Genomic DNA, 46,852 nt, shown 5'->3' on the forward strand with positions numbered 1-46,852 from the left:
TCTCCGCCCAGTCCTCCACGTTCAGCACCCTCCTACCTCAGAGGGGGTCAACTTTCGGAAGACTCCTGGGGGTCAGTTTTCACGAAGCGACGACAAGAAGAAGAGGGGCAGCGAAGACTGTCACCTGATGACCACCAGATGACCGATGTCGGCAGGGCCATTTGCCGAACCCCGGGAAATGATCGAGCACAAGAAACCAGCCGCCGACACCCCGCGCGAACACCCGAACCGCGCCGGAAGGACACGTCATGACCGCCTCCGCACCCACGGCCCCTACCGCACCAGGGGTGCGGTCCTGGTGGGGAATCCCGTACGCCACCGCCGAGCGATACCGCCGCCCCGTGGTCGCGGGCTTCGACCCGGACCGCCCCTACGACCGCAAGGGCGTTGCCCCCGTCCAGCCCGACAACGGCGACTGGCTCGAAGCGGACAGCGGGACCGGCGAGGACTGCCTGAACCTGAACGTGTGGGCCCCCGAGAAGCCGGCCGGCAAGGCACTGCCGGTGGCCGTGTACATCCATGGCGGCGGATTCGAGTACGGCGCGAACACACAGATCACCTCGAACGCCGCCGGACTCGCCACGACAGGGCGCGTGGTGGCGGTGTCGATCAACTACAGGCTCGGCGCGCTGGGTGCGCTCTCGCTCTCGCAGTATGGCGGCGCTCTGACGGAGGCCAGCAACCTCTTCCTCCAGGACGTCATCGCCGCGCTCACCTGGATCCAGCGGAACATCGCCCACTTCGGCGGCGATCCCGACAACGTCACCGTCTACGGCCACAGTGCCGGCGCCTATACCACCTTCGGGCTGCTCGGGGCCTCCTCCGCTGACGGCCTGTACCGGCGGCTGGCCGGGTTCTCCGGCGGGCCCGCCCGCAGCGTTCCGGCCTGGTGGGCCGAGGAGCTCGCGGGGCGGTTCGTCACCGAACTCGGCGTCGCGGGCAACCCGGAGAAACTGCTCGACCTCGACACGGCCTCCCTGAGGGATGCCTTGAGCAAGGTCGCCCCGACGGATCTCGGAGTCCGGGGCGGGGTGGACAACCAGGCCACCGGCGTCGTTCTGGACCTCGGGCAGCCCGGCGCGGTGGTGCACGCCCATCCCATGGACGTCCTGGCCTCGGGGGCGCACCGCGATGTCGACGTGCTGCTGAGCATGGCCAGCGACGACATGGGCTGGTGGGTGGCGAACGACTTCGACCGGTTCGACCCGGGCACCGTCGACCGCATCGTCGACGAAGTCGCGGGGTGGCGTATTTCCCGTTCCCGCGCGAAGAAGATCGTCGATGCCTACGACCAGGGCGGCCGCACCCCTGCCGAGGTCCGTGCCGCGGTCATGGCGGACTACCTCTTCGCGCTCCCGGCCGCCCGCGGCGCCCTGGCACATGCCGCCGCGGGCGGTAACGCCCATCTCCTCCTGATCGGGCCCGCCGAGGGCGCGCCCGCCGTGCACGGCACCGAGATGTACGCCCTGGTCGGCCAGGAACAGCCGGGCCGCAGCGCGGGTCAGGCCGAGCGCGACACGCGTATCCGCGACCTCGTGCTCGACTTCGCCACCGGCGAGCAGACCCGTCTGTGGCCCGCCGTCACGGACCGGCCCACCTCGGAAAGCGTCGGCCACCCGCCCTTCGAGGCCACCGCCCACTACCAGCAGTCCCTCGACCTGTGGGAGGGCATCGCCCGGCCCTGACGGCCGGCTGGGGATACCGAGCAGCGCGCCAAGGGGGACAAACAGAGGGAGGAACTCAAATGAGCCAATCGACAGCGGCCGGTGACTCCGTACCGGCGACGATGCGGGCCGTCGTCGTGACCAAGACCGGCGGCCTCGACGCACTGGAGATCAAGGATGTGCCGGTGCCGGTACGCAAGGCCGGCTGGGTGCGGATCAAGGTAAAAGCGTTCGGCGTCAACGAGTCCGAGGTCACCACCCGCAAGGGCGAGTCGAGCCCGGACGTCACCTACCCGCGCGTCCCCGGCATCGAGGGCGTCGGCGTGGTCGATGAGGCCGACGAGGCCAGCGGGCTGCGGCCGGGACAGCAGGTGGCCACGATGATGGGCGGCATGGGCCGCTCGTACGACGGCGCGTACGCCCGGTACGTGACCGTCCCCGCGGAGCAGGTCATCCCGTTCGAGACCGGCCTGCCGTGGGAGGTCGTCGGTGCGCTGCCGGAGATGTTCCAGACCGCGTACGGCTCCCTCGCCATCGGCCTCGGCCTGAAGGCGGGGCAGACGCTGCTGATCCGCGGCGGCACCTCCACGGTCGGGCTGAGCGCGGCCACGATCGCGAAGGACCTCGGAGCCACCGTGCTGTCCACCACCCGCAGCCCGGAGAGGGCCGGTGAACTGCGGGCCGCGGGCGTCGACCATCCCCTCATCGACAACGGCACTATCGCCGACCAGGCGCGCGAGCTGGTGCCGGACGGCGTCGACGCCGCGCTGGAACTGGTGGGCTGCTCGGTCCTCGCCGACACCCTCCGCACCGTCCGCCGGGACGGCACCGTCTGCTTCACCGGAGCCTTGGCGGGCCAGTGGACGATCCCCGATTTCTCCCCGTTCATGATCCCCTTCGGGGTGCGGCTGACGTCCTACGGCGGTCAGGCCGCCGACCTCCCGGCCGACGTCTTCGCCCACCAGCTCCAGGCCATCGCCGCAGGGCGCCTCAAAGTCCCGATCGCGAAGGTCTACCACGGCCTGGAACAGATCCGTGACGCCCAGGCCGACCTTGAGTCCGGCACCACGCCGGGCAAGCACGTCGTCGTCCTGGACGACTGAGACCTGGGCCACCGCGTGATGTTTGCCTGGCCAGCAGCGCTGGTTCGTCCGCAGGATGTACCCATTGGTGAGCGGCAAGGGCGGCCGGCGCCGTTCGAGGGATGTTCGGGCAGGGCTGCCGCAGGTCGGGACCTCAGCGCGCTCGAGGGAAAAGCCGCTCGACAGCGGTCACCACCGCGGCGCGGCGCGCGGCAGTGGTGGGATCCGCGGCGTGTGCGTCGGCGGCCTCGCTGAGTTCGGGTTGAGACGCCCAGGTCATGGCGATCTGATTCACCAGGGCGAGGACGTCGGCCGGGTCCCAGGCGGGGTCGAGCTGTCCAGTCTGCTGCGCCTGTCGAAGCTGGTCGATTTTGCGGGCGATCACTGCCTGGGCGGAATCGTCGGCAACGGCTGCGGCGCCCGGCAGTTCGAGGCGGCCCCAGGTGATCAGGCGGTGGTGGTCTGGACGGGCGACGAAGTAGTCGAACAGGCGGCCCGCGTAGCCAGGGAGGTCGGAGGGGACTATCTGGGTGGCCTCGGCGATGACGACGTACTCCCGTGCGGCGACGTCGGCATAGAGCGCGTCTTTGCTGCGGAAGTAGGCGTAGACGCGTTCTTTGCTGGTCTTGGCGAGTTTGGCGATGCGGTCCACACGGGCGCCGGCGATGCCGTGGCGGGCGAACTCCTCCATGGCAGCGGTAAGAATGCGCTCGCGCGTGGTGTCGCCGCCGGCGGCGGCGGGCGCTGCGGTCTCGCCGGAGTCGCGGGACTGGGACATGGTCCCAGAATAGAGCGCCAAACCGTTTGGTTTGGCATCCGGGTGATCGGCGCGTAGAGTCAAACCGAACAGTTCGGTTTGACCTCTGCGGGTGAAACCGGCGAAGTACTCAGGGAGTGAACTCATGCAGCACCGCAATCTGGGCTCTCAGGGTCTGCGCGTCTCGGCGCTCGGCCTGGGGACCATGGGCATGTCCATGGCCTACGGCGCCTCGAACGACGACGAGGGCATCGCGACCATCCGTCGCGCCCACGAACTCGGGATCGACTTCTTCGACACCGCCGAGCTGTACGGCGCCGGTACCGGCAGCAACGAGATGCTCCTGGGCAAGGCAGTCAAAGACTTCCGCGAGGAGGTGGTCCTTGCCACCAAGTTCGGCTTCGACATGACTGCACCGGCGACCAGCCCCGCCTTCGACAGCCGCCCGGAAAACATCCGCAAGGTCGCCGAAAACAGCCTGCGCTACCTGCAGAGCGACCACATCGACCTCTTCTACCAGCACATCTCGGACCCCGACATTCCGGTCGAGGAGGTCGCCGGCGTGGTCGGCGACCTGATCACCCAAGGCAAGGTGAAGTACTTCGGCTTGAGCAACGTCGGCCCCCAGTACATCCGCCGCGCCCACGCCGTCACCCCGGTCTCCGTGCTCCAGTACGAGTACTCGCTCTTCGAGCGGGAGGTCGAGGAGAAGATCCTTCCCGTCCTACGGGAACTCGGCATCGGCCTGGTGCCCTACTCCCCGCTCGGCCGCGGCTTCCTCACCGGCCAGGTCAAGCCCGCCAGCGAGTACGCCGCGGACGACATGCGCAGCTGGGACGAACGTTGGCAGGGCGAGAACTACACCTACAACCTGCACGCCACCGAACAGCTCAAGAATCTGGCCGACACCAAAGGCATCACCACCGCCCAACTCGCGCTGGCCTGGCTGCTCGCCCAGGGCGAGGACATCGCGCCCATTCCCGGCACCCGCAGCACCAAGCGCATCGAGGAGAACGCCGGCGCCGCCGACGTCCAGCTCTCCGCCGCCGATCTGGCCCGCATCACGGAGACCCTTCCCCGCGGCTCGGCAGGCAGCCGCCTCCCGGCTGCGGTCCTGTCCAGCTTCACCACAGACTGACCGTGCCGGCACCCGCGCGTTGCGAGGCGAGGCTGGGCCCGTCGGCCAAAGGCGGCACGTGGTGCTTCAGATGCAATTCGTCGCGTTCCTCGGCGCTCAGGGCGCCGGGCGCGTGGCCGCAGCGGCGGAACACGCGACAGATCATCAGGCGGTTTCCTGCTCGGGGTCGGCGGCGGGGTACCAGTAGGCGTCTTGAGGACGCGCGGCAGATGGACGTGAAGCTGCTCGACTTCGACCTCGCGGCCACGCTCCCGGAGTTCGCGGGCCAGGATTTCGGTGAGGCCGTATGCACGTGCCGACCTCCCGCACATCCGATTCCGATGCGGCGGGGCCGGCGGCAAGGTCGGCGAGGTTGGCGAGCAGTTCGCGGGCGCCGGGGGCGCCGGGGGCGATCTCCTGGACGCGGGGGTTGAAGCCGTCTGATCGAGGATGTCGCGGGCGGCGGCCGGGTCGCGGACATCCTCGATCCGGTTGGTTGCGGGCGGGACGGGGGGTGTGCGCGGTAGCCGAACGAGATCAGACGGAACACCCCAGAGGGCAGGACCCCTTTCCCGGTCTCTCGCCGCAGGAGGCGAGCCGCGGTCCAGTTACGAGATCTGCCACATCAGGTACTGGCCACCCGGTCCCGACATCGCCGTCTTCTATGACCACGACGGCCAGTCCATCCCCGACCCCGGCATCGTCATCCTCGGCGAAACCGACCCGGGGGCCGATGCCTTCAAGAAGTACGACGGCACCGCCGACGTCACCATCGAGGCCATCGGCTGAGACCGGCCGGAAACCACCGGGATCGTCAACCTGGGGGAGGAGGGACGGTCGGGGCCCCGTCGGCGGCGAAGGCGGCCGGGGTGAGACCGGTGCGGCCGCGGAAGAAGCGGCCGAAATTCGCGGGATCAGTGAAACCGAGATGAGCGGCCACGGCCCGGGCGTCCCACCGGGCACTTCCCAGCAAGCGTCGGGCTTCGAGCAGCCGCCGCTCGTTGATGAGCTCACGCACCCCGTTGCCGGTGGCGTCCTGAGCGGCGCGGCTGAGGGTACGGACCGAGCAGCCGAGCAGCCCGGCGTAGTCCCCAGCCCGATGCAGCTCGCGGAAATGCAGCTCCAGAGTGTTCACGAACCGTCCATAGAGGTCACCACGGCTCGTCCCGGCCATCGCGTCGGCTGGGGCGACCCCGGCGGCGTTGGTGAGGCGCAGCAGCAACGATTCGAGCAGACTGCGCCGCAGGGCGTGGTGCACATCGAGAGGGCGGCGCCCGAGCGCGCGGTGTTCATCCAAGAGCTGGAACGCCGTCTGCTGAAGCCAGGGGGCGTCATCGGGGTGCGGGCTCAACACGGCCGGGGCCGTGTGCGCGGTGAGTGGGGCCAGGAGACGCGCGAGGTCGGGCCGCAGCACCTCCGGCTCGAACAGGATGAACGGGCCGCGGGCGTCGCCGGGCGGGTGCCAGCACTGCGCGTGTCCGGGACGCACCCACAGCCACTGGCCGGGCGCGACGGTCCGCGTGACGTGGTCGACGTCGTGCCGCAACTCACCCTCGGTGACCAGGATCAGGTAGTGGAAGGTGGCGCGGCCCGGACGAGGCGGATCCCACGGCCAGGCGTCGTGCTGGGCGAAGAAGTCCTCGATGGTGATCACCTCGAGGCCGTACGGAGTACCGACCGGCGGCTGGAAACCGTACAACCGAACCGCCACCGGTTCGCTCGGCCTGGGGTGTCGCTTGTCGACCATCACGTGTCCGCAGCCTACAGCCCTCTTGGTCGACTTCGCGGGAAGGATGGGGACGTGCCGCCGCAGCCGCTGTCACAGTTCGTCACCACCAGAGGAGGCTCACCCATGAACGAATCGACCCTGCAGAAGACCGCCGTCGGCTGAGCGGAGGAACTGCCAGGAGCTCGGCTGGAGCACCCCTTCGGCCCCGACTGGGAGGTCTTCAAGGTCCGCGGCAAGGTGTTCATGCTCATGACCGAGGTTCCGGGGCGTCCCGTCGTGATCCTCAAAGCGGACCCCGGCGAGGCCCTCGCCCTGCGGGAGCACAACAGCCACATCACCCCCGGTTACCACATGAACAAGAAGCACTGGATCACCCTGGAGGCCGGGGAAGACGTCGACGAGAAGCTGGTCGAGGAACTCGTCACCGACTCCTACTTGCTCGTGATCTCGCACCTGTCCAAGGCCGAGCGGCCCGTCGACCCGCACACCTACGGCAGCGCCACGCGGGCGACTCGGTGAGCGCGGCCGGTGACCGGCTCCAAGACGCCGCGCGCGCCACGGCCCTCGCGCTGCCCGGGACGGACCACGGTTACCCGTTCACCGAGCACCTGGACGTGTACAAGGTGGCCGGCAAGGTGTTCCTGATCGTCACCGACGACCCGGACGACCAGATCATCACGGTCAAATGCGAACCCGAACATGCCCGCGCACAAGAACGCGGCTACGTCTCGATCACACCAGGCCGCTATCTCGACAAACGGCACTGGATCTCGCTGGGGCCGGGACCCGGCATCACCAAGCGACTGATCACCGACGCCGTCGCGAATTCCTACGAACTGGTCGTCGAGCGGCTGCCGCGACGCGACCGCCCCGGTGCTCGATGAGCGCCGCCAGCTACCCCGTCAGTGTCCCGTGCAACGCTCGATACGCCCGCACACGTCCCACCTCCGATCCGAGAGTCCGATGGAACCGATCGAACCGACCCTGCCGCTCTTCGACCAGGAGCCCGCCCGGCCACTCGCCGACCGCCTGCGCCCCACCCACCTGGACGAGGTCGTCGGGCAGGACCACCTCCTGGCCCCCGACGCCCCACTGGGCCGCATGGTCGCCCAGCAGCGCCTCGGCTCCGCCATCCTGTGGGGACCACCCGGCGTCGGGAAAACGACCATCGCCCGGCTCCTCGCCGACGGCAGCAACCTGACCTTCGAATCGGTGTCGGCCACCTTCTCCGGCGTCGCCGACCTGCGGAAAGTCTTCACCGCCGCACGAAACCGACGCAGTGTCGGACAGGGCACCCTGCTGTTCGTCGACGAGATCCACCGCTTCAACCGCGCCCAGCAGGACAGCTTCCTTCCCTACGTCGAGGACGGCACGATCACCTTGATCGGCGCCACCACGGAGAACCCGAGCTTCGAGCTCAACGGCGCACTCCTCTCCCGCACCCAGGTCCTCGTCCTCAAACGCCTCGACGAAGCCGCGCTGACCACGCTGCTCGACCGTGCCGAGCAGCTCACCGGCCACCGGCTGCCCGTGGACGACGACGCCCGCCGCGCCCTGATCGCCATGGCCGACGGCGACGGCCGCTACCTCCTCAACATGGCCGAACAGCTCCAGGCCCTCCCGGACACCGGGACGCCCCTGGACACCACCGCGCTCGCCCACCACATCCAGCAGCGCGCCCCGCTGTACGACAAGGCGCAGGAGAGCCACTACAACCTGATCTCCGCGTTGCACAAGTCGATGCGCGGCTCCGACCCGGACGCGGCGCTGTACTGGCTCGCCCGCATGCTCGACGGTGGCGAGGACCCGCTGTACGTGGCCCGCCGGCTGGTCCGTTTCGCAGGCGAGGACATCGGTATGGCCGACCCGCACGCGGTTCAGCAGACGCTCGCCGCCTGGGACGTGTACGAGCGGCTCGGCTCCCCCGAGGGCGAGTTGGCGATCGCCCAGGCCGTCGTCTACCTCGCCACCGCCCCGAAGTCCATCGCCGTCTACCGCGGCTTCAACGCGGCCAATCGCGCCGCCCGACGCACCGGCTCACTCACGCCCCCCGCCCACATCCTCAACGCCCCGACCCGGCTGATGAAGGACCTCGGCTACGGCAAGGACTACCAGTACGACCCCGACACCGCCGACGGCTTCTCCGGCGCCGACTACTTCCCCGCCGGCATGGACCGCGAGACCTACTACCGGCCCACTCAAAACGGCCACGAGGCCCAGATCACCGAACACCTGCGCCACTGGGCCGCTTTGCGTGCTCGGCGGCAGGACGGCTGACCGGACGATCACCACCAGCGCGACCGCCGAATTACCCGCCTCCGTCAGGCAGGTGGCCGACCTCAGTCAGTCCTCGCCGTCGCCTGAAGTCCGTGATCAGCTGCCAGCTCACCCGAGGATCGATCGACATCTGCTGCCGAGCCGACGCCAGCGAGACGACACTGCCATCACTCATGGCCAGACGGACTGTCTTGGGCGTCAGGCTGTTGGTGAAGAACTCGACGATGGTCGCGCTGAAATAGAGGTAGCTCGCGGCCTCCCAGTGCAGCCGGGACAGTGCCGTCGGGATGCCTGCGTCGTCGTCGGGAAGCAAGGCGACACACTGGCTGATCATCCATGGGGCTTCGCCGTGCACCGCGGAGGTCACTGTGACCAGGAACGAACTCGGATCAGCTTCGCCCTCCAACTGCACGGCAGCACTCGCAAACGCCTTCAGTTTGGCCGAGAGGTCCGTGGCGACCAAGGAAGGAACGATCGAGTCGAGGTCGCTCTCAAGCTCGGAGTCGGTATGCCGGTCGTACATCGCCACCGCTGTGCGTCGTAGCTCGCGGGGAAGCCCACCGGAGAAGCAGTAGCAAAGGTGGATGAAGGGTTCCGGGATGCCGATGGCGCGCTTCGCGAGCCACGCACGGGCGTCGTCGAGAGTGAAGGGCTCGATTCGGACAACGGTGGTAAAGGCACTGTCGAAGGCGTCGCGAACGGGAATGCCTCGACGGTGGAACGACGTCAGCGCATCCTCGGACACGGACACGAGGAATACGCATCCTTTCACTCCGAAGATGCCCTTGATCTCGTCGATGAACTCCCTGGCCTGCGCGGCGTCGGCGAACTTGTCGAGCTCGTCGATCCCGACGATGACCCCGCGGATGTCGTCCGGAGCGAGCACCGAGACGACGCGCTCGAGCAACCGGCGGTAGTCGTCAACGATCTCGGGGTGAGTCAGCGGGCGTTCAGCTCGGGCGATCGTCCGGGTCAAGCCCAGTTCGAATAGACCACCGCTGCTCAGCTTTCCCGACCACCCTTCGGTCCGGGTCTGCAGGAACCGCACCTGACGCAGATCACGCCAAGCCAGGGCGCACAAGGCCTTGTGCTCCAGGCTGTAGTACCGGCGCACCCGGCGCCGCCATTCTCCGAACAGCAGGGCCGCGAACCCTTCGATTAAGTACCGGGTGACCAGCCACGCAGGCTTGATCATTGCGTACGCGAGCATCATCATCGCTGAGATCTGCAAAAGGAGGTTCCAGTGCCAGGGGACGAGGTAGTTTGCGGGATCGGTGAGAAGGCCGTCGACCATCGCACTGACTCTCGCCGCGGTCACCTCCCGGCTCGCGGAGGCGAGGTCGAGGCCGATGATCAGGGGGACCGTTGAAGCGATTGCCCAGAGCGCGCTGGTCAAGATGACGCGGAACCCGTACCACGCTCGGCTGATGAAGACCGCCCGCCGCCGCAGCCTTCGCCAGACGAGCTCGTCTTCGCTTTCCGCGGGAACCTGCTCGTCAGGCCCCGCGGTGCGGAGAACCGCGCGGCAGGTGATGGCGTAGAGGTGCAACATGAATTCGCGGGCGTCGTACCTCACCGGTGCGCTCGCCGCGACGTTAAGGAACGGCGGCTGTCCAGCCCCTGTGAAGGCGTTGTCGAGAGCACTCTCCATCAGGGTCGACTTGCCGACGCCACGCGGTCCGGCGATCCCGATGGCGCCGGGATCGGGACGCGATAGCTCGCGCCGGAAGGCTTCGATCGATTGTGTCTGGACCAACGGGTCCTCCCCGCCCTGAGCCTGGAGACCCGACCCATCGCGCAATGTCAGAAGGGTGTCGAACGTCGGCTTTTTCGCGCCGTTAATCCACTCCCGGACATACGGAACGACCACGGCGTCGCGGACGGCCTGACGCCATTCGTGCTCATCACCGCGGTGGGCAGCCCGGGCGCGCAGCCGGCTGAGTTCCCACTTCAGCCGCTGCCAGACAGTTTCCGGAAGTCCCCTCCGGACGAGAAATCCCAGGGCCGCGAACATTGCTCCCAGCAGCACGAACGGCACCAACGCTGTGATGGTTCCGTTGAGAAAAGAGAACGTGCTCAGCAGCCACACCGCCACGGAAGGAATGGCCAGCCCTACGAAGATCGCGGCTAAATTGCGTCGGTCAGGACGCCAGTCCGGCGTCCAGAACCGAAGTTGCTCGTCGTGCAACGAAGACAGAGTCTGCTGCGCGTCCAGCACCGGCCCGTACTCCAGTACCAAATGATCCATCAGCCGCGGGTCAGTGGACACTTCGCGGACCAGCTTGCGCTGATCCAGCCGCTCTTCGGCGATCTCCGTGGCGAACTCGACTTGCTTGACCACCTTCAGCAGGATGACAACGAGCTCGCCGCGCAACTCCGACCGCAGGTCACTACTCCGGACGAACTCTTCGTCCACCGGATCACCCCCTGGATCGCTCTCCTGCCTGTTCGGCCACGCTGCCATATCTGGACCGAACCGAGCGTGCGCCGAACGGGCGATCCGGCTGAGGTCACGGGCCCCAATCGTGAATCACGACGTTCTCACGCGAGATACCTGCACCTTTCACCGGGCATAGCCGGATCCAGGTCAGCTGCACCGGCCGCGAAGAGGTCGGCTGTCCCACAAAGAGCACGAACTCTTCTTCGACCGGCTGCGCGCCGACGGCGTCTCGCCTCAGCACACGGCTAAGCTGACGGCCACGCACGACCGGCCGCGCCAGGTCGGAGGCCGGTGCAAGGTAACGCAGCGAGGTGAAGACAATTTCACAGTGACCGACTATCGACCACGACCCACCCTGTCGGACCTGACCAGCCGCGAGCTCGAGGTCATTGAGGCTGCCCGGTGCGGGACGATGCTGGTGTGTAGCGAGCTTCCAGTCGACCAGCTCGCCGCCGATGATGATCCAGCTCGTGAGGTCCAGGCGGAGCTCCTGCGGGAGCTGCTGCTCGGCTTGCATGGCCCGGTCGATCCCCGTGGCGTGCGGCTGATGGGGGCCCGAATCATCGGCATGCTGGATCTCGACACGATCTCTGCCGACACAGGACTCAGGCTGATCAACTGTGTCTTTCCTGAGTACATTGACACGACGAACTGCCACCTACCATGGCTCTGGCTGAACCGCAGTCACATCGAAGGCCTGCTCGCACGCCAACTGATTGTCGGCGGCGACGTACGTCTAGACAGTGTGCGAGTTGGCGGAGGCGGAAATGGCTCAATCAGCCTGCAGGGAGCTCGAATCGGCGGCGTGCTTGACCTCAACGACGTTCAAATCACTAATGACGGCGGGCCTACGCTACTCGCCGATGGTCTGAAGGTCGACGGGGACATTTACCTCCGGGGGGTGCGGATCGTCGGCTCCGGAGTCGGCAGTGAGGTTCGTCTGACCGGTGCTGAGGTCGGCGGTCAACTCGTACTCAGCGACTCGGACATCAGTAACGAAACTGGCTCAGCCTTGATCGCCGATCGGCTGAGCGTCAAGGGGGACCTGCTGCTGATGGCCACACGGGCGCGCGGGGCTGGCAGGTTCGGTGTGCTCTATCTGCACGGCGCCCGCATCGGCGGCATGCTCGACCTCGACGGAGCCGAGCTTGCTAACGACACCGGTCCAGCGCTGCGTGCTGATCGCTTGCAGGTCGACGGGAACCTCGATCTCAGAAACATCAAGGTCGGCGGCGCTGGCGAGTTGGGTACGGTTCGTCTCCTCGGCGCCCGGATTGGCGGCAGGCTCGATCTCGAAGGAGCTGAGATCAGCAACGCGTCCGGCACGTCCCTGCAGCTTCAGGAGGCTCACGCAGGAGAGGCGATTGATCTTCCCTTTACTGTCGTTTGCTCCGCACCGACGCCGGACTCCCCCTGCTCGGATGCAAAGGTTGTCGATGTCGACGGGCTCACGTTCAGTGCGCTCAGTCGCATGGGCTGGCAGCAGTGGCTGCACGTCATTCGGCTCCACACCAGAGAATATCGACCTAGTACTGCAACGGCAGTCAGGTGAGTGGATAGCCGCGGCGTTTGTAATGGCTGAGACGGGCTTGGTGTTGTCGTCGCCGGCGGAAACGTGACCAAGCCCAGACATGCTCGGCGGCGTCGGTGACACGCAAGACCAGTCTGATGAGCAGGCGCCGGATCTCCGGTAGCGTAAATCCGATCATGCCCGGCTCGCCGACACCGATTCCCCTTTTACGGCAACGGATCGGGACACGGCCAGCCAGGCGTGGGCGAGCATGGACAGGGTGATGTGGGCATACCACGCCCGCCAGGACCGGACCTGGTACTGGTCGAGCCCTGCTTCGTTCTTGGCCTGCTGGAAACATTCCTCGATCCGCCAGCGAGTCCCTGCGATCCAGGCCACATCCAGCAGGCTCGAGCGACGAGGGCCGTAGCAGACGTAGTAGGCGATCTCGGTCGGATCGCTGATCGAGCGCCGCGCGAGCAGCCAGTGCCCGCGACCGGCCCGCCAGCCGGTCCCGAGCGGGATCCGCGCCCAGTCGTACTCGCGTGGCCCGTGCGCGCCGGCCCCGACAGATAGCCGTCGCCACGACCGGGCGGGCAGGTCCGCGATCAGCTCATCCGCCCGGCGTTCAGCGCTATCGGTGGTGGTCAAGGTGTCGTTGACCTTGGTGGCCAGCACATACGCGGCATCGCGGTCCTCCAGCCACCCGCGCAGGTACTTGACCTGACCGTAAGCCTCATCGGCGGTGACCCACGCGAACGGGACCTTCGCGTCGAACGCCCGCGCCAGCATCGCCATGGCGTGGCGCGGTTTCGTCTCGAACTCGGTCCCGTCCGGAATCCCGGCCCGCCGGCACCGATCCGGGTCAGCGATCCACGGCTCGGGCAGATACAGCTCCCGATCGATCAGGGCATGCCCACCATCGGAGGCATACGCCAGAAACGTCCCGATCTGGCAGTTCTCGATCCGGCCCGCCGTTCCCGAGTACTGCCGCTGCACCCCAGCCGACCGGATGCCTTTCTTCAGAAACCCAGTGTCGTCCACGATCAGCACACCACCGGGCTCACCGAGGTGCTCGACGACATAGTCCCGCACGTCATCGCGGACACCGTCGATGTCCCAATCCGCCCACCGCAGCAACCGCTGCATCCCGTCCGGGGACACCTCGCCGGCCTGCTCGGCCAGCGTCCAGCCGTTCTTCCGCTCCAAACCCGCGACCAGCCCGGACATGTACTCCCGCGCCCGAGCCCGCGGCTCCGAGCGGGTAAACCGGCCCGCGATCCGCTCATGCACCCGATCCAGCTGATCCATCACCACATCGACCACCACCAGGATGATCTACCACACACCACCCGACTGCCGTTGCAGTACTAGCCCGTATCAGCAACTCGCTGCGGTCGAACGGACCGCTGGACACGATGGAAACGCTCGCCGAATCCTGATTGCTCAACAGCGCGATCTCTACGACCGGGCGCCAAACGCGATCGGAGGCTGGGGCGCCCGCCGGTTCCACTGGCTCTGGGGCAAGCTGGCCGGCTATGGGTACCGCGCCCGCCGTATGGCAGTCGCACTCCTGCTCACAGTTGCCGCCTGCGGTGGGCTCGGATTCTGGGCAGGGCAAATCACCGATCGCGACCACCACACCGCCGAACGCGTCACCACCTTCAGCGAACCCGCTGGAAAGAGCTGCACAACGGTCGAATTGATCGGCGTCGGGTTAGATCGTGGCCTGCCCTTCTCCCCGACAGGGGTGCGTGCACGATGCGACTTGAATCCCGACACCGTCTGGGGCGGAGTATTCACCATTGCGATCTGGGTTGCGCAGGCTGCGGTCTGGGGCCTGGCCACCTTAGCGCTCGCCGGCTACACCGCTCTCATCCGCAAAACCACCTAGCCGCTGAGCACGTCTGGTCGGTCGCTGATACGGCCCGGCTTCCAGGAGACGGCAAATAAGTTTCGCCGATCACGGCGACACCACGTTCTTCGACGCTGCCGGAACGCGTCATCAGTAAGCGTGCGAATACGCACCTGGGTAACAGCTGGCGCTACGCCGAGATACCGCGCTCTGCACGTACCAGCTTAACCAAGGCGCGAGACCGCTCAGCGCCTACTCCCAGCGCCTTCCGGAGACTCTCGGCGGAGACCGGACGCTGATACAGCTCGCGATGCCGCCGATCCTCATGTCGTGCCTGCTTCAGCAACTCTGCGTCGACGTTCACGCCTTCCGGCTGCTCCGCCAAGGTGCTGACCGAATCGGCAGTGTGGGCGACGACACCTGAACGCTCGATGGCTGGTACGGCGGCCAGCGCCTGCAGCAGAGTCGGTCCGACTTCCGACCAGCCGATCAGCAACAGCGGACCCACCGCATCGAACAACGCCTTCCCCACCTCGCCAACGATCAACGGCTCCGCGACGTTCAACGCCAACGTCACCACGCTCGACGCCAACAGCAGTCGCCGAGCCGGCCGAATCACCTCAGCAGGAGCGCCCCGCAACGACAGGGACCGAATGGCGACCAACAGCCCGATCACCGACAGATCGACCGCAGGCGCCACCAGCGGCGCCACCCAGACCGGCACTCCCAGCCGAAGTGCCAACGTGAGCACGTTCCCGAAACCGAACAAGAAGGTCAGAGCGACAATGATCCCTACGATCAGCGTGACGGCCGAGAGCACCGGATCGCGACTCTTCCCCGGCCTCAACACAGCGACCGACCTCCCCGGCAGCCGCCCCCCGAGTTCGAGCCTACGGCCATTGGCCTGCTCGGATACCTCGACAGAATCCGGCACGCGCGTGCCCGAGAAGTGCCCGAGAGGTCTCGTACACGTCGACAGAACGCGGTATAGTCCGATACAAGTGATGGCCGGTGACCAGCCGAAAAGGTCTTGTCCGACATCACTCGGCACCACCCGATACCCTAAAACGCGTGCTCTTAACCAGCGGGTTCGGGGTTCGAGTCCCTGATGGCGCACACCACTGAATCGAAGCCCACCTGCGGGCATCCTTGATCACGAGGATCTTGCAGGTGGGCTTTGATCATGGGTGGGACCGGCGTGGGGCCGAATGAGGCCGCGCTTGTCGGCCGTTGTTCTTGGCCTTCTTGTTCCCCCCGCCGCGTCCTTTGCCTCCCTTGCGCCGCTTCCTGCTCCCTCGGCTTCGCAATGAGGCCGCAGCATCGCGCGCCGCCGCCAGTACCAGCGCCGCCGTTGCCTCGGCGGCGCGATGAGCCAGGCACGGAAGCACGCTGGTGTAGGTGTCGGCGGTGAGCACGATGCTGGAATGCCCGAGCATCGCCTGCACCACCTTCAAGTCGTTCCCCGCCGCCAGGGACAGGCTCGCCGCGCCGTGCCGCAGGTCGTGCAACCGGATCGGCGGCAGCCCCGCTTGCGCCGCCAGCCGGGTGAAGGTGTGCGTCACATCCCCGGGCAACGGACCGCCATTCCGGTCGGTGAACAGGAACTCAACCGGCTCACCACCCTGCGCCCGCTGCTGGGATCGCAGTGCCCGCAGCGCCGCCACCAAGCCATGATCCAGCGCCAAGGTGCGGACGCTCGCCTCGGTCTTCGGCGGACACACCACCGTACGGCCACCACGGTCCTGAACCTGATGCGACACCTGCACCACCGCAGCGTCGAGATCCAGATCGCACCAGCGCAGCCCGCTCGCCTCGCCGCGCCGCAACCCGAGCAACGCAACCGCCAGATACAGCACGTACATCGATGACCACGCGCATGCTCCAGGAACTCGGCCGTCTGACGGGCCGTCCATACCGCCACCGGCGGACGCTCACCTGTCGCCTGCCAGTGCGCTACCCGAGCGTCGGTCCACACCACCGCGCGTGGCCGCCGCCCCGGCGGCAGCTCCACCAGGTGCGCGGGGTTCCGCTCGATCAAGCCAACCCGGATCGCGCCGTTCAGCGCCGCGTGCAGCGTCCCGCGGATCCGCACGAACGTAGCCGGCGACAGCGGCCGCTCCCGTGTGGCGTTCGCCCGGGCCAACGCGACGAACATCGCCAGTACTAGCGCCACCGACAACGACCGCACCGGGACGCTCCCCAGGTAGGGCTTCAGGTAGTCGTTCACGTGCTGGGTGTAGAGGCGGCGGGTGTTACTGAGAGTGATGCTCATGTCTGAGCCGATATCTCGTCCGAACGATTTCGATCTTGGCATCATCGCTGAGTTTCGACGCAGCAGCGGCCGAGTGGAGTCGCACGGATTCGCGAGCCGAGTCGTTCTGCTGCACCACATCGGCGCGAGGACCGGCCATACGCGAGTGACGCCGCTCGGAGCCATGCCATACGAGGACTCATGGATTGTTGTTGGGGTTCCGACTCCATCGGGAGGTCCGGCTTGGGCGATGAACCTGCGTGTTAACCCCGACATCTATCTCGAGGTCGGGATCGACCTCGTCGCCGTGAGGGCCCGCGCACTGGAAGGCGAGGAAAGGACCGAGTTCCTCGGCTAGTTTCGCGTGTTCATGAGCGGGCTCGGCAATCCCACCGAGGACGACATCCTCAACTTCGCGGTCTTCCGGCTTGAACGACGGAGCTGATTTCGGTGTCGGGACCGAGTCGAAAATGAACCGTCACTGGGGTCCAGCATGCCAGGGCTATTGCGTGGTGGGGTTTCAGGGGGCTTGAGCTGGGAGGTCGGGTCGGGCCTGTCGGTGTTGGGGTCCATGTAGGACGGGTGCGGCCCGTTGGTGATCATGGTCGACGCCGATGTCCTCTCCCGGGTACTGGCCCGGTGGCTGCCGGCCCGGGCAACACCGGTCACCGTGGTCGGGCGGCGGTGGCGGGTCGTGATCGCCGTCGATGGCAAGGTCGAGCGTGGCGCCCGGCTCGGCGACGGGCGGCAGGTCCATCTGCTCTCGGCGTACGACACCAGCACCGGGATCGTGCTCGCCCAGGTGCAGATCGCGGTGAAGTCCAACGAAATTGCGGCGTTCACACCGCTGATGCGCTTGGTCGCCGCCCAGTGGGGATCCTTGAAAGACGTCCTGGTCGTCGCGGACGCGTTACGCGCCCAGACCGGGCACGCCGAATTGCTCGCTGCCGACGGCGGGCATCTGATGGTCGCGGTCAAGGGTAACCAGCCCACCCTGCACGCTCAGCTAAAGCCCTGCCCTGGGCGCAGATCCCGATCGGCTGCCAGACCCGCGAGACCGGCCACGGCCACAAGGAAACCCGCACAGTCAAAGCCATCACCGTGGCCACTCGCGGCGGGATGGCGTTTTCCCACGCGCAGCAAGCCGTCCGGATCACCCGGACCCGCACGATCAAGGGCAAGACCAGCCGCGAACAGGCGTACCTGACCATGTCTTTACCCGCCGACCAGGCCCAACCCGCCGACCTCGGCACCTGGGCGCGGTCTGAATGGCGAAATCGAGAACCGTCTGCATTACGTCAGAGGTGTGACGCTACGTGAAGACGCGCACCAGGCCCCAACAGGCAACGGTCCCGCCGTCTTCGCCACGCTCCGTAATACATCAATCGGCTACCACCGGACGAACAGCGCCACCAACATCGCCGAAGTGACCCGACGTGCCAACCACCGCCCACACGACCTGATCGACGCCGTGACCTCGCTGAAGAAGGTCCTGATCACGGGAGCCGGAAATCGGCGAGGGTGGGTCCACCGTGGACATTCCTGCCTGGAACATCCGCCACCAGTTCGAGGTCAACGTCACCGGGCTGGACCGGGTGCAGCAACTCGACCTACGCTCCTCGGTACGACCAGGCGACGTCCCGAACGCAACAGCCCTCGCCAGTCGGCGTATCCGGGCCATAAGCGGTTCTCATCAATGACCAGTTGTTACAGGTCCGCGAACGACCCGCTCCGGGCCGAAGATCCCAGCCGCGATTCGCACAACGCCACGCAGAACTACCCCATCAGACCCATGACCGGACGTTGTCACCGGCGAGGTTTGTCCAGTTCCCCGACGAGGCGCCAGATGTTCGGTGCCCAGCCGGGATGACCGGTCTTGACGAACCTGACCCAGGCCTCATGAGTCTCGCCTGCCAGTGCGAAGTCCGGTTCTCCGGCGCCGAGCAGACTGCGCGGTCCACGCAGGGAACGCACATCGAGCCGGTCGAACACGAAGGGCAGCTCGATGCCGTGACACGCTCCCAGCCGGCCCTCATAGGCGCTGGAGGCCCACCGGAACTCGTAGGAGAACGTGTGGCCTTGTGAACGAGCGATATGTGCTGCGGCCAGCCGGCGGCTGCCGCCGGTGAACGCGTCGGTGATGACCCTGGACAGCAGCTGACCTGGCGACTTGTCCGGGAACAGCTCGCGGTAGCCGTCCAGGCGGGTTTCCGGGTCGGGAAAGCGGCGTCGCGCTGCGGCCAGCAGATCAGCTTCACTGGCGGTCTCGCTCAGGCCGTTCGGGACGGTGTAGAGGTTGGCCTCGTCGGCGGTACTGCCGATCAGCAGATCGGTGCCGAGCCCGGGGCGAAGGGTGTCGGCCGGTTGACCGGTCAGCAGCACGCCGTCGATCACCGGTTTGAACGGGCTGGCCCCCACCGCGGTGTCGAGGAAGCCGTGTGCGGCGTGGTCGAGGGGCGGTAGCGCGGTGGCCAGTTCGATGAGCTGGTCGTCGGTGAGGTCGCTCAAGGACGCCGCGGTGGCGTCCCGGCCCAGCAGCGACGAGATTCCTCGCGTGGCCACCGCCGCTTGGCCCCGCTCGAACGCGCAGTCCCCGCTGCCGCTTTGGCTGATCGCCCGCTGGAACAGCCCTTCGGCCTCGGGGCAAGCCAGAAGTGCGGCGACGATCATCGCGCCGGCGGACTGGCCCGCGACCGTCACGCGGGCCGCGTCACCGCCGAAGGATGCGATGTTCTCGGCCACCCAGCGCAGGCCGGCGAGCACATCGAGGAGCCCCCGGTTGGCGGGGGCGTCGGGGACGTCGAGCCAGCCGCTCACGCCGAGCCGGTAGTTCAGCGTGACCAGCACGACGCCGTCTCGGGTGAAGGACCTTCCGTCGTACACCTCGGCGGCCCCGGTCCCCGCGGTCAGGCCGCCGCCGTGGACGAACACCAGCACCGGCAGGCCACCGGCATGAGGATCGGGCGTGCTGACCGTCGCGGTGAGGTAGTCGTCGCCGGTGTGCCGGCCCGTGCCGAGGATCGGGGTGAGGTCCAGGGTGCCGAAGGACCGTCGCGGCGCGGGGGCGCTCGGCCCGGCAGCGGAGGCGTCACGAACCCGCGTCCAGGGCGCGGCGGCCGCGGGTGGCGCGAATCGCCGGGGGCCGGCGGGTGGTGCCGCGTAGGGAATCGAGTGGAAGACGACACCGGTCGGGGTGGCGGCTCCCCGCACCAGCCCGCCGGTGACTCGTGTGGTCAGGGAGATGCGCGTGGTCACAGAGCCTCCATGGTGGATCCGATGCGGGATGCCGCCGGCCGGGCGGGTGGGTTCCGCCCGGCCGGCGTGCGGGCGCGAGTCAGCTGACGTGGACCTGGCGCAGGGTGAAGCCGGTGTTGGGGTTGTGCTGGAGCAGGTCCGCGAGGCCGCCGATGACGGTGTAGGTGGAACCGTGCGGCCCGGCGGTGATGCCGCTGGTGATCGGGTCGGGCACGGTGTCGGTCACGGTGACCTTCGCGCTGCGCCAGGAGCTGTCGGGACGAACGCGTTGCACTATCGCCGGCTTCTGGGTGAGCAGGCCGCTGCTGACCGCGGCGATCGAGCCGTCCGGCAGGACCCGCAGGGACGCCGCGAGCGGGACCAGGCCGGTGTCGAGCTTGACGACGGAAGCCTGGCTGGGGTGGTGGATCGGCACCCGGACCAGGGTTCCGTCACCCTTGGCGACGATGAGCAGGTTCCCGGGCACCAGCGCGACGGAGCTGGCGGCGATGTCGGGCAGGACGCCCGGGACGCCGAGGCCGGGGGTGCCCGCCAGGAGCGGGCTGGTCAGCAGGACTGACGCCTGGCCGGTGCGGGAGACGCGGAACAGGGTGGGGCTCTGGGTGTCGACGACGTAGGCAGTGCCGTCGGCGTCGACCACCACGTCGGCCGCCAGGTGCGAGGTGCTCGTGGGGGCGACGGCGGCCAGGTCGGTGTACCACTGCCGCCGGCCGGTGCGCAGGTCGTAGCTGCCGACCCCGGCCACCTTCAGCGGTCCGGCCGCGTTGGTGGTGTCGGCGGTGCCGAGGTCGACGTTGGTGACCAGCACCCGGTTGCGCTCGCGGTCGATGCGGACGCCCTGGACGGACACCAGCGTCGGGTCGTTCACGAGGGTGCGCGCGGTTCCGTCACGGCCGACGACGGTGACCGTGCCCTTCTTGAGCGACCCCACCAGGAAACTGCCGGTGCAGGGGTCGTAGTCGGCGGAGTGCGGGAAGACCTCGGGCGCTTTGACGGCGATCGTCGCGAGCGGAGACCGCGTGGTCTGGTGGTTCCCGGTGAGCTGTTCGGCGGGCCCGGCGTAGGCAACGGATCCCAGCAGCAACGGGGTGGCGAGCACTGCGGCGGCGAAGACGCCCCTCATGCCGGAGAAACGCAGATTCATCGGTGACCCCTCACTCGGTACGAAGCTGTTGATGTCGTTACGGCCGCTGAATTCGCGCACCAGGATGCGTAGCGATTCCTGGGTTCGGGCCGGCGCGGATCGTGCGGCGCGCTGAGCCGATAGTGCGGCACCCGGCTGCGGATAGCCTGACCCTGGCGGGATCACCTTCGGCCCGGCCGGCTCTCCGGGCTGCCCTACACTCGCAGGGTCAGGCAGCCACCGCGGCGCCGATCCATACTCGACTCCATGACCGGCGAACCGGAGCTCGGACAGTTCTTTCCGCACCGGACTCCGCAACGCGGTTGACGTTCAGCCGGGAATCATTGCGCGCGTATGTTCGCGCGCCCGAAATCCGAAAGGGAAACCATGAACGGGAAACTGTCCGGTGCGGCCGCACTGGCCATCACAGCGGCTGCCACTTTCACGTCCGTTCCCGCCGAGGCGGCACCACACTCTCCGGCCCGTATCGAAGCTCATTTCGATTTCGCCTCGGGCCAGACTCCGGAGAACGCGGCCCTGGAACCCGACGGTGGCCTCGACGTGACGTTCTCGCTGTCCCGCCAGATCGCCCGGATCGGCACCGACGGCACGACCCGGATCCTGGCGACCATGCCGCAGCCCGCCGATGGTGGCGTCAACACCCCGGCCCTGCACTTCCCGGCCACCATGGGCATCGTCCGCGACACCGACGGAACCCTGTACTTCCTCTACGCCACCGGCTCCGCCGATCTGACGGGTGTGTGGCAGCTACGTCCGGGCGGAACCCCGGAGCGCATCGCCGCGCTGCCCGCGAACGGCCTGCCCAATGGGATGGCCCTGGACCAGGACCAGCACGTGCTCTACATCGCCGACGCCGTGCTCGGCACCGTCTGGACGGTGCCCACCGCCGGCGGGCCGGCGACCGCCTGGACGAGCGGGCCGGCACTCCGCTTTTCCGCCATTGCCGGCGCCAACGGTGTGAAGATCCACAACAACGCCCTCTGGGTCTCCAACAGCGACGCAGGCACTCTCGTGCGGATCCCGTTCGGGCCGGGTCACCGGGCGGGCCGGGCCGAGATCCGAGCCACCGGGCTGACCACGATCGACGACTTCGCGTTCACCGGCTCGGGTGACGAGATCCTGGCCGCGCTCAACCACCCCAACCAGATCGTCCGGATTCGCCGCGACGGCACGCACACCACCGTCCTCAGTGGCTCCGACGGCCTGCAGAACCCGACCGCGATCGAGGTGCGCCGCGGAAAGGTGTACGTCCTCGACGCGGCGTACGTCACCCAGACCGACCCCAACCTGCTGACCGCACCCTTGCGCGACTTGTGCTGATCGACAACCCGAAAATCCGTCCACAGTAAACACCGAAGGAGAAGAACATGTCCGCGCTCTACACCACCGAGGCGATCTCGACCGGCGACGGCCGCAACGGCGAGGTCCGCACCGCCGACGGCGTGCTCGACGAGGTGCTCGCGATCCCCAAGGAACTGGGCGGTCCCGGCGGCGACAGGACCAACCCCGAGCAGCTGTTCGCGGCCGGGTACGCCGCATGCTTCCACAATGGGCTGCAGGTGATCGCCCGCGAGAAGAAGGTCACCGTCGCCGAGTCGACCGTGACGTCCACGGTGAGCCTGCTGGCCCTGGACACCGGCGGCTTCACACTCGCGGTCGGGCTGGCGGTGCACCTGCCCGGGCTGGACCAGGCCACGGCCGACAAGCTCGTCGCGGCCACCCACCAGGTGTGCCCGTACTCCAACGCCACCCGAGGCAACATCGACGTGACCCTGACCGCGACGGTGTGAGCCCGAGCGCGGCCGGAACTTCACGAAGGGTAACCGCATGAATCAGACTTTGACGCTGGGATCTGTCGACGTGACCCGGGTCCTGGAGTACACCGGCGCGACCCGGCCGCCGGAGGCGATGTTCCCGGGACTCGACCGCGCCACCTGGCGAGCGCACGAGGACTGGCTGGCGCCGGCCTTCTGGAACCCGGCCACCGACCTGCTCCAGACCTGCGTGCAGACCTGGGTCTTACGCACCGCCGACGAGACGATCCTCATCGACACCGGCGTCGGCAACCACAAGCCGCGGCCGGGGACACCCGCGTTCGACCGGCTCGACACCGATTTCCTCACCCGGCTGCGGGCCGCCGGCACCGAACCGGAAGACGTGACCACCATCGTCCTCACGCACCTGCACGCCGATCACGTCGGCTGGAACACCCGCCTCGTCGGCGGCGACTGGGTGCCGACGTTCCCGAACGCCACCTACCTGCTGGCCCGGGCGGACTTCGAGTACTGGCACCCGGAAGGCGGTCACCGGCCGCGTCTCGCCGCGGCCAACGAGGGCGTCTTCGACGACAGCATCCGGCCGGTCGAGAGGGCCGGGCAGCTCCGGCTGTGGGAGGACGTGCTCGAACTGGGCCACGCGCTACGCCTCGATGCCGCGCCCGGCCACACCCCCGGCTCCGCGATCCTGTCCCTCACCTCCGGCCGGGACCACGCCCTGTTCGTCGGTGACCTGCTGCACAACCCGATTCAGATCGTGGCGCCGGACCTGAGCAGCTGCTTCTGCGAGGACCCCTCGGCCGCGAGCGCGACCCGGCGGCGCATCCTGTCCCGGGCAGCAGGGCAGCACGCGCTGGTGTTCCCCGCGCACCTGGGCGGCGGCCTCGCGGTGGAGGTCACCGAGGCCGGGCCGGGCTTCGCCGTGCGGCGCTGGGGCTTCGAGCAGTGACGGGCCGGATGGACCGAAGGCGGCTCGGCGACCGCGGCCTGCCCTACACCCGCAGGGGCAGGCAAACACCGCGGCACCGATCCATACTCGACTCCATGACCACCAAGTCGGAGCTCGGACGGTTCCTGCAGACACGCCGGGCGCAGCTGCAGCCCGCGGACGTCGGACTGCCGATGTACGACGAGCGGCGGCGGGTGCCGGGCCTGCGTCGCGACGAACTCGCCCAGCTGGCGGGAGTGAGCGAGTCGTACTACACCCGCCTCGAGCAGGGCCAGTCGCTCAACGCGTCACCCGAGGTTCTTGACGCGCTTGCCCGTGCGCTGCGGCTGGACGAAACCGAACGGCGCCACCTGCACGACCTCGCCGGCACCGCACGGCAGAGCGGCAAGGGCCGGACTCGCCGGCCGGCACCGGAACGGGTGAACGCGGCCACACGGCAACTACTCGACTCCCTCGGCGACACCCCGGCCGTCGTCCTCGGCCGCTACAGCGACGTGCTCGCCTGGAACCCCATCGGACACGCGATGTTCGCCGGCCACCTCGACCCGCGCAGTCCCGACCAGCCGGGGAGGCGCCCGAACACCGCGCGCATGGTGTTCCTCGACGCCCACGTCCGCGACCTCTACGACGACTGGCCGAAGAAAGCCCGCGACGTGGTCGGGAAGCTGCGCTTCGCCGTCGGCCAGTACCCGGACGACCCGGCACTGGCCGAGCTGATCGGCGAGCTGGTCATGCACAGCAAGGAGTTCACCACCCTGTGGTCAGAGCACCGCGTCCGGGACTGGGACATCGCGACGCACCGGATGCACCATCCCCTGGTCGGCCCGGTGGACGTTCTCCAGCAGGCGATGCCCCTCCCGGACGGACGCGGGCAGCGGATCGTCATCGTCACCACCGAACCGGACTCCGCCTCGCGCGCGGCGCTCACCCTCCTGGCCCAGCTCACCACCCCGGCAGCCGACGAGCGGGAATCGAACCATAAGCCGATCGCCGGTCAAAGCCCCAGGCGATAGTCGGGTCTGCCCAGGGTTTGGTTGACACCTTGTGTGTGAGGCTTCGGTCTCGAGGGCTTCTTTCAGGTGCGGGAAATCCTCGGCTTCGGCCAGGACTCCGCGCCGTCTGCTCGAGTGCAACAAGGCCTCGACCGGCAGGTGAGCGTGCTTCCCGAGGCCCCAGCCGGGCGGCGGGGCCGGTGGCTCCACCCATTCCCACTGGAACTCCTCGCCGGGCGGGTAGGCGATGATCGCGACATCCCGGCCCCCGGGTGACCTGGCAGGGCGCAGATCATGCGGCCACAGCGGGGATTCCTCGGGTCGGCGGCCTTCGCCAGCCTGGACGGTACCCGCGTCTTCAACTGCTCGCGATGGACCAGCGTCGCCGAACTCCACGCCGCCCGCGAGGACCCGGTGGGTAGGGAATACGCCGATCGCATGTTCGCGATCGCGACGCCGGACCCGACAGTGTGCGTCCTCCGGTCGGAGCATCAGCCGTCGTTCTGACCACCGGGCAGGGACTCAGCGAGAAGCCGCAGTCGCTCGCGGGTGCCGGTGCCGGGGATGGCGTGCAGGGTGATGAGCCGCTGGCGCGGCTGTGCGCCGATAGCGACGGCGCAGTCGAACTCCAGGCGGCCGACGTGGCCGTCCTGAACAATCCAGGGGTGACTTCGGGGCGCCTCGCTCGCGCGGAAGCACGCCGGGTCGGGGATCACGGGATCGGTGGGTCGGGCCGCCGGCTTTTTGCGACTTCGGCAAGGAAGTTCGCTGTCGGCCGCTAGGGAGTTGATCAGCGGCATCTCGCATGAACCGCGGCCCCCTGGGCACCATCCGGGGCTGGCTGATCGCCACCCAGGACGGCCTCGCCGACCTGGACGACGAGCTGGTGGCGTCGCTGGTGCAGGAAACCTCGTTCCTGGAACACCTCGTCGACGACCTGCGTGACCTGGCACTGGCCGATGCCGGCATGCTGCGCCTGGAACGGGTCGAGATCGACGCGACGGAACTGCTGCGGCACGTCGCGGCGGCCCACGGCTCCCGCGTCGACGTGCGGATTCGCGAAGGCATGCTGGTGGAAGCCGATCCGGTACGGCTTCGGCAGATCATCGGCAACCCAGAGACATCAGGACTCGTCTGAATGCTGTTTGTTGGATTTCTCTGCGCTGCATCGCTTGTCGCCGCCATCACCACCAGCAAGAGTGCGAGAAGCGCCGCATGCACACGCTGTGGACCCATGCGGTCATCCTTTCGCTCGATCAGCGCGAGGCCTTGATCGCCGCGACGTAGTCGTTGGACGGCTTGGTGAAGGACGAACCATGCCGACCACCGCGCACAGCGCGCTCAAGTATCCAAGAGTCGTGCTCGGGCCGAAATTGTTGCGGCCAGCCCGAACCTTGGCGGCGAAAAGAACGTACAGCAGCGACATGCTCACGGAGAACGCGAGCGCGCCGGCATCGGTTGCCGCGGTGACCTGGTCGATTTGCGTGTCGGTGAGGTCAGTGCCGGTGCTGACGACGACGTCGCTGGTGACGTCGCTGCGGTGGGGCCTGGTCCCGCCGCAGGTGGTCCCCTGGGCACCCGCGACCACGTTCAGCGCGGTCGCGTACGCCGGTCGACAGGTTGCTGCTGGGGCTGGTGGCGGTCGTGAGCATCGTCGTGATCAAGCGCCGCCAGCGAATCGGTGATCTGGCAGCGCGGACGCTGGTGGTCCGGGCCGGAATTGAAGCGTGCTGAACTCCTCTCCCGGTCACCCGCGGTGGATCGCTCCCCGGAACCGGATGACACCCGTCGTATGCTTGCCGGTCACGTCGCCTGCTGCCGCGGGCTCCAGCCAGCCACTCCCGTGGAACGTGCCGCTGAAGCCGGCGAACCGTCCCGTTCCCTCGACGATGGTGTAGTCCACGTCCAGGCCGGTCTTGTCACCGGCGTCGGTCGCGGGCCGCATGACGGCTCGGTCGCGGGTGAACAGCCGGGAACCGTCGTTGCCGAAGAAATGGTGGAACATGCTGTAGCTGAGACGTCCGTCGCCGAGTTCGGTGGGTTCACTCGTCGGTTCGCCGTATGCGGCACCTTCCAAGGTTCCGGTGACCGCTCCAATGCCGGCGGTATCCGACAGGGTGAAAAGGGTCGCCGAACCCCGCACGTCGATGCGGTCGGCAGCCGCGGGGCTGGCTCGTCGGCTCATGACTGTTCCTTCCGATTGCCCGGTGCACTTCCAGAAGTCACAGTCGTCCGGCCTGGACTGATTCGCAACGTGCTTTGCCAGAACCGCAATGACCGTGGCCTGGACGACGCGTTCGGTCTTCGGCCCGCCTGCTTGGCCTGCTGGAACACTTCTCGATCCGCCAGCGGGTGCCGGCGACCCAGGCCAGGTCCAGCGGCGTCGCCCGGCGGGGTCCGTAGCAAACGTAGTAGACGATCCCGGCCGGATCCGAGAGTGAGCGGCGGGCGAGCAGCCAGTGCCCGCGCCCAAGCTGCCAGCCGATCCGGATCGGCACCCGCGCCCAGTCATACTCGCGTCGCCCGTGCGCCCCGGCCCCGACCGACAACCGCCGCCACGACCGGGCGGGCAAGTCTGCGATCAGCTCGTCGGCGCGGGCTTCGCGACCGCCGGTGGTGGCCAGGGTGTCGTTGACTCTGGTGGCAGCACGTGCGCGACCTCGTGGGTTTTCAGCCACAGCCGCAGGTACTTGACCTGTACACAGGCCTCATCGGCGGTGACCCAGGCGAATGGCACACCTGCCTCGAAGGCCCGGGCCAGCATCGCCATGGCTTGGGGACCGCGTAGCAGGGGGCGGTGGACCGGAGAGTCCGCGCCGGTCCACCGGATCGGGACGCCGAGGGACGACGTGTGACTTCGTTGCAGGCGGTAGTCGATGTCGCTTTGCGCCACAGCATCCGTTGGTTCAGATCCGTCTGCCGCTCGACGCTGGCGCGCGTACGGCGCAAGCAGCCACGGCGCCAGACGAAGCGTCGTCGAAGTACGGGATCACGAACGCCACCACATCCGGCCGGTCGATGCGACGAGACATGAGATTCCTTGGAAGCATTTGCCCAGACCAGGCTCCCTTCCGTTACTGAGCGGACACGGATAGTCTACCGAGCGACCAGATCATCGACCTCATCAGCCGCGGTCCGGCCCACCGAAGTTCCCTTGGGTGCACTAGTACGCTCGGTGATAACCGATCGGAAGTAACGACACTTCGCCTACCCAACTCGCCTGGATGACCCTAGGTTGGTCCATCTGTCAACTTCTGCTGGACAGAATCCCCCTTCTCTGTGACGCATGATCGTCGTACACTCATCCCGTCAGCCGACAACGATCGACACCCTGTTGAGCGCATCGATGGTTCATCGCAGTCAGGAACAGGTTTATGGCGACCATAGCTGATCAAGGACCAGCCGCCTCCGAGCGCAGACTACCCGACGTTTTCGCTGTCCCAAAGATCATCGTTCCTACGCGTTTTCGCGCAATGGAGTGGGAGGCGTCCGATCGCTGCAACTTGGCGGGTTGCGAAAACGATCGACCTTCTCCGCGGGCCCTCGAAGCGATTCAGCGGCCGACCTCGCCGATGCTCACCGACCACTGGGACCCGCAGGACTCCGTCCTGCGCAGTACCCTTGGCCGACAACACGGTGTCCCCGCAGATCAGGTGTTCCTGACTTCCGGCGCAATGGGGGCGATCCGCTATTCCTTTGAAGTCTTCGGCAATCAGTCCGACCGCATCGGCTTGCTGTCTCCCGACTGGCCAGGTTTCCGGTTCTTCGCCGAAAGAAGTCGGCGGCAGGTCACCTGGCTGGAGCATCATGACTTTCCCTTCCACTTCACGATCGACGAGGTGGCAAAGTTCGTCAACGACAATGGTGTCGACTTCACGGTGGTATCCAACCCCAGTGCAGTAACAGGGAAACTGTGGAGTCGAGAAGACATCGATGCACTCCTTCAGGAGTGTCCGCGCACTATGTTCGTGATCGACGAAGCCGATGCCATCTACCCGACCCTGTCGGTGTCTTCGTTGGTCAACCATCACGACAACGTCTTGGTCTTGGGTAGTTTCTCGAAGTTCTACGGCCTCTCCGGGCTGCGAATCGGCTACTTGATCTGCCCCGCGCAATACTCCTGGGCCTTCGAAAACACCATTGACGTGATCGAGTTGACCAGCCTGGCCATCGTGGCGGCACGCGAAGCCCTCTGCGACACCGAGTACCAGCAGCAAACGCAACGTGAAGTCGCCGGAAACCTCGAACGGCTCACCACCGCAGCTGCAACCAGCAACTACCAGCTAGTGCCGGGAAGTCAGTGTTTCGCGGCATACCTGTACGGCGGTGAACACGTGCCGGATCCGCTCATCGTCCTAGCCGACAAAGGTATCGACCTGGTTCCGGCGAAGTGGTTCGGGCTCCCGCGAGGGGGCCGGCTCAACCTGCGCAACCCGGGTTCGATCGACCGGCTCATCTCAGCGCTCGATGTAGCGAGCTGATCCGGCCCATGGTAGAAGGGGATGCCGAGACGACGCCGTTCTGGCCTTTTTCCCGTCTCAACGCTCTCGAAGTCGCGCCTGCGTTGGCGCGAGCACCCGGCGGCGACCCGGTTCGCCCGGTTCGGCTAGCTTCGGGCGGTCACGCGTGGTTGGTCACCGGGCACGACGCCGCTCAGTTCGTTCTGACCGATCCTCAATTTCGTATGGGGGTTCCGGGGCTCGGGACAGACTTCGCCACCTCGGGTGACTTGGTGCACCGCTTTCTGGATCCACCCGACCACAACTTTCTTCGCAAGCTGGTGAGCGCTCGATTCAGCCGTCAGCGAGTGCTGGAGCTGGAGCCGAGGATGACCGAGATCGCCAGCTCTCTTCTCGACGTAATCGCCGAGGGTGGTCCACCGGCGGACCTGGTGGAACGGTTCGCGCTGCCATTCTCGATCGCCATCCTCGGCGAAGTGCTGGGCGTGCCGCCCACCCGCTTTCCGGAGTTGAAGGCGTGGTCCGACGCACTCATCTCCATTCCTTTCGCCGATACGGCAGAACGGACGTCGGGTTGGCGACGGCTGCGCCCCTGGCTGACCGAATTGATCGCGGAGAAGCGACGAACCGGCGGAGTTGATGTGCTCTCCAGCCTGATCAGGGCGCGTGATGAGCACTCAGAATCACTGACTGAAGAAGAACTGCTCGCGTTCGTCGCCATCCTGATCCCACCCGGATACCTGCTCACTTCGACAGTGATCAGCTGGGGCGTGATTCTGCTGGCCGGAGAGGAAGGGCTGGGCCATGCCGAGGTCACCCAGGGTATGGTGGAGGAGATACTGCGGTTCCAGCTGGCCGGTGGTGACGTCGCCCGCGTGGCGACCGAAGAGGTGGCGTTGTGCGGCACGCGCGTCCGAGCCGGCGACAAGGTCATCGTGGCGTTGAGCGCCGTGAACCGGGACAGTCGCCTCTTCACCGACCCGGCCTCCTTCAAAGTCGACCGCAAGCAGAACGCGCATCTGGCGTTCGGTCACGGCATTCACTATTGCCTCGGCGCAGGGCTCGCGCGCGTAGAACTACAAGTCGCTCTCGACATGCTCTTCAAAAGATTCCCCGGAATCCGGCTCGCCGAGCCAATCGAAGAGCTTACCTTCGAGCGTTCGGATCTGTTCGGCGACGAACTCGTTACGCGTCTGCCTGTCGTGTGGTGACGCATTCGTTCAGGGGGCCGGCGTTCCCTCCTTCTCCATAGTCGACCGCGATCCTCTCGATGCTGCGTAGCGGCGTGTTCTCCGACTCCCTGACCCTGCGCGTGGGGATGTCGTGCGGAGCGGGCGGGTGCTCAGTTCCGGGCCCGCGGCCATCACCTGTGTGAAGCCGGCGTCAGGGGTGGGGAATCAGCCGTTCATCGGACACCGTCTAACCGCGAGCGAGCAGGAAGGCCGCCAGCAACGTCCGCGGCTTGCGCCCACCGAGCACAGCCAGGCGGCCGTCCGCGCGGCAGACGGACAGCGGCCCCAGGATCCGGAATTCCATTTCCACCCTCCCGATCCCGATCTTCGTCACTGGTCATCCGCGTCGGCTTCGGCGAGCGAATGGGTGAGAACACGGACGTTCCCAGTTCTGACGCGGCGGCCGGTTTAACCGGAAGCCATCGCCGGCGTGCAGAATTTCGACGTGCTGCCGTTCTCCGCCTCGATGAACGGATACACGATCACCGGATCTTCTTCGCGAAGAAAGCTGTCGCCCGTTTGAGGATCTCCACACCTTCGGCCAGGCGGCGGTTCTCTCGCCTCAGCCTGGCCAGCTCGACCCACGCCCGGACGGCGGTCTCGGTCAGGTCGAAGTCCTTCGCGACCTGACCGACCGAACGCTCACCGCACTGGCACAACTCGACGATCTCGGCCTTGAACTCCCGCATGAACAAACGACGAGGTCGAGGCTTCTTCTTGCCCATGGTCTGCATGATGAGGAACATCTTCCAGAGGCTCACGCGCCCCTGATCTCAGATGTCCTTCAAAGCGGGTCACGCCCACTCGGCTCGGAGGGGACAACACGCCTCTCACGCGGGCGCGTGCCCGCACAAGGTGGCTTCCCGCCGCGTCTGACCGAACCGCTACGACGTGGAAGAAGAGCAGTCGGAGACTCTGGTGAAGGTTGCTTGCGAGCCCTGGCTCTGCCGAGCTATGCGCCGGTTGATTTCGCTGCATCCGCCGCCCGCGCCGCGCGAGTCGTGGCGTCCAGGCTAGTGAGCAGGGCCAGGCCCTCGTCAGTGCTGCTGGCGCGGTCCCATGTGTAGGCCACGAGCGAACATCGGGCGGGGCCGGGCAGTTGCATCGACTGATACGTTAAGTGTAGCTCTCCGACATTGGGATGGTCCAGAATTGTCTGGCCGATGGCCTTTTGCCGGATGCTGTGCCTAGCCCACCGGATGCGGAACTCCGCGCTACGCAACGACAATTCACCGACGAGGCGAGCCAGTACTCGGTCGCCCGGGTTCATGCCGGCTTCAAGTCGCAGCATCCCGATCGCGTCGTCAGCCAGTGCGGACCAGTTGCGATAGCGAGTGGGTGCCTCGGGCCGCAGGAAGAGTTCGCGCGCCGCGTTGCGCTCGGCGGGCACACGGGACTCTACATCGAAGACCGCTGCGAAGGTCGTAGTCCAGGCCAAGAATTCGGTCCGGGGGCCGAGGACGACGGCGGGCACGTCGGCCATGAGCTCCAGCAGCCGGGTGAGGTCGGCTGAGACGGATGATCGTGCTGTGTCGCGCACACGCGCCGCCGCGGGGCCGCCGGCGAGACGTATGAGATGGTCACGCTCGATAGCGTCGAGACGTAGAGCGCGCGCAAGGCCATCAAGCGCCGCCGGGGACAGGTTGACCCGGCGTCCCTGCTCCAGCTGTACGTAGTAGTCGACGCTGAGGTCGGCGAGCACGGCGAGCTCCTCTCTGCGAAGCCCGGGCACCCGGCGCTGACCACCGGCGACGATACCGACGTCCTCAGGTTGGGTGAGAGCGCGACGGGCCTTGAGGAACTCGCCGAGTGGTGACGTCGCCATCCCGCCATTGTGGCAAAAGGACCGGGCTGTGGGTGGTGCTGGCAGTACCACGGACGAGCAGCACCTTCCCCCGCTCCACGATCTGGGGTTTGTTCAAGGCGTCAGAAGATTCCGAGAGAGCGGAGGCGCGATGCGTGCAGCAGGAGTGTTCGAGTTCGGTGGGCCGGAGAAGGCTGTTGTCCACGAGGTCGACGATCCGGTTCCGGGGCCCGGCGAGGTCCGAGTCCGTGTCGCCGCCGCCGCCGTCAATCCTTTCGACGCCCACGTCCGCTCGGGAGCATACGTCGCACTCGGGGCTGCGCCCCAACTGGACGTCGTAGGGCTTGGCGCAGACGCGGCGGGGGTTGTCGACGCCGTCGGGCCTGGTACCCACCGCTTCCGGCTCGGGGACGAGGTTGTCGCACTGGAGCAGCGTATCGATGTGCGCACCGCCGCACAGGCCGAGCTGTTGGTGTTGCCGGAGTGGGCGATTGCCCCGAAGCCGTCTGGCTGGTCGATGGTCCAAGCGGCGACCCTGCCGCTGAATGCCACGACTGCCGACCAAGCCTTGGATGCCCTCGACTTGAGCTGGGGGGACAGGGTTCTGATTACCGGGGCAGCCGGCGCGGTGGGATCCTATGCTGTTCAGCTGGCGGCCTGGCGAGGTCTGCGCGTCGTCGCCCTGGCCTCCGCGCACGACGAAGCCTACCTGTCCGACATCGGCGCAGAGACGGTCCTTGCACGGTCGGACCGGCGCCTGACCGAGGTGGTTTTGGTTGAGGTGCCAGGTGGGGTTGACGGCGTGCTGGACGCCGCCAACGTTGGCCTGGATGCGATCGAGTCGGTACGCCATGGCGGGGCTTATGTCTCTTTGCTGGATTCTGCGCCCCGCCCGCGACGTGATGTTCGTGCGGTCAACCTGGCCTATCACACCGACGGAGCTCGGCTCGCTCGTCTGTCCGCCCTCGCTACAGCGGGAGCGCTGACCACACGCGTCGCCGAGGTGCTGCCCTTGTCGCAGGTGGAGCAGGCCCACCGCACCTTGGGTACGTCCGGCACAAGGGGCCGCACCGTGCTGGAGCCGTGAGCGCTGTCGCCGAACCTTTCGAAGACCGCACCGTCCTCGTCATGGCCGGCCGCCGTGGCATCCGAGAGTGCGTCAGCGGCGCGACACTCCACTTCATCGGCTTTGGTCTCGTCCGAGTCGAGGACGTGACTGCCAGGTCGGTCCGGGGTCTCTGGTTCGACCACTGATGCCGACGACCGCGCTTCGCCCGGGAAGTTCATCGCCAGTCAGGTGCAGACCACCGATCAATATCAACCTGAAGGAACACCCATGACCTACGCGATAGACCCAGAACTCGGCGCAGTCTTGGCCGGCCTCGCCGCCGGTGAAGGGCCCGTGATCGACGACTGGCGATCGTTGCGGGTCGCTGGTGAGGGCGGTCAAGGCTGGTACGGGCAGCAGGTGCCGGCGTGGCCTGCGGGTTACCCCACTGTGGAAGCCCAGACCTGGCAGGTCGGTGCAGACGAAGGTGCTGTTCTTCGGGCGCGGTGGGTTACTCGCAAGGGACACAGCCCAGGTTCAGCAGTCGTTTTCGCCCACGGAGGGGGCATGGTGCTGGGCACCATCGACCTGTGGGACCCCCTCGTGGCCGGCTACGTCGCCGCGACTGGTGTCCCGTTCCTTTCGGTGGGGTACCGCCTTGCCCCCGAGGTTGGTGGCCAGACGCCAGCGCGCGACATGTACGCTGCGTTGCGTTACCTCCACAGTCACGCCGGCGAATACGGCGTCGACCCCGACCGTATCGCCATTATGGGCGAGAGCTCCGGTGGCGGCCTCGCTGCTGCGGTCAGCCTCCTCGCCCGCGAAGATCGCCTACCCGTGGCGGCGCAGTTGCTGGTCAGTCCCATGCTCGATGACCGCACGACGACGGCTCCGAGCTGTATCGAACCGTTCCTCACCTGGACGTCGGCAACCAATCGCATCGGGTGGACCGCCTTGCTTGGCGAGCGCGTCGGCACCGAGGATGTCAGCGCCGTCGAGGCACCCGCCCGCGCGGGCGACCTACAGGGACTGCCACCGGCCTACGTCGAGGTGGGGGAGCTCGACCTCTTCCGTGACGAGACCGTGCGGTACGCCCTTCGACTGATGGAGCACCAGGTACCAGTCGAGTTGCATGTGCATACCGGCGTCAACCACGGTTTCGAGCGCGCCGTCCCGACTGCGCAAGTCGCGCAGCGTGTGTTCGCCGATCGCCACCGATACCTCAGCGGCCTCTGAACAGCACCGAAGCCGGTGACGAGCTGGGTGATGCGCCCGGGTCTGGTGCAGGTCTCGTTATCTGTCACCGAGCCCGGGCAGACTCGAAGGGTTGATCGTAGCGTGACGCTTGGTGGCCGGCTTGGCCACGAGCACGGCGGGGCACCAGAGTCGGTGGCGGCCACCAGCTGGTCGAGCCAGGCCAGTCCCTCATCAGCGCCCGAGCGCAGCCATCGATCTTGCCATCCAGCGCCGGGCTGTGGACTCAGCCATTCCAGGACGGCTCGTGCCCCATCATGTAGCGGTGCGCTTGCCGAGGCCAGGTCGGCAGCGTCGGCAGGAGATCCAGAACCACATCGACGGACCAGCCGTCGCGCTCACCGCCCGCGACCGCGGTATCGAGCAGGTCGTCGTACCGACGGTACTTGGCGGCTCCGTGCAAAGTCGATCGAACAGGCAGACGCTGGCCCGGTTCGGTGGTGGAGTTCGGCATCAGGCTTCTCCGAACAACACCGCGGCTCAGCGCAAGGGGGGTGCGTGGGAGCCTACCCAGCTCCACAGCGCCTCGAGCGGCTCGCCGGCACTTCGACCCAGCGCCGTCAGTGAGTACTCCACATGCAAAGGCACCACGGGGTAGACGGTGCGATCGACCAACCCATACCGTTCGAGCCGCCGCAACGTCTGCACGAGCACCTTGGGGCTGATGTTGGTGAGTCGGCTTCGCAGTTCTCCGAATCGTAAGGTTTCGTCCTCGAGCGTCGAGATGACGAGAGCCGTCCACTTGGTACCCAAGAGGTCGGACAGCACGCGGCACGGACAATCAGCAGCACACGCGCCCGAGCCGGGTCCATGCAAAAGGCTCCCGGCCGTCAAACGGCGCAAGCATGCTGCCACCTCAGCTCACCCAGGCTTTCACTTCGTGCGCGCTAACGGGGAAATCAGCGGACAGGAGGTCGTAACCGTCCTTGGTGACCACCACGTCGTCCTCGATGCGCACCCCCAGTCCACGGAGTTCGAGCGGCACCGTGAGATCGTCTCCGTGGAAGTAGAGGCCGGGCTCCTCCGTCAAGGCCATCCCCTCCGCCAGCGGGCCGTCCCGGTAGCTCCCGGGCCGCGCGGCGGCGCAGTCGTGCACGTCCAGGCCGAGGAAGCGGTCCATCCCGCAGACGATGAACCGGCAATGCTGCGCTTCGCCGGCCGACACCGCGATCCGCCGACTGGGCAATGCGGCCGACAGCCTGCCGCGATGCGCCGCGGCGGCCTCGGCGGTCCCCGGCGGAAGCTCGAAGACGTCCGCAGGGAATGCCCAGCCCTCATGGATCCACTCGCGCAAGCCCTCCGCGGCGAGCAGCGCGTCGACGCCGAGCCGGATACCCCTGGAGGTCATCACCCTTCCCGTCCTGTTGACGTCGTCACACTTTTTACTTTCACACTGCGGAACTGCCGGGCCAATACCCATCGACCAAAGACCGGAGCCATGGAGATAGCTGACGACCCTGGTCCAGCGGCTCGCACGGCAGATCGACGCGCCGCCGTTCGACCGCGCCCGTTCGGACGTGACCCTGACGTCGATTGGACCGTGCACCAAACCCGTGTGCTCTTGCTCGAGTTCGACAGGTTCGGGTCATCTGCGATCTCATTGCCACCTCGGTTCGCGACCAGCCGCATGAGCTTCTGGAACTCCCCCTGACTCTTTCCCGGTGAACGGTGGGTGCAATCCACTCCGGACGTGACACTGTGATCACCTGCACCGCACCACGATCGACCACGGCCGGTCCATTCCGACACCGGGTTACGAGGCTTCGGCCGGGGCCGGACCGTTTAGTTTTCCGATTGGATTTGGCCAGGAAGATGGATGAGGTCGGCGATTTCCTTCCGGGCGTCGTGCGTTTGGTAGGTCGTAGAGATGTTGGTGACGTTGACCGCGATCTGGGTGTCGGCAAGGACGCGCTCGACGGCTTCGCGGATCTGGGCAGGGCTGGGGTTGGCGGTGTCGAGATTGACACCGAGGTGGTGGAACGCGACTCGGGCAGCGGTCATTGGCTTGTCCTCGGTTGCGCCGGCGACGACGACCGGGACTCCGGCGGCCAGGGCTTGTTGGGTGGCACCGAATCCGCCGTTGGTGACCAGCAATGCGCACTTCGGCAGCAATTCGCTGAACGGCACGAAGGGGGTGACCCGGGCGTTGTCGGGCACGGTTGCCCCGATCGCGTCGTCCTCACGGCCGGTGGCGGCGACGACGAGGAGGTCGCTGTCAGCCAAGGCGTGCAGGGTCGGTTCGATCAGTTCGGTGAGGTCCCGGTTGGCGACGGTGCCTTGGGTGACAGCAACGACTGGGCGGTCGCCATCCAGGTCGGCCCACCACTCGGGTGGTGTCCATTGTGCGGACGGCGCAGGGGCGAGAATGCCGGCGTAGAGAATATTGGAGGGCAAGTCGCTGCGAGGGAAGTCGAAAGCCTGCACGCTGAGCGAGACGAAGATGTCCGGGACGGTGACAATGCCGTCGACGAAAGGTGGCACGGCCTGATCGGCTCCGAGGGAGCGGAGAATTTTCTCGATATGCAGACGAGTCGGTTCGGTCGCCGCGGCGAGACCGGCGTTAGCGGCGACATTGCCGGCGTGCGGGTCTTGTCCAGGCTTGGCAGGTACCGGTCCGAACGCGGTGGTGTCGATGCTGGAAGCCGACAGAGGATTGGCTCCCACGGCGATCCATCGCGCCGGGCGCCGGCCAGGGGCGCCCAGCGCGACCGGCCAGGCACCGAGGAACACCGAGTTGGTGATCAGCACACGGGTGGGATCTTCGTCGAGTAGGCGTTGCAGGGTGGCGTGCTGGTCGGCGATGGGGTCCGCGAACAGCCGGCTCCACTGGAAGTTGAGCAGTTCCGGCCCTGGCGGAAGTGCGGCACCCTCACTTAGCAGGGCGGACAGCCCGTGCTCGTCGAGATCGTGCGCGCCGCCGACGGCCACGAATCGAGCACCGGTCACTGTTACCGCCGGCTCGAACATGGTGTTCGTGACCACCACCACCTCGTGTCCGCGGGCGAGCAGATCGCGGGCAAGTTCCAGGATGGGATTGAGCTCTCCGGGAACACCCGGGGCGGCGAGGATGACTGAAGACATGGTGATCCATTTCGTGCTTGATGAGAGGCATCGGGCGGTTGCGCGAGGTCGCACCTCAGCGAGGCTTTAATTCACCGTAACACGGTCTGGTTAATACGGTACAGTCGGCCTGGTAGAACCAACGTCGATGCCGACGGAGCCACCCCAGGAGCCGTGATGCCCCGCAACTATGACTCTCCGATCCGCGACGCCCGGCGTGCCGAGACCCGCCAGCGGGTCGTGCAAGTCGCGGGGCTGCTGTTCGCCAACCTCGGGTACACCGCGACGACTCTGCGAATGGTGGCCCGCGATGCGCGCGTATCGCTGGAGCGGGTCACCGCGGTCGGCGGCAAACCGGCACTGCTGCTGGCCGCATTCGAAGACGCCATCAACGACGGCGAACCCCTCGGCCTGATCCAGCGCAGCGATATCGCACCGGCCTGGGCCGGCGACAGTCTCGGCGAAATCCTCGCCGCGCTGGTCACCTACGTCGCTTCGAGCAACGAACGGGTCAACGCACTTACCGCGGCTTGGAGCGAGGCCCGTCGGACCGACCCCGAGCTGGCCGCGGCTTACCACCGGCGGATGAACGACATGCGAACGGCCGGCCGTGAGTTCGTGACCGAACTGGTGGCCCGTGGCCTGGTCGACCCACATGTCGACCCGACCGCAATCGCCGACGAGTTCTGGGCCGCCACACACCCGACCCAGTACGACCTGCTCGTCAACCTCGCCGGCTGGTCGCCCGAACGATTCCGCACCTGGCTGCTCGAACGCACCATCCGGCTGATCCCACCACCAGAGACACCCGACGGCGCCACCGCAACCTGACGTCGGTGTACATCTCGGGGTTGCCGCCGCGGACGTCTGTGCACAGACACCCGAACCACGACCACGCCTACTCCGACGGTCATCCGCACTCGACCGGATCTGTTTCGCGGTGCCCGGCACCCGGCGCCGAGTTGTCGGTCAACGCTTCGGTGATCCGGTGTGCCAGATCCGTGACTGCGGCGTGCGCCGGGTGCACGGAGAATCGAAGGTCGACTCCGATGAACGGCAACGCCGGCAGTTCCGCGCCGGGATGGATGACGCAGAGATCCGCGGGCACACAGGATTCCAATGCGACGGTCACCGCCAGATCCATCCGCACGGTCGCGAGCACCGCATCGAACGTCCCGTTCTCGAACATCGTCCGCCACGGTGCCGCATGCGCGCGCAGGGCGTCCAAGACGAGCGGCCGGAAGGCACAGGTGTCCGAGACGAGCGAGACCGGCAGCGGGGTCGTCAGGTGCGCGACGCCGGCGAGGGCGCCGATCCACACCAGCCGCTCGATGCGGAGGTGCCGGGCCGGCGAGTCGACGGGGACCTCGACGACGGCGAGATCGACCGTCCCCTCCTTGATCGCGGTCAGCAGCTCGGTCGACGAGGCGCAGCTGAGCAACAACTCGACGTCGGAGTGATCGACGGCGAACGAGCTGATGGCCGGGGGCAGCAGTGTCCCGACGAGATCGAACGGAACGCCGAGCCGGACCCGGCCGGTCATTCTGCTGGTGGTCATCTCTGCCCGGATTTCGTCGTGCAAGCTCAGCAGCGACTGCGCTCGGCCGAGCAGGCGATCGCCGTCCTGCGTGAGCCGCAGACCGCGGCGGTCCCGGACGAACAGTGTGCAGCCCAATTTGGACTCCAGCCTGTTCATCTGCTGGCTGACCGCACCCTGCGTGATTTCCAGCACGTTGCCCGCCCAAGTCATGCTTCCTCGCTGGGCGACGAGGACGAAGGTTCGCAGCAAGGCGATGTCGAGATCGGCGGTCACGGTAACCCATCATAGTTGTTAATGCACTTCAGAAGAAACATTGGGATTGCTCCGAAAGTGCTCGCCGCTCAGGCTGGCGTCATGAAAGTGGAGGGAATTCTCGGTCTCATCGGGTTCGCCCTGGTTGCGTCGATCACACCCGGCGGGGCCACGGCCTTCGCAACGGCTTCGGGCGCGCACTTCGGACTTCGGCGATCGGTGCCGGTATTCGGCGGCATTGCCGCGGCTATGGCGGTGATGGCCGCCGCGTCCGCGGCCGGTCTCGGTGGTCTTTTGCGCGCGGTCCCGCTCCTCCAGTTGGCACTGAAGGTCCTGGGCACCGTCTACTTGCTTTGGCTGGCGGTTCGCACGGCCCGTAGTGGTTCGCCCCGCACATCGGAGCGCGGTGGACAGCCGATCGGCTTCTGGGGCGGTGTGGTGCTGCTGCTCTACAACCCGAAAGCCTGGGCCATGACGGCCGCGGCCGCAGCGTCGTTCGCGTCGCTCGTGGCCGGCCCGGGCTCCCTCGCGGCTTTGTTCGGGACAGTCTTCGCCATCGCCGCCTCGGTGTCGCTCTTGGTGTGGTGCCTGCTCGGCGTAGTGCTCGGTCGTCTGCTCACGACCCCTCTGCAGTGGCGGGTCCTCAATGTGATCCTGGCGCTGTTGCTGGTGGCATCCGTGGTGCCTATTTGGCTTGAAGGATGAGCGGGACGCCCCTGCCGGGCAGGCAGGGCGTCACGATGGCAGCGAGAATCGACGCGAAGGAAAGCAGCGAGCCGCGAAGAAGGTTTCACCGGAAGAAGTGGCCCGCACCCACGGCCTGGTCCTACACGGCTGGAAGTGGAAGCCGTCGTTCCACTGTGGAACGCGGGGTTCTCCTCCAGAGCGGCTAGTGTCGCCCGGTGCCGCACCACCGCCGATGTCCAGGCCACCGCCCGAAACGTGCTCGGGAGCATGGCGTCATCCTCGCGACCCCCAGCACCGCTCAGCGCGCTCGGTGCGGCTCCGACCGCGCCGAACACACTGGTGCTGAACATGGGAATTGCCGAACCGGACGGGATAGGGCAGTTCGGCGTACATCGCCAGTGATCGATGCGTTCCCACGCCGCGCCGGAATGACTTCCCACGCCGGCCTCCGGCCCGACCGCTGATGCGGGACAGTTCGTCGGACGGCGGCGCGGTTCGTCGATCTCGCTCGGCGAACCGCGCCCGTCCTGGCTCAGCGCACCGATCGAGCCGCGTCGACGATCACGTCCGTCACCGGACCCGGGTGGGATACCGGGACGGCGTGGGACGAACGAACGGAGGTGACCTTCGAGTGGGCACGATCGGCCATGTAACGTTCAAGCGCCGGCGGCAGGGACTGGTCCTGGTCGGCGACGATGGCCCAGGACGGGATCGTGTGCCACGCGGCGGCGCCCTGGAAGGATTCACTCAGCGCCGAAGCCTCGACCGGCCGCTCCGTCACCGCCATCTCGTTTGCGGTGCGGGAGTCGACGTCGCCCGCGTAGACGTCGCGGAAGTTTTCCGGCTTGAGGTAGACGTCGTTACCGCCCGGATACGGGAGTGCCACGGTGGTGGCGGGCCCCAGTTTGCTGCCGGGGAACTTCGCGTTGAGACCACCGGCCGTCTCCCCCGCGTCCGGCTGGAAGGCAGCGACGTAGACCAACGACCGGACGCTGGAGTTGTTACGTGCCGCGGAAGAGATCACCGCTCCCGCGTACGAGTGTCCGACCAGGACGATCGGCCCCTGAACGGTCTTCAGGAACGCGGCGAGGTAGGCCGAGTCGGAGGCGAGCCCCCGCAGCGGAATCGCCGGCGCGACCACCGGGTAACCGCTGCTTCGCAGTCGGTCGATGACACCTCTCCACACCGAGGCGTCGGTAAAGGCCCCGTGCACCAGCACGATCGTCGGCTTCGGTTCACGGTGGCCGGAATAGCCGCCGAACGCGGAAGCACTCGATTTCAGCTCGGCGTTGCCGGAGACCGGGTCCGCGGTGGCGCCGGGAGCCAGCCACCCCACCAGGCTCGCCAGCGCGATGGTCGCCACCGCGGGCGTCAACACCTTGCGAAGCCGTCGAGCAGGGCTTTTCGCAGTCATTCGAAATTCTCCTTCGGGCAGACGGAACGTTCGTTCCGATGTCAGTTAACAGCAGAACGTCGAATAGGTCAATTCACAGAAAATCGTCGCGAATGGTTACCCGAAGGAAAGTTGATACCCGTATCGACACCAGTAACTCAATTGCTACCAGTGCTCCATAGGAACCATTATGGGCACTGGGTTGTTTGCCGGATGATCGCCCGGCTCGCACGCAGAAATGTCCGTCGAACGGATTCCGGGTCGTCGAGCTGGGCGCCGGACAGGGCGCCATCGTGCAAAATGACCAGCGAACGACCGACGTGAGCCGGATCCGGGTGCCCCGCCCGGTCGGCGACCGCCGTGGCCGTCTCCTGGAACCACGCGCGGTGCTCGGCGATGGCTTTGCGCACTTCGTCGGATGCGTCGGGGTACTCCGCCGCGGCGTTGATGAAGTGGCAACCGCGGAAGCCGTCGGCGCAGATCGTCGAACCGATCAGTTCCAGCAGGTCGTCCAGGCCCTGCGCGGCATTGTCGCGCGAAGCCACGTCCGCGACGGAGGCGCGCAGAGTGGCGTCGATGGCCCGCAGGTAGGCGACCACCAAGTCCTCCTTGGCGGGGAAGTGCCGGTAGAACGTGGACCTGGTGACGCCGGCCTCGGTGACGAGCCGGTCCACGGGAACCGTGTGGATGCCCTCGCTGTAGAACAACCGGGCGGCCGTGTCCAGCAAGCGCTGACGGGGATCATCCTTGGCCTTGGGCATCGGCTCAGTATAGGGACGTAACGTTCTGTCGCGCCCGATCGTTGAAGTACCGCGCTTTTGCGTCTTCGCCGCGTGGGCTCAGCCGGCCGAACCGCTCCCCAGCCGAGCCGGCGCAGCGACGGCATGAGGTCGTGAGCCCGGTGGCCCGCAACCCGACAGATCGGGAACCAACCACCGTTGCGGGTAACCACCTCCGGCCCTCTACGATCCACTTCCCCCGACGATGGTGTTCCACACCCTGCCGACCGAGGAGATTGTCATGTTCCGCCATGCTGGAAAGGCGAACGCACTGCTGCTCGCTGCCGCATCGGTGACCGCAAGTGCTCTGGTGTTCACCGCTCGCGCAGACGCGAGCCCCGTGACCACCGCCGAAAGCTGCGGAGTCTTGTTCGACGACTTCCACTACGCCTCACCGACCGACTCCGCGTTCAGCGGGGCCGGCTGGACCACCCGCAACGACGTCGGCAGCCCTGGCGTGGCCGGCGCGCGCTGGCTCACCAGCAACGTCAGCTTCCCGACGGTCAACGGCGAACGCGTCGCCCAGCTCGCCGCGAGCACCGACGGCACCTCCGCCGGCACCACGCACTCCGAGATGTACCAAAACCAGCTGCGGTTCTTCGACGGCACGTACGCGAGCCGGGTCCGCTTCACCGACACGCCGGACAGCGGCACCGACGGCGACCACGTCAACGAAACGTACTTCACGATCTCGCCCCTGCGGTACGACCGCGACCCGCTCTACAGCGAGCTGGACTTCTCGGAGTACCTGCCCAACGGCGGCTGGGGCGGCTCCACAGCCGACTACCAGACCAGCTGGTACACCTACTGGAACAACCCGACCTGGGACGGGCTGCGCACGTCCACCGCGCAGAACCGCAGCTTCGCCGGCTGGCACGACATCGTCACGCAGGTGTCGGGCGGGCACGTGAAGTACTACCTCGACGGTGTGCTCACCGCGGACCACACGACCGACGCCCAGGGCAACCCGGTGTACCCGCGGACGCCGATGTCGATCAACTACAACATGTGGTTCATCGACACGGCCGGGCACACGAGCGGCAACAGCGTCTACACCGAACAGGTCGACTGGACGTACTACGCGGGCAACCAGGTGGTGTCGCCTTCGGACGCCGTCGCCCGCGCGGGTTCGTACCGGACGGGCGGGACGTCCCATGTGGACACCGTGACCGGGTGCGCCCCGTCGGAGTAGCTCGGTCACTGTCACGCACACCAGCGAGGGTTTGGGCGTCATCACGCGACGAGGCACCTTGAGCTCACGCCCCGCATCCTGCGCTGGAGCCCGCCGAACCGGAGGGGACCGTCCTCCAGCACCCCGATCGCCAGCGCCGACCACTTGTTCGTGAACAAGCTGGCCAGAGTGCGACGACGGGAACTCTCTTCCGCGCAGACGGCCTAGCAAGTACTGCTCATCGATTTTCCCGACCTCGTAGACAACGTTGACAGGTAACACGTCTGCGATGGCTGGCTACGTCCTGAAGTCCGACGCAGAGCAAGCACTCGTAGCCCGTGTCACCGACGTCCTCGTCGAGCACGAACTCCGACGGATCGTCGACCTGATCGACGATTCGCAGCACGTCCCCGGGATGACCGAACGCGCTCGCTCGCCAGCTTGGACCTTCCTTCATCGCACGGACACCTGGGTGGCCGGCATTCCCGCCGGCCCGGCAGCCCGTGGGCCGATCTACAAATCATGATCAGCATCCCGGAAGGGCAAATCGATGATTGCTTTGTTCCGGCCGTCAAATGCGAAATCCTTCTGACCGTTACCTCGGCAGAGAACGGGCAGTGGAAGCACGCCGAACTTCGACTATGGGTGTTCGTCGATGAGATCCGTAACGGACGCTGGGGTACAGGCGGTCACCCTGTCGAACTAGAGGAAATTGTCGACCTCGTTGCACCTGGGCACGGTAAACAGGCCGGTTAGCGGCGGTGAGCAGTTCGAGAGACAACCAACATCAAGGAAACGTCCGTGACATCACAGACTTCAGGACCGACGCAAGTCCCGTTTCAGTGAAGGAGACTGTCATCCATAAGCATCCTTTCCGTATCGCGATGGAGACTCAGGACAACGAGGTGCTTCCCGAGCTCCTCACGCCGGATGTCACGTTCCACTCCCCTGTGGTCTACAAACCATTTGCTGGCCGCAAGGTCGTGGCAACTCTCATCCCGCTCCTGCGCTCTTGCTTCCAAAATGTCAACTATTCGATCGAATTCGGGGATGCGGCCACGCGGACGTTGGTCGCCGAGGTCACCATCGGTGAACTTCAAGCGCAGAACCTTCAGCTTCTCCAGTTCGATGCAGATGGACTGATCGCTGACATCACCGTCTTCCTTCGTCCGCTGCGCGCCGGGCTCGCCCTTTCCAGATTGCTCGAACCGCACCTCAAGAAATCCAAAAACGGAAGTTGGAGCGTGAAGGCTCACCCAACGACCTGACAGACCTCGTTGGATTCAGGTGCTCGTCGCAAAGGACTGTTCCAAGATCGGTGTTTCCCGCCCGACACGCCGGGCCGAAGGGATGGGCACTGTGAGCGATGACATCGGACCTCGTGAATTTACGGAAGCGTGAGTCGAAACCGGCGCGGGAGCTGTCGCCGGAGCAGGCCGCCGCGGCGGCGATGGTGGCCGAGGCCAAGGCACGCGGGTTGGCGCTGAACGGACCGGGCAGCGGACCGACAAGTTTCGCGCCCGCGGATTAGAGACTGGCCGCGACACCGTGATTTGGTTCTGGCCCCTTTCCGTGATCGACCCCGCCTCGCGCTCGGCGTCGACTATGTGATCATCAGCGCCATGCGTTGATCATGAAGCGGTCGGTGTTCTGCTGTCTCATCCGGCCGGGGTGGTGATGAGATCGGGGTTGATGAAGAAGCCGGTGCCCTTGACCGTCGTCGACGAAATAGTCAGCGGCACTGCCGCCGCACGTACGGCAGCTGCGATTGCCTCGCGTTTTCCGGGCATACCGCCCATCGGTCCCTCATCGGGGCTAGAGCGTCTGCGCCGGGCTCATCCCGAGCGACGCCCTCGACATGGTCAGCGGTCAGAGTTTTCACCAGTATCGCTACGGAGCGTGTTACTTTCGTAACATGGGTGAGTCGTTTGCGGGTCGAGGTCAGGCGCGGTGGTTGGGGCCTCAAGCAGGGGAGACAGCCTCGGCAGTTCGCGCGATCAACGAGGTGGTTGCCTACTCCGAGCAGGCGTCGGTCAGCGTAATTGAGCTGCGCAAGTTCTCCGATGGCTGCATAGTCCAGGTGGAGGCGACTGCGACGAGTTCTGCGGGTCCGGCAGGTGAGGCGCTGCGGGCGGGCATGGCTACGTCGGGAGTTGTGGGGGATCCGCCGCCCGCTGTGCTTCGGTTTAGCGTCGAGCTTGACGGCGGTGCCACGGCGAGCACTCTGGACCACGTGATCGCACCGGCAGCAGAACCCGAGCCGCCGTACTTTTCTGCGCTGGGCGGCCCGGGTTTCGACATCGAGGGAAGTCGGTTGAGTACTCGGCAGGAGTTGTGGCTCTGGCCGGCCCACGATGAGTTCGGGCTGGTGGTGGAGTGGCCGCTCTTCGAGATTTCCTCGACGCGAATCTCACTGAGTTTCGATCAAGGTATTCGCTAGGTATTGATTTTTGTGGCGTCGGAACGGCTGGGGGCACGGGGGTCGCACCTCCGCCCCCCAGCCGTCTGACTAGCGGTCAGTGTTGGTTTCCCAGTAGTTCCAGTAGTCGACGTCATCTTCGACTGCGACGTTGCCGCCGTTCTCGATTGCCAGATGGCATCCGTCGGGTCCGCACCAGCCTGAGGTGTTGCTGGCCCACACGGCGTGGCCGTTGTTTTGGTAGACCACGAGATTGCCATCGTGCTGGAAGTCGACGTAGTCGCCGCCGGCGCTCTGCGACGCGGTCCACACGTGGTTTCCGTCCACCCAGACCTCGAGAAGCCCTCTGAGTAGCGTGAGTCTGGTTGTGCCATCAGGCGAGTAGACGGATCCGTTGTTGTACATCCGCCAGCCGCCACCGATGTTGTTGGACCCGAAGACGCTGTCCGGCGACTGCGCGATACCGGGTGTCGGAGCGACGGTCGTGCTGGCGAATGCCGCTGGTGCGGCAATTGTTGAACCGGTGACGGCCGCGACCAGCATTGCGAATGCCGCAATGCGGGTGCGCCACAAGTTTTTAGACATGCAGATACTCCCGTCAGTGGTACATTTATTGCACTCGACGACGCCGTTTGCGACTAGAGTGCATCAAACCCACAGGGAATAGCGGTACACCGAATTGTGCGCCGCGGACTGTTCCTCCCCGAAACTCCCCTCCCCAAGGGCTCGCCATTCGAAGGCGGACACCCAGACTTCACGATTGCCGGGCAGTTGGTCAATAGGCCACAAGGTGGACGCCAAGGTGGCTTTCAACTGACGCCTCAAGTCACGTGTTCGAACATGTGTTCTAGCTGCTCAGTTGGTAACTGTTCAGGCCATTTCCGGGACTTGAGCGTGACTGTGGGATGATCTTGTTGTGGGAGAAGGTGTCCGTCCTTCGTATGATGAGCTGGCCG

The 46,852-nt window shown here is 66.6% G+C and carries 48 protein-coding genes and 2 pseudogenes; 27 read left to right on the plus strand and 23 right to left on the minus strand.

Annotation, left to right across the window (positions count from 1 at the left end):
* Positions 1 to 242 precede the first annotated feature (242 nt).
* Together AB0N03_RS45780 and AB0N03_RS45785 are read left to right on the plus strand one after the other, a co-directional pair.
* Positions 243 to 1,685, plus strand: a pseudogene (locus AB0N03_RS45780) (carboxylesterase family protein); the annotation flags it as partial.
* Between the two features lie 59 nt (positions 1,686 to 1,744).
* Positions 1,745 to 2,767 (plus strand): zinc-binding dehydrogenase, encoded by a 1,023-nt coding sequence (locus AB0N03_RS45785; RefSeq protein ID WP_364386628.1) that lies wholly within the window; start codon positions 1,745 to 1,747, stop codon positions 2,765 to 2,767.
* Between the two features lie 133 nt (positions 2,768 to 2,900).
* Here AB0N03_RS45785 and AB0N03_RS45790 read toward each other — a convergent pair whose 3' ends face one another.
* Positions 2,901 to 3,650, minus strand: a complete 750-nt coding sequence (locus tag AB0N03_RS45790) for a TetR family transcriptional regulator (protein ID WP_364386630.1) — start codon at positions 3,648 to 3,650, stop codon at positions 2,901 to 2,903.
* Between AB0N03_RS45790 and AB0N03_RS45795 the strand changes: the two genes are divergently transcribed.
* Together AB0N03_RS45795 and AB0N03_RS45800 are read left to right on the plus strand one after the other, a co-directional pair.
* Positions 3,649 to 4,641 carry an aldo/keto reductase gene (locus tag AB0N03_RS45795; protein ID WP_364386632.1) on the plus strand — a complete coding sequence of 331 codons (993 nt, stop codon included), beginning with the start codon at positions 3,649 to 3,651 and terminating at the stop codon, positions 4,639 to 4,641. The two genes, AB0N03_RS45790 and AB0N03_RS45795, sit on opposite strands and share 2 nt — an antisense overlap.
* Positions 4,642 to 5,136: 495 nt before the next feature.
* Entirely contained in the window at positions 5,137 to 5,409 is a 273-nt protein-coding gene (locus AB0N03_RS45800) for a cyclophilin-like fold protein (RefSeq protein WP_364386634.1), read from the plus strand.
* A gap of 25 nt (positions 5,410 to 5,434) precedes the next feature.
* Here the strand turns inward: AB0N03_RS45800 and AB0N03_RS45805 are convergent, their stop codons facing one another.
* The gene (locus AB0N03_RS45805; RefSeq protein WP_364386636.1) at positions 5,435 to 6,331 is read right to left on the minus strand and encodes an AraC family transcriptional regulator; all 897 of its coding nucleotides are present in this window, start codon (positions 6,329 to 6,331) and stop codon (positions 5,435 to 5,437) included.
* Between the two features lie 189 nt (positions 6,332 to 6,520).
* Between AB0N03_RS45805 and AB0N03_RS45810 the strand changes: the two genes are divergently transcribed.
* From AB0N03_RS45810 to AB0N03_RS45820, 3 genes are all read left to right on the plus strand, one after another.
* Entirely contained in the window at positions 6,521 to 6,868 is a 348-nt protein-coding gene (locus AB0N03_RS45810; RefSeq protein ID WP_364386715.1) for an MmcQ/YjbR family DNA-binding protein, read from the plus strand.
* The gene (locus AB0N03_RS45815; RefSeq protein WP_364386638.1) at positions 6,865 to 7,233 is read left to right on the plus strand and encodes an MmcQ/YjbR family DNA-binding protein; all 369 of its coding nucleotides are present in this window, start codon (positions 6,865 to 6,867) and stop codon (positions 7,231 to 7,233) included. Before AB0N03_RS45810 ends, AB0N03_RS45815 begins: the two co-directional genes overlap by 4 nt.
* Before the next feature lie 79 nt (positions 7,234 to 7,312).
* Positions 7,313 to 8,626, plus strand: a complete 1,314-nt coding sequence (locus AB0N03_RS45820) for a replication-associated recombination protein A (protein ID WP_364386640.1) — start codon at positions 7,313 to 7,315, stop codon at positions 8,624 to 8,626.
* Positions 8,627 to 8,657: 31 nt separating this feature from the next.
* On the opposite strand, the gene AB0N03_RS45825 is transcribed toward AB0N03_RS45820, so the two are convergent.
* Complete coding sequence (locus tag AB0N03_RS45825) at positions 8,658 to 11,042, minus strand: hypothetical protein (RefSeq protein ID WP_364386642.1); 2,385 nt, start codon at positions 11,040 to 11,042, stop codon at positions 8,658 to 8,660.
* A 352-nt stretch (positions 11,043 to 11,394) separates the two neighbouring features.
* Between AB0N03_RS45825 and AB0N03_RS45830 the strand changes: the two genes are divergently transcribed.
* A complete protein-coding gene (locus AB0N03_RS45830; RefSeq protein WP_364386644.1) occupies positions 11,395 to 12,618 on the plus strand; it encodes a hypothetical protein in 1,224 nt (407 codons plus the stop codon).
* Positions 12,619 to 12,771: 153 nt separating this feature from the next.
* Here the strand turns inward: AB0N03_RS45830 and AB0N03_RS45835 are convergent, their stop codons facing one another.
* A complete protein-coding gene (locus AB0N03_RS45835; RefSeq protein ID WP_364386646.1) occupies positions 12,772 to 13,905 on the minus strand; it encodes an IS701 family transposase in 1,134 nt (377 codons plus the stop codon).
* Positions 13,906 to 13,909: 4 nt separating this feature from the next.
* On the opposite strand from AB0N03_RS45835, the gene AB0N03_RS45840 reads away from it, so the two are divergent.
* Positions 13,910 to 14,470 carry a hypothetical protein gene (locus AB0N03_RS45840; protein ID WP_364386648.1) on the plus strand — a complete coding sequence of 187 codons (561 nt, stop codon included), beginning with the start codon at positions 13,910 to 13,912 and terminating at the stop codon, positions 14,468 to 14,470.
* A 151-nt stretch (positions 14,471 to 14,621) separates the two neighbouring features.
* On the opposite strand, the gene AB0N03_RS45845 is transcribed toward AB0N03_RS45840, so the two are convergent.
* Both AB0N03_RS45845 and AB0N03_RS45850 read right to left on the minus strand, forming a co-directional pair.
* Positions 14,622 to 15,251 carry a hypothetical protein gene (locus AB0N03_RS45845; protein WP_364386650.1) on the minus strand — a complete coding sequence of 210 codons (630 nt, stop codon included), beginning with the start codon at positions 15,249 to 15,251 and terminating at the stop codon, positions 14,622 to 14,624.
* Positions 15,252 to 15,612: 361 nt separating this feature from the next.
* A complete protein-coding gene (locus AB0N03_RS45850; RefSeq protein WP_364386652.1) occupies positions 15,613 to 16,293 on the minus strand; it encodes a site-specific integrase in 681 nt (226 codons plus the stop codon).
* Between the two features lie 408 nt (positions 16,294 to 16,701).
* On the opposite strand from AB0N03_RS45850, the gene AB0N03_RS45855 reads away from it, so the two are divergent.
* Both AB0N03_RS45855 and AB0N03_RS45860 read left to right on the plus strand, forming a co-directional pair.
* Positions 16,702 to 17,040 (plus strand): nitroreductase/quinone reductase family protein, encoded by a 339-nt coding sequence (locus AB0N03_RS45855; protein WP_364386654.1) that lies wholly within the window; start codon positions 16,702 to 16,704, stop codon positions 17,038 to 17,040.
* Between the two features lie 243 nt (positions 17,041 to 17,283).
* On the plus strand, positions 17,284 to 17,889 hold the full coding sequence (locus AB0N03_RS45860) for an ISAs1 family transposase (RefSeq protein WP_364386716.1): 606 nt from the start codon (positions 17,284 to 17,286) through the stop codon (positions 17,887 to 17,889).
* 599 nt (positions 17,890 to 18,488) lie between these two features.
* Here AB0N03_RS45860 and AB0N03_RS45865 read toward each other — a convergent pair.
* Both AB0N03_RS45865 and AB0N03_RS45870 read right to left on the minus strand, forming a co-directional pair.
* Positions 18,489 to 19,937: a carboxylesterase family protein gene (locus tag AB0N03_RS45865; RefSeq protein WP_364386656.1), complete on the minus strand. Its 1,449-nt coding sequence runs from the start codon at positions 19,935 to 19,937 to the stop codon at positions 18,489 to 18,491.
* Positions 19,938 to 20,016: 79 nt separating this feature from the next.
* Positions 20,017 to 21,081, minus strand: coding sequence for a hypothetical protein (locus AB0N03_RS45870; RefSeq protein ID WP_364386658.1), 1,065 nt, complete (start codon positions 21,079 to 21,081; stop codon positions 20,017 to 20,019).
* 366 nt (positions 21,082 to 21,447) lie between these two features.
* Between AB0N03_RS45870 and AB0N03_RS45875 the strand changes: the two genes are divergently transcribed.
* The 4 genes from AB0N03_RS45875 (at position 21,448) to AB0N03_RS45890 (ending at position 24,818) form a co-directional block, all read left to right on the plus strand.
* Positions 21,448 to 22,401 carry a hypothetical protein gene (locus AB0N03_RS45875; RefSeq protein ID WP_364386660.1) on the plus strand — a complete coding sequence of 318 codons (954 nt, stop codon included), beginning with the start codon at positions 21,448 to 21,450 and terminating at the stop codon, positions 22,399 to 22,401.
* A gap of 47 nt (positions 22,402 to 22,448) precedes the next feature.
* Positions 22,449 to 22,871, plus strand: a complete 423-nt coding sequence (locus AB0N03_RS45880) for an organic hydroperoxide resistance protein (RefSeq protein ID WP_364386662.1) — start codon at positions 22,449 to 22,451, stop codon at positions 22,869 to 22,871.
* 37 nt (positions 22,872 to 22,908) lie between these two features.
* On the plus strand, positions 22,909 to 23,805 hold the full coding sequence (locus AB0N03_RS45885; RefSeq protein WP_364386664.1) for an MBL fold metallo-hydrolase: 897 nt from the start codon (positions 22,909 to 22,911) through the stop codon (positions 23,803 to 23,805).
* 95 nt (positions 23,806 to 23,900) lie between these two features.
* A complete protein-coding gene (locus tag AB0N03_RS45890) occupies positions 23,901 to 24,818 on the plus strand; it encodes a helix-turn-helix transcriptional regulator (protein ID WP_364386666.1) in 918 nt (305 codons plus the stop codon).
* Positions 24,819 to 25,288: 470 nt separating this feature from the next.
* On the opposite strand, the gene AB0N03_RS45895 is transcribed toward AB0N03_RS45890, so the two are convergent.
* Positions 25,289 to 25,597, minus strand: a complete 309-nt coding sequence (locus tag AB0N03_RS45895) for a hypothetical protein (RefSeq protein WP_364386668.1) — start codon at positions 25,595 to 25,597, stop codon at positions 25,289 to 25,291.
* 5 nt (positions 25,598 to 25,602) lie between these two features.
* On the opposite strand from AB0N03_RS45895, the gene AB0N03_RS45900 reads away from it, so the two are divergent.
* Positions 25,603 to 25,935: a hypothetical protein gene (locus AB0N03_RS45900; RefSeq protein WP_364386670.1), complete on the plus strand. Its 333-nt coding sequence runs from the start codon at positions 25,603 to 25,605 to the stop codon at positions 25,933 to 25,935.
* 609 nt (positions 25,936 to 26,544) lie between these two features.
* On the opposite strand, the gene AB0N03_RS45905 is transcribed toward AB0N03_RS45900, so the two are convergent.
* Positions 26,545 to 26,982 (minus strand): hypothetical protein, encoded by a 438-nt coding sequence (locus AB0N03_RS45905; protein ID WP_364386672.1) that lies wholly within the window; start codon positions 26,980 to 26,982, stop codon positions 26,545 to 26,547.
* Positions 26,983 to 27,104: 122 nt separating this feature from the next.
* Positions 27,105 to 27,561, minus strand: a pseudogene (locus AB0N03_RS45910) (IS701 family transposase); the annotation flags it as partial.
* 709 nt (positions 27,562 to 28,270) lie between these two features.
* Here AB0N03_RS45910 and AB0N03_RS45915 point away from each other — a divergent pair.
* The gene (locus tag AB0N03_RS45915; protein WP_364386674.1) at positions 28,271 to 29,278 is read left to right on the plus strand and encodes an aminotransferase class I/II-fold pyridoxal phosphate-dependent enzyme; all 1,008 of its coding nucleotides are present in this window, start codon (positions 28,271 to 28,273) and stop codon (positions 29,276 to 29,278) included.
* Positions 29,279 to 29,286: 8 nt separating this feature from the next.
* Positions 29,287 to 30,468 (plus strand): cytochrome P450, encoded by a 1,182-nt coding sequence (locus AB0N03_RS45920; protein WP_364386676.1) that lies wholly within the window; start codon positions 29,287 to 29,289, stop codon positions 30,466 to 30,468.
* Positions 30,469 to 30,971: 503 nt separating this feature from the next.
* Here the strand turns inward: AB0N03_RS45920 and AB0N03_RS45925 are convergent.
* Together AB0N03_RS45925 and AB0N03_RS45930 are read right to left on the minus strand one after the other, a co-directional pair.
* Complete coding sequence (locus AB0N03_RS45925; RefSeq protein ID WP_364386678.1) at positions 30,972 to 31,250, minus strand: transposase; 279 nt, start codon at positions 31,248 to 31,250, stop codon at positions 30,972 to 30,974.
* A gap of 191 nt (positions 31,251 to 31,441) precedes the next feature.
* The gene (locus AB0N03_RS45930) at positions 31,442 to 32,314 is read right to left on the minus strand and encodes a helix-turn-helix transcriptional regulator (RefSeq protein WP_364386680.1); all 873 of its coding nucleotides are present in this window, start codon (positions 32,312 to 32,314) and stop codon (positions 31,442 to 31,444) included.
* Between the two features lie 130 nt (positions 32,315 to 32,444).
* Here AB0N03_RS45930 and AB0N03_RS45935 point away from each other — a divergent pair, with 130 nt between their 5' ends.
* Together AB0N03_RS45935 and AB0N03_RS45940 are read left to right on the plus strand one after the other, a co-directional pair.
* Positions 32,445 to 33,380 (plus strand): NADP-dependent oxidoreductase, encoded by a 936-nt coding sequence (locus AB0N03_RS45935; protein ID WP_364386682.1) that lies wholly within the window; start codon positions 32,445 to 32,447, stop codon positions 33,378 to 33,380.
* A 249-nt stretch (positions 33,381 to 33,629) separates the two neighbouring features.
* Positions 33,630 to 34,577 (plus strand): alpha/beta hydrolase, encoded by a 948-nt coding sequence (locus tag AB0N03_RS45940; protein WP_364386684.1) that lies wholly within the window; start codon positions 33,630 to 33,632, stop codon positions 34,575 to 34,577.
* 244 nt (positions 34,578 to 34,821) lie between these two features.
* On the opposite strand, the gene AB0N03_RS45945 is transcribed toward AB0N03_RS45940, so the two are convergent.
* The 4 genes from AB0N03_RS45945 to AB0N03_RS45960 all read right to left on the minus strand — a co-directional run bounded on the left by AB0N03_RS45945 (position 34,822) and on the right by AB0N03_RS45960 (position 37,676).
* The gene (locus tag AB0N03_RS45945) at positions 34,822 to 35,049 is read right to left on the minus strand and encodes a hypothetical protein (protein ID WP_364386686.1); all 228 of its coding nucleotides are present in this window, start codon (positions 35,047 to 35,049) and stop codon (positions 34,822 to 34,824) included.
* Positions 35,050 to 35,075: 26 nt separating this feature from the next.
* A complete protein-coding gene (locus tag AB0N03_RS45950) occupies positions 35,076 to 35,363 on the minus strand; it encodes a helix-turn-helix domain-containing protein (RefSeq protein WP_364386688.1) in 288 nt (95 codons plus the stop codon).
* Positions 35,364 to 35,451: 88 nt separating this feature from the next.
* The gene (locus AB0N03_RS45955) at positions 35,452 to 35,943 is read right to left on the minus strand and encodes a M24 family metallopeptidase (RefSeq protein WP_364386690.1); all 492 of its coding nucleotides are present in this window, start codon (positions 35,941 to 35,943) and stop codon (positions 35,452 to 35,454) included.
* A 434-nt stretch (positions 35,944 to 36,377) separates the two neighbouring features.
* Positions 36,378 to 37,676 (minus strand): nucleotide disphospho-sugar-binding domain-containing protein, encoded by a 1,299-nt coding sequence (locus tag AB0N03_RS45960; RefSeq protein ID WP_364386692.1) that lies wholly within the window; start codon positions 37,674 to 37,676, stop codon positions 36,378 to 36,380.
* 156 nt (positions 37,677 to 37,832) lie between these two features.
* Between AB0N03_RS45960 and AB0N03_RS45965 the strand changes: the two genes are divergently transcribed.
* Positions 37,833 to 38,486: a TetR/AcrR family transcriptional regulator C-terminal ligand-binding domain-containing protein gene (locus tag AB0N03_RS45965; protein ID WP_364386694.1), complete on the plus strand. Its 654-nt coding sequence runs from the start codon at positions 37,833 to 37,835 to the stop codon at positions 38,484 to 38,486.
* 79 nt (positions 38,487 to 38,565) lie between these two features.
* On the opposite strand, the gene AB0N03_RS45970 is transcribed toward AB0N03_RS45965, so the two are convergent.
* Positions 38,566 to 39,468, minus strand: coding sequence for a LysR family transcriptional regulator (locus AB0N03_RS45970; protein ID WP_364386696.1), 903 nt, complete (start codon positions 39,466 to 39,468; stop codon positions 38,566 to 38,568).
* A gap of 81 nt (positions 39,469 to 39,549) precedes the next feature.
* Here AB0N03_RS45970 and AB0N03_RS45975 point away from each other — a divergent pair, with 81 nt between their 5' ends.
* A complete protein-coding gene (locus AB0N03_RS45975; RefSeq protein ID WP_364386698.1) occupies positions 39,550 to 40,152 on the plus strand; it encodes a LysE family transporter in 603 nt (200 codons plus the stop codon).
* Positions 40,153 to 40,666: 514 nt separating this feature from the next.
* On the opposite strand, the gene AB0N03_RS45980 is transcribed toward AB0N03_RS45975, so the two are convergent.
* Both AB0N03_RS45980 and AB0N03_RS45985 read right to left on the minus strand, forming a co-directional pair.
* A complete protein-coding gene (locus AB0N03_RS45980) occupies positions 40,667 to 41,548 on the minus strand; it encodes an alpha/beta hydrolase (RefSeq protein WP_364386700.1) in 882 nt (293 codons plus the stop codon).
* Positions 41,549 to 41,715: 167 nt separating this feature from the next.
* On the minus strand, positions 41,716 to 42,288 hold the full coding sequence (locus AB0N03_RS45985) for a TetR/AcrR family transcriptional regulator (protein ID WP_364386702.1): 573 nt from the start codon (positions 42,286 to 42,288) through the stop codon (positions 41,716 to 41,718).
* Positions 42,289 to 42,547: 259 nt separating this feature from the next.
* On the opposite strand from AB0N03_RS45985, the gene AB0N03_RS45990 reads away from it, so the two are divergent.
* Positions 42,548 to 43,498 (plus strand): glycoside hydrolase family 16 protein, encoded by a 951-nt coding sequence (locus tag AB0N03_RS45990; protein WP_364386704.1) that lies wholly within the window; start codon positions 42,548 to 42,550, stop codon positions 43,496 to 43,498.
* A gap of 41 nt (positions 43,499 to 43,539) precedes the next feature.
* Here AB0N03_RS45990 and AB0N03_RS45995 read toward each other — a convergent pair whose 3' ends face one another.
* Entirely contained in the window at positions 43,540 to 43,656 is a 117-nt protein-coding gene (locus AB0N03_RS45995; RefSeq protein ID WP_364386706.1) for a winged helix-turn-helix transcriptional regulator, read from the minus strand.
* Positions 43,657 to 43,766: 110 nt separating this feature from the next.
* On the opposite strand from AB0N03_RS45995, the gene AB0N03_RS46000 reads away from it, so the two are divergent.
* The 3 genes from AB0N03_RS46000 (at position 43,767) to AB0N03_RS46010 (ending at position 44,745) form a co-directional block, all read left to right on the plus strand.
* A complete protein-coding gene (locus tag AB0N03_RS46000; RefSeq protein WP_364386708.1) occupies positions 43,767 to 44,003 on the plus strand; it encodes a hypothetical protein in 237 nt (78 codons plus the stop codon).
* The gene (locus AB0N03_RS46005) at positions 44,000 to 44,233 is read left to right on the plus strand and encodes a hypothetical protein (RefSeq protein ID WP_364386710.1); all 234 of its coding nucleotides are present in this window, start codon (positions 44,000 to 44,002) and stop codon (positions 44,231 to 44,233) included. Before AB0N03_RS46000 ends, AB0N03_RS46005 begins: the two co-directional genes overlap by 4 nt.
* A 128-nt stretch (positions 44,234 to 44,361) precedes the next feature.
* The gene (locus AB0N03_RS46010; protein ID WP_364386711.1) at positions 44,362 to 44,745 is read left to right on the plus strand and encodes a hypothetical protein; all 384 of its coding nucleotides are present in this window, start codon (positions 44,362 to 44,364) and stop codon (positions 44,743 to 44,745) included.
* A 390-nt stretch (positions 44,746 to 45,135) separates the two neighbouring features.
* Here the strand turns inward: AB0N03_RS46010 and AB0N03_RS46015 are convergent, their stop codons facing one another.
* Positions 45,136 to 45,276, minus strand: coding sequence for a hypothetical protein (locus AB0N03_RS46015; protein WP_364386712.1), 141 nt, complete (start codon positions 45,274 to 45,276; stop codon positions 45,136 to 45,138).
* Between the two features lie 116 nt (positions 45,277 to 45,392).
* Between AB0N03_RS46015 and AB0N03_RS46020 the strand changes: the two genes are divergently transcribed.
* The gene (locus AB0N03_RS46020) at positions 45,393 to 45,917 is read left to right on the plus strand and encodes a hypothetical protein (protein WP_364386713.1); all 525 of its coding nucleotides are present in this window, start codon (positions 45,393 to 45,395) and stop codon (positions 45,915 to 45,917) included.
* Between the two features lie 69 nt (positions 45,918 to 45,986).
* Here the strand turns inward: AB0N03_RS46020 and AB0N03_RS46025 are convergent, their stop codons facing one another.
* Positions 45,987 to 46,481 carry a hypothetical protein gene (locus AB0N03_RS46025; RefSeq protein WP_364386714.1) on the minus strand — a complete coding sequence of 165 codons (495 nt, stop codon included), beginning with the start codon at positions 46,479 to 46,481 and terminating at the stop codon, positions 45,987 to 45,989.
* Positions 46,482 to 46,852: the final 371 nt, after the last annotated feature.

Source organism: Amycolatopsis sp. NPDC051061, from assembly GCF_040682935.1.
In the GTDB taxonomy this organism is placed as follows: Bacteria; Actinomycetota; Actinomycetes; order Mycobacteriales; family Pseudonocardiaceae; genus Amycolatopsis.

Excerpts from the sequence above, each read along its gene's own strand:
- AB0N03_RS45785 (WP_364386628.1), top strand. The coding sequence starts at position 1,745 with ATGAGCCAATCGACAGCGGCCGGTGACTCCGTACCGGCGACGATGCGG.
- AB0N03_RS45795 (WP_364386632.1), top strand. The coding sequence starts at position 3,649 with ATGCAGCACCGCAATCTGGGCTCTCAGGGTCTGCGCGTCTCGGCGCTC.
- AB0N03_RS45790 (WP_364386630.1), bottom strand. The coding sequence starts at position 3,650 with ATGAGTTCACTCCCTGAGTACTTCGCCGGTTTCACCCGCAGAGGTCAA.
- AB0N03_RS45820 (WP_364386640.1), top strand. The coding sequence starts at position 7,313 with ATGGAACCGATCGAACCGACCCTGCCGCTCTTCGACCAGGAGCCCGCC.
- AB0N03_RS45840 (WP_364386648.1), top strand. The coding sequence starts at position 13,910 with ATGATCTACCACACACCACCCGACTGCCGTTGCAGTACTAGCCCGTAT.
- AB0N03_RS45850 (WP_364386652.1), bottom strand. The coding sequence starts at position 16,293 with ATGTACGTGCTGTATCTGGCGGTTGCGTTGCTCGGGTTGCGGCGCGGC.
- AB0N03_RS45855 (WP_364386654.1), top strand. The coding sequence starts at position 16,702 with ATGTCTGAGCCGATATCTCGTCCGAACGATTTCGATCTTGGCATCATC.
- AB0N03_RS45860 (WP_364386716.1), top strand. The coding sequence starts at position 17,284 with ATGGTCGACGCCGATGTCCTCTCCCGGGTACTGGCCCGGTGGCTGCCG.
- AB0N03_RS45870 (WP_364386658.1), bottom strand. The coding sequence starts at position 21,081 with ATGAATCTGCGTTTCTCCGGCATGAGGGGCGTCTTCGCCGCCGCAGTG.
- AB0N03_RS45875 (WP_364386660.1), top strand. The coding sequence starts at position 21,448 with ATGAACGGGAAACTGTCCGGTGCGGCCGCACTGGCCATCACAGCGGCT.
- AB0N03_RS45880 (WP_364386662.1), top strand. The coding sequence starts at position 22,449 with ATGTCCGCGCTCTACACCACCGAGGCGATCTCGACCGGCGACGGCCGC.
- AB0N03_RS45885 (WP_364386664.1), top strand. The coding sequence starts at position 22,909 with ATGAATCAGACTTTGACGCTGGGATCTGTCGACGTGACCCGGGTCCTG.
- AB0N03_RS45890 (WP_364386666.1), top strand. The coding sequence starts at position 23,901 with ATGACCACCAAGTCGGAGCTCGGACGGTTCCTGCAGACACGCCGGGCG.
- AB0N03_RS45895 (WP_364386668.1), bottom strand. The coding sequence starts at position 25,597 with ATGCCGCTGATCAACTCCCTAGCGGCCGACAGCGAACTTCCTTGCCGA.
- AB0N03_RS45900 (WP_364386670.1), top strand. The coding sequence starts at position 25,603 with ATGAACCGCGGCCCCCTGGGCACCATCCGGGGCTGGCTGATCGCCACC.
- AB0N03_RS45905 (WP_364386672.1), bottom strand. The coding sequence starts at position 26,982 with ATGAGCCGACGAGCCAGCCCCGCGGCTGCCGACCGCATCGACGTGCGG.
- AB0N03_RS45915 (WP_364386674.1), top strand. The coding sequence starts at position 28,271 with ATGGAGTGGGAGGCGTCCGATCGCTGCAACTTGGCGGGTTGCGAAAAC.
- AB0N03_RS45920 (WP_364386676.1), top strand. The coding sequence starts at position 29,287 with ATGGTAGAAGGGGATGCCGAGACGACGCCGTTCTGGCCTTTTTCCCGT.
- AB0N03_RS45930 (WP_364386680.1), bottom strand. The coding sequence starts at position 32,314 with ATGGCGACGTCACCACTCGGCGAGTTCCTCAAGGCCCGTCGCGCTCTC.
- AB0N03_RS45935 (WP_364386682.1), top strand. The coding sequence starts at position 32,445 with ATGCGTGCAGCAGGAGTGTTCGAGTTCGGTGGGCCGGAGAAGGCTGTT.
- AB0N03_RS45940 (WP_364386684.1), top strand. The coding sequence starts at position 33,630 with ATGACCTACGCGATAGACCCAGAACTCGGCGCAGTCTTGGCCGGCCTC.
- AB0N03_RS45945 (WP_364386686.1), bottom strand. The coding sequence starts at position 35,049 with ATGCCGAACTCCACCACCGAACCGGGCCAGCGTCTGCCTGTTCGATCG.
- AB0N03_RS45955 (WP_364386690.1), bottom strand. The coding sequence starts at position 35,943 with ATGACCTCCAGGGGTATCCGGCTCGGCGTCGACGCGCTGCTCGCCGCG.
- AB0N03_RS45960 (WP_364386692.1), bottom strand. The coding sequence starts at position 37,676 with ATGTCTTCAGTCATCCTCGCCGCCCCGGGTGTTCCCGGAGAGCTCAAT.
- AB0N03_RS45965 (WP_364386694.1), top strand. The coding sequence starts at position 37,833 with ATGCCCCGCAACTATGACTCTCCGATCCGCGACGCCCGGCGTGCCGAG.
- AB0N03_RS45975 (WP_364386698.1), top strand. The coding sequence starts at position 39,550 with ATGAAAGTGGAGGGAATTCTCGGTCTCATCGGGTTCGCCCTGGTTGCG.
- AB0N03_RS45980 (WP_364386700.1), bottom strand. The coding sequence starts at position 41,548 with ATGACTGCGAAAAGCCCTGCTCGACGGCTTCGCAAGGTGTTGACGCCC.
- AB0N03_RS45985 (WP_364386702.1), bottom strand. The coding sequence starts at position 42,288 with ATGCCCAAGGCCAAGGATGATCCCCGTCAGCGCTTGCTGGACACGGCC.
- AB0N03_RS45990 (WP_364386704.1), top strand. The coding sequence starts at position 42,548 with ATGTTCCGCCATGCTGGAAAGGCGAACGCACTGCTGCTCGCTGCCGCA.
- AB0N03_RS46000 (WP_364386708.1), top strand. The coding sequence starts at position 43,767 with ATGGCTGGCTACGTCCTGAAGTCCGACGCAGAGCAAGCACTCGTAGCC.
- AB0N03_RS46005 (WP_364386710.1), top strand. The coding sequence starts at position 44,000 with ATGATCAGCATCCCGGAAGGGCAAATCGATGATTGCTTTGTTCCGGCC.
- AB0N03_RS46010 (WP_364386711.1), top strand. The coding sequence starts at position 44,362 with ATGGAGACTCAGGACAACGAGGTGCTTCCCGAGCTCCTCACGCCGGAT.
- AB0N03_RS46015 (WP_364386712.1), bottom strand. The coding sequence starts at position 45,276 with ATGGGCGGTATGCCCGGAAAACGCGAGGCAATCGCAGCTGCCGTACGT.
- AB0N03_RS46020 (WP_364386713.1), top strand. The coding sequence starts at position 45,393 with ATGGGTGAGTCGTTTGCGGGTCGAGGTCAGGCGCGGTGGTTGGGGCCT.
- AB0N03_RS46025 (WP_364386714.1), bottom strand. The coding sequence starts at position 46,481 with ATGTCTAAAAACTTGTGGCGCACCCGCATTGCGGCATTCGCAATGCTG.